At 71.6% G+C, this 56,814-nt stretch carries 48 protein-coding genes and 1 pseudogene (1 of these 49 only partly in view); 20 read left to right on the top strand and 29 right to left on the bottom strand.

Annotation, left to right across the window (positions count from 1 at the left end; genetic code table 11):
- Positions 1-1,377: the 5' portion of an AI-2E family transporter gene (locus CR165_RS16675; protein ID WP_181378205.1), read on the bottom strand. 420 nt of this gene lie to the left of the window's left edge; 1,377 of the gene's 1,797 nt are visible here — the first part of the coding sequence; it begins with the start codon at positions 1,375-1,377; its stop codon lies off the left edge, out of view.
- A 116-nt stretch (positions 1,378-1,493) separates the two neighbouring features.
- On the opposite strand from CR165_RS16675, the gene CR165_RS16670 reads away from it, so the two are divergent.
- Positions 1,494-4,457, top strand: coding sequence for a response regulator (locus CR165_RS16670; RefSeq protein ID WP_109518078.1), 2,964 nt, complete (start codon positions 1,494-1,496; stop codon positions 4,455-4,457).
- A 2-nt stretch (positions 4,458-4,459) separates the two neighbouring features.
- Positions 4,460-4,846, top strand: a complete 387-nt coding sequence (locus CR165_RS16665) for a response regulator (protein ID WP_109518077.1) — start codon at positions 4,460-4,462, stop codon at positions 4,844-4,846.
- Positions 4,847-4,913: 67 nt separating this feature from the next.
- On the opposite strand, the gene CR165_RS16660 is transcribed toward CR165_RS16665, so the two are convergent.
- Entirely contained in the window at positions 4,914-6,671 is a 1,758-nt protein-coding gene (locus CR165_RS16660) for an SLC13 family permease (RefSeq protein ID WP_109518076.1), read from the bottom strand.
- A 218-nt stretch (positions 6,672-6,889) separates the two neighbouring features.
- On the opposite strand from CR165_RS16660, the gene CR165_RS16655 reads away from it, so the two are divergent.
- Positions 6,890-7,486 carry a hypothetical protein gene (locus tag CR165_RS16655; protein ID WP_109518075.1) on the top strand — a complete coding sequence of 199 codons (597 nt, stop codon included), beginning with the start codon at positions 6,890-6,892 and terminating at the stop codon, positions 7,484-7,486.
- On the opposite strand, the gene CR165_RS16650 is transcribed toward CR165_RS16655, so the two are convergent.
- The 5 genes from CR165_RS16650 to CR165_RS16630 all read right to left on the bottom strand — a co-directional run bounded on the left by CR165_RS16650 (position 7,467) and on the right by CR165_RS16630 (position 12,343).
- Positions 7,467-7,892, bottom strand: a complete 426-nt coding sequence (locus CR165_RS16650; protein WP_245906499.1) for a CBS domain-containing protein — start codon at positions 7,890-7,892, stop codon at positions 7,467-7,469. The genes CR165_RS16655 and CR165_RS16650 overlap by 20 nt on opposite strands.
- Before the next feature lie 112 nt (positions 7,893-8,004).
- Positions 8,005-9,015, bottom strand: a complete 1,011-nt coding sequence (locus CR165_RS16645; protein WP_281262108.1) for an SDR family oxidoreductase — start codon at positions 9,013-9,015, stop codon at positions 8,005-8,007.
- Positions 9,016-9,189: 174 nt separating this feature from the next.
- Entirely contained in the window at positions 9,190-9,840 is a 651-nt protein-coding gene (gene upp / locus CR165_RS16640) for a uracil phosphoribosyltransferase (protein WP_109518073.1), read from the bottom strand.
- A gap of 14 nt (positions 9,841-9,854) precedes the next feature.
- Positions 9,855-11,075, bottom strand: coding sequence for a URC4/urg3 family protein (locus tag CR165_RS16635; protein WP_109518072.1), 1,221 nt, complete (start codon positions 11,073-11,075; stop codon positions 9,855-9,857).
- Positions 11,072-12,343, bottom strand: a complete 1,272-nt coding sequence (locus CR165_RS16630) for a GTP cyclohydrolase II (protein ID WP_109518071.1) — start codon at positions 12,341-12,343, stop codon at positions 11,072-11,074. The genes CR165_RS16635 and CR165_RS16630 overlap by 4 nt, the downstream gene beginning before the upstream one ends.
- 163 nt (positions 12,344-12,506) lie before the next feature.
- On the opposite strand from CR165_RS16630, the gene CR165_RS16625 reads away from it, so the two are divergent.
- From CR165_RS16625 to CR165_RS16615, 3 genes are all read left to right on the top strand, one after another.
- Positions 12,507-13,157, top strand: coding sequence for a TetR/AcrR family transcriptional regulator (locus CR165_RS16625; RefSeq protein ID WP_109518070.1), 651 nt, complete (start codon positions 12,507-12,509; stop codon positions 13,155-13,157).
- 79 nt (positions 13,158-13,236) lie between these two features.
- On the top strand, positions 13,237-14,004 hold the full coding sequence (locus tag CR165_RS16620) for an SDR family oxidoreductase (RefSeq protein ID WP_109518069.1): 768 nt from the start codon (positions 13,237-13,239) through the stop codon (positions 14,002-14,004).
- A gap of 120 nt (positions 14,005-14,124) precedes the next feature.
- Entirely contained in the window at positions 14,125-15,090 is a 966-nt protein-coding gene (locus tag CR165_RS16615) for a 2-hydroxyacid dehydrogenase (protein ID WP_109518068.1), read from the top strand.
- A 10-nt stretch (positions 15,091-15,100) separates the two neighbouring features.
- Here CR165_RS16615 and CR165_RS16610 read toward each other — a convergent pair whose 3' ends face one another.
- From CR165_RS16610 to CR165_RS16595, 4 genes are read right to left on the bottom strand one after another with little or no spacing between them, the layout of a single operon-like run.
- Entirely contained in the window at positions 15,101-17,290 is a 2,190-nt protein-coding gene (locus CR165_RS16610; RefSeq protein WP_109518067.1) for a putative bifunctional diguanylate cyclase/phosphodiesterase, read from the bottom strand.
- 59 nt (positions 17,291-17,349) lie between these two features.
- On the bottom strand, positions 17,350-18,039 hold the full coding sequence (locus CR165_RS16605; protein ID WP_109518066.1) for an ATP-binding cassette domain-containing protein: 690 nt from the start codon (positions 18,037-18,039) through the stop codon (positions 17,350-17,352).
- Positions 18,039-19,217: an ABC transporter permease DevC gene (gene devC, locus CR165_RS16600; protein ID WP_109518065.1), complete on the bottom strand. Its 1,179-nt coding sequence runs from the start codon at positions 19,215-19,217 to the stop codon at positions 18,039-18,041. Before devC ends, CR165_RS16605 begins: the two co-directional genes overlap by 1 nt.
- Positions 19,214-20,212, bottom strand: coding sequence for an efflux RND transporter periplasmic adaptor subunit (locus CR165_RS16595; RefSeq protein WP_181378204.1), 999 nt, complete (start codon positions 20,210-20,212; stop codon positions 19,214-19,216). Before CR165_RS16595 ends, devC begins: the two co-directional genes overlap by 4 nt.
- 286 nt (positions 20,213-20,498) lie before the next feature.
- Between CR165_RS16595 and repA the strand changes: the two genes are divergently transcribed.
- The 4 genes from repA (at position 20,499) to CR165_RS16575 (ending at position 26,033) form a co-directional block, all read left to right on the top strand.
- Complete coding sequence (gene repA / locus CR165_RS16590; protein WP_245906495.1) at positions 20,499-21,668, top strand: plasmid partitioning protein RepA; 1,170 nt, start codon at positions 20,499-20,501, stop codon at positions 21,666-21,668.
- Positions 21,665-22,654 carry a plasmid partitioning protein RepB gene (gene repB, locus CR165_RS16585; RefSeq protein WP_109518062.1) on the top strand — a complete coding sequence of 330 codons (990 nt, stop codon included), beginning with the start codon at positions 21,665-21,667 and terminating at the stop codon, positions 22,652-22,654. The genes repA and repB overlap by 4 nt, the downstream gene beginning before the upstream one ends.
- A 365-nt stretch (positions 22,655-23,019) precedes the next feature.
- Entirely contained in the window at positions 23,020-23,952 is a 933-nt protein-coding gene (locus CR165_RS16580) for a replication protein RepA (protein WP_367604220.1), read from the top strand.
- Positions 23,953-24,080: 128 nt separating this feature from the next.
- Positions 24,081-26,033, top strand: a complete 1,953-nt coding sequence (locus tag CR165_RS16575; RefSeq protein WP_109518060.1) for an AI-2E family transporter — start codon at positions 24,081-24,083, stop codon at positions 26,031-26,033.
- Between the two features lie 21 nt (positions 26,034-26,054).
- Here CR165_RS16575 and CR165_RS16570 read toward each other — a convergent pair whose 3' ends face one another.
- The 5 genes from CR165_RS16570 to CR165_RS16550 all read right to left on the bottom strand — a co-directional run bounded on the left by CR165_RS16570 (position 26,055) and on the right by CR165_RS16550 (position 31,535).
- Positions 26,055-27,056, bottom strand: a complete 1,002-nt coding sequence (locus tag CR165_RS16570) for a KpsF/GutQ family sugar-phosphate isomerase (RefSeq protein WP_109518059.1) — start codon at positions 27,054-27,056, stop codon at positions 26,055-26,057.
- A gap of 17 nt (positions 27,057-27,073) precedes the next feature.
- Entirely contained in the window at positions 27,074-27,814 is a 741-nt protein-coding gene (locus CR165_RS16565) for a 3-deoxy-manno-octulosonate cytidylyltransferase (RefSeq protein ID WP_109518058.1), read from the bottom strand.
- On the bottom strand, positions 27,811-28,659 hold the full coding sequence (kdsA, locus tag CR165_RS16560; RefSeq protein ID WP_109518057.1) for a 3-deoxy-8-phosphooctulonate synthase: 849 nt from the start codon (positions 28,657-28,659) through the stop codon (positions 27,811-27,813). The genes CR165_RS16565 and kdsA overlap by 4 nt, the downstream gene beginning before the upstream one ends.
- A 361-nt stretch (positions 28,660-29,020) precedes the next feature.
- Complete coding sequence (locus CR165_RS16555) at positions 29,021-30,031, bottom strand: NAD-dependent epimerase/dehydratase family protein (RefSeq protein WP_109518056.1); 1,011 nt, start codon at positions 30,029-30,031, stop codon at positions 29,021-29,023.
- A 364-nt stretch (positions 30,032-30,395) separates the two neighbouring features.
- Positions 30,396-31,535: a glycoside hydrolase family 5 protein gene (locus tag CR165_RS16550; RefSeq protein WP_109518055.1), complete on the bottom strand. Its 1,140-nt coding sequence runs from the start codon at positions 31,533-31,535 to the stop codon at positions 30,396-30,398.
- A 224-nt stretch (positions 31,536-31,759) separates the two neighbouring features.
- On the opposite strand from CR165_RS16550, the gene CR165_RS16545 reads away from it, so the two are divergent.
- A complete protein-coding gene (locus tag CR165_RS16545) occupies positions 31,760-32,974 on the top strand; it encodes a family 16 glycosylhydrolase (RefSeq protein WP_181378203.1) in 1,215 nt (404 codons plus the stop codon).
- Positions 32,975-33,058: 84 nt separating this feature from the next.
- Here the strand turns inward: CR165_RS16545 and CR165_RS25110 are convergent, their stop codons facing one another.
- Genes CR165_RS25110 through CR165_RS16505 form a run of 8 tightly spaced genes read right to left on the bottom strand, consistent with a single transcriptional unit; the run spans position 33,059 to position 44,007 of the window.
- Positions 33,059-34,603, bottom strand: a complete 1,545-nt coding sequence (locus CR165_RS25110) for a hypothetical protein (RefSeq protein ID WP_109518053.1) — start codon at positions 34,601-34,603, stop codon at positions 33,059-33,061.
- A complete protein-coding gene (locus CR165_RS16535; RefSeq protein ID WP_109518052.1) occupies positions 34,600-36,837 on the bottom strand; it encodes a GumC family protein in 2,238 nt (745 codons plus the stop codon). Before CR165_RS16535 ends, CR165_RS25110 begins: the two co-directional genes overlap by 4 nt.
- A complete protein-coding gene (locus CR165_RS16530; protein ID WP_146201926.1) occupies positions 36,834-38,300 on the bottom strand; it encodes a glucosamine inositolphosphorylceramide transferase family protein in 1,467 nt (488 codons plus the stop codon). The genes CR165_RS16535 and CR165_RS16530 overlap by 4 nt, the downstream gene beginning before the upstream one ends.
- A 14-nt stretch (positions 38,301-38,314) precedes the next feature.
- Positions 38,315-39,040, bottom strand: a complete 726-nt coding sequence (locus CR165_RS16525; RefSeq protein ID WP_109518050.1) for a glycosyltransferase family 32 protein — start codon at positions 39,038-39,040, stop codon at positions 38,315-38,317.
- Positions 39,037-40,224, bottom strand: coding sequence for a GNAT family N-acetyltransferase (locus tag CR165_RS16520; protein WP_146201925.1), 1,188 nt, complete (start codon positions 40,222-40,224; stop codon positions 39,037-39,039). Before CR165_RS16520 ends, CR165_RS16525 begins: the two co-directional genes overlap by 4 nt.
- Positions 40,221-41,681: a lipopolysaccharide biosynthesis protein gene (locus CR165_RS16515; protein WP_109518048.1), complete on the bottom strand. Its 1,461-nt coding sequence runs from the start codon at positions 41,679-41,681 to the stop codon at positions 40,221-40,223. The genes CR165_RS16520 and CR165_RS16515 overlap by 4 nt, the downstream gene beginning before the upstream one ends.
- Positions 41,678-42,577 carry a WecB/TagA/CpsF family glycosyltransferase gene (locus CR165_RS16510; RefSeq protein ID WP_146201924.1) on the bottom strand — a complete coding sequence of 300 codons (900 nt, stop codon included), beginning with the start codon at positions 42,575-42,577 and terminating at the stop codon, positions 41,678-41,680. Before CR165_RS16510 ends, CR165_RS16515 begins: the two co-directional genes overlap by 4 nt.
- A gap of 11 nt (positions 42,578-42,588) precedes the next feature.
- A complete protein-coding gene (locus CR165_RS16505) occupies positions 42,589-44,007 on the bottom strand; it encodes an exopolysaccharide biosynthesis polyprenyl glycosylphosphotransferase (RefSeq protein WP_109518046.1) in 1,419 nt (472 codons plus the stop codon).
- 709 nt (positions 44,008-44,716) lie between these two features.
- On the opposite strand from CR165_RS16505, the gene CR165_RS16500 reads away from it, so the two are divergent.
- The 3 genes from CR165_RS16500 to CR165_RS16490 all read left to right on the top strand — a co-directional run bounded on the left by CR165_RS16500 (position 44,717) and on the right by CR165_RS16490 (position 47,776).
- Complete coding sequence (locus CR165_RS16500) at positions 44,717-45,709, top strand: tripartite tricarboxylate transporter substrate binding protein (protein ID WP_109518143.1); 993 nt, start codon at positions 44,717-44,719, stop codon at positions 45,707-45,709.
- An 84-nt stretch (positions 45,710-45,793) separates the two neighbouring features.
- A complete protein-coding gene (locus tag CR165_RS16495; RefSeq protein ID WP_109518045.1) occupies positions 45,794-46,267 on the top strand; it encodes a tripartite tricarboxylate transporter TctB family protein in 474 nt (157 codons plus the stop codon).
- A 12-nt stretch (positions 46,268-46,279) separates the two neighbouring features.
- Positions 46,280-47,776 (top strand): tripartite tricarboxylate transporter permease, encoded by a 1,497-nt coding sequence (locus CR165_RS16490; protein ID WP_109518044.1) that lies wholly within the window; start codon positions 46,280-46,282, stop codon positions 47,774-47,776.
- 19 nt (positions 47,777-47,795) lie between these two features.
- On the opposite strand, the gene CR165_RS16485 is transcribed toward CR165_RS16490, so the two are convergent.
- The 4 genes from CR165_RS16485 to nthA form a co-directional block, all read right to left on the bottom strand.
- Positions 47,796-48,719: a diguanylate cyclase gene (locus CR165_RS16485; protein ID WP_109518043.1), complete on the bottom strand. Its 924-nt coding sequence runs from the start codon at positions 48,717-48,719 to the stop codon at positions 47,796-47,798.
- Between the two features lie 153 nt (positions 48,720-48,872).
- The gene (locus CR165_RS16480; protein WP_109518042.1) at positions 48,873-49,205 is read right to left on the bottom strand and encodes a nitrile hydratase accessory protein; all 333 of its coding nucleotides are present in this window, start codon (positions 49,203-49,205) and stop codon (positions 48,873-48,875) included.
- Positions 49,195-49,848 carry a nitrile hydratase subunit beta gene (gene nthB / locus CR165_RS16475; protein WP_109518041.1) on the bottom strand — a complete coding sequence of 218 codons (654 nt, stop codon included), beginning with the start codon at positions 49,846-49,848 and terminating at the stop codon, positions 49,195-49,197. Before nthB ends, CR165_RS16480 begins: the two co-directional genes overlap by 11 nt.
- The gene (gene nthA, locus CR165_RS16470; RefSeq protein ID WP_109518040.1) at positions 49,845-50,519 is read right to left on the bottom strand and encodes a nitrile hydratase subunit alpha; all 675 of its coding nucleotides are present in this window, start codon (positions 50,517-50,519) and stop codon (positions 49,845-49,847) included. Before nthA ends, nthB begins: the two co-directional genes overlap by 4 nt.
- A gap of 166 nt (positions 50,520-50,685) precedes the next feature.
- On the opposite strand from nthA, the gene nikR reads away from it, so the two are divergent.
- Positions 50,686-51,117 carry a nickel-responsive transcriptional regulator NikR gene (gene nikR, locus CR165_RS16465; protein WP_109518039.1) on the top strand — a complete coding sequence of 144 codons (432 nt, stop codon included), beginning with the start codon at positions 50,686-50,688 and terminating at the stop codon, positions 51,115-51,117.
- A 57-nt stretch (positions 51,118-51,174) separates the two neighbouring features.
- Here the strand turns inward: nikR and CR165_RS16460 are convergent, their stop codons facing one another.
- The gene (locus CR165_RS16460) at positions 51,175-51,471 is read right to left on the bottom strand and encodes an HU family DNA-binding protein (RefSeq protein ID WP_099097508.1); all 297 of its coding nucleotides are present in this window, start codon (positions 51,469-51,471) and stop codon (positions 51,175-51,177) included.
- A gap of 313 nt (positions 51,472-51,784) precedes the next feature.
- Between CR165_RS16460 and rfbD the strand changes: the two genes are divergently transcribed.
- The 5 genes and pseudogenes from rfbD to CR165_RS16440 all read left to right on the top strand — a co-directional run bounded on the left by rfbD (position 51,785) and on the right by CR165_RS16440 (position 56,390).
- Positions 51,785-52,681, top strand: a complete 897-nt coding sequence (rfbD, locus tag CR165_RS16455) for a dTDP-4-dehydrorhamnose reductase (protein ID WP_109518038.1) — start codon at positions 51,785-51,787, stop codon at positions 52,679-52,681.
- Positions 52,682-52,783: 102 nt separating this feature from the next.
- Entirely contained in the window at positions 52,784-53,812 is a 1,029-nt protein-coding gene (locus CR165_RS16450; RefSeq protein ID WP_109518037.1) for an ABC transporter substrate-binding protein, read from the top strand.
- Positions 53,809-54,627 (top strand): annotated as a pseudogene (locus CR165_RS26030) (amidohydrolase family protein); the annotation flags it as partial. The gene CR165_RS16450 and the pseudogene CR165_RS26030, both read left to right, overlap by 4 nt.
- A gap of 92 nt (positions 54,628-54,719) precedes the next feature.
- Complete coding sequence (locus tag CR165_RS26025) at positions 54,720-55,301, top strand: amidohydrolase family protein (protein ID WP_281262107.1); 582 nt, start codon at positions 54,720-54,722, stop codon at positions 55,299-55,301.
- A gap of 90 nt (positions 55,302-55,391) precedes the next feature.
- Positions 55,392-56,390: an asparaginase gene (locus CR165_RS16440; protein ID WP_109518036.1), complete on the top strand. Its 999-nt coding sequence runs from the start codon at positions 55,392-55,394 to the stop codon at positions 56,388-56,390.
- Positions 56,391-56,814 lie beyond the last annotated feature (424 nt).

Here is a 56,814-nt window from a genome sequence, read left to right as displayed (position 1 = left end):
CGAGACCTCGGCCCGCACATTCTCCATCCGCTCCGGCGAGAGCTCCTCGCGCGACCAGTCGCGGTCGGCCAGGGCCAGGGCGGGCAGCCCCACCGCGTCGAGGTAGCCGCTCAGCGAGCCATGCGCGCGCAGCTCGCGCTGCGCCTGGCGGGACAGCTCGCGCGTGTCGCGCTGCAGGGCACGCTGGTAGAAGCTCTCATGAGCCTGCAAAGGCGGGCGGTCCCCCAGCATCACGTCGAGGAAGCCGAGGCTCGGCACATGCCGGCCGAGCACCACCAGGCAGACGGTGAGCGGCGTGGCCAGCAGCAGCCCGATCGGCCCCCACAGGAAGGTCCAGAACGTGGCCGCCACGATGACCGCGACCGGCGAGAGGCCGGTGCTGTGGCCATAGACCGCGGGCTCCAGCACCTGCGCCATCAGCGGCTCGGCCACCAGGAAGAGCAGCAGCACCCACAGCGCCATCGACCAGCCCGGATCGACCGCGACCGCCAGCAGCAGGGGCGGCACCAGCGCGATGAAGGTGCCGATGAAGGGCACGAAGCGCATCAGCCCGGCCAGGATGCCCCAGAGCGCCGGGGCCGGCAGGCCGAGCAGCCACAGGATCAGCGCGATCGTCACGCCCATCAGGCTGTTCAGCGCCACCTGCGCCAGGAAGTAGCGCGACAGGCGCCGGGCCGCGTCGTCCAGCGCCAGGGTGGTGCGCTGCAGGTCGCTGCTGCCCGCCAGGCGGATCAGCCGGTCGCGCAGATCCTCGCGGTAGACCAGCACGAAGATGGCGAAGAGGAGGACGATGCCCGCCGTCGCCAGCGGCGCCAGCACCGGCCCGGCCAGGCTGCCGATGACGGCGAGCGGGCTGCCGCCCTCGGCGGCGGGCGCGGTGGTCACCGGCGGCGGCATCTCGGCGGCGCCCGGCGCGGCCCGGTCGGCGAGGCCGTCGCCCATCATCTGGCGCAGGTTGCGCAGCGCCGCGTCCGCCTCCTGCATCAGCTCGCCCAGCCGCAGCGATTGCAGCTTGGCCGCCATGGTCTGCTGGTAGGCGGGCAGGTCGGCCGTCAGCGAGCCGGCCTGGCGGCCCATCACCACGCCCAGGCCCAGGATCGCCGCCGCCGCCAGCAGCACCGCCGCCACCACGCCAAGGACCTGCGGCACCCGCAGCCGGTGCAGCACCACCACGACGGGCGCCAGCACGAAGGCCAGCAGCACCGCCAGCACGAGCGGCACGATCAGGTCCCGCCCCAGCGCCAGCACGGTGACGCTGAAGGCCGCTGCCAGCAGGCCGAAGATGGCCTGCAGCACGCGCAGCGTCTGCGCCTCCGGAGGGGCCTCCGGCCGCATGGCCGTGGCGTCGGCGGGGGAAGGGGGCGGCATTTCGGCCATGGCGACGTTCTCTTGGAGCGGGCTGCTGTAACGCCAGGCCATGGCAAAGGTTCAGCCCTCCCTTCAACCCGAGGCGTCGTGCGGCGTTATTCCCCGCCACCACCCGGATTCCGCCCTTGCCCAGCCTCGCCACGACGTCTTTCCTGCAACGCCAGGCTGAGCGCGCCCTGCCGCAGAACCCGCGCCCGGTTCTGATCGCCGCCTTCCTGCTTGTCCTGCTGGCGATCGGCGCCGGCGTGGCGCAATGGGCGCTCGCCGGCCGCGCCCGGGAGGCCAGCGCCGCCATCCACGCCCATGTGCTGCAGGCCGAGGCGCTGCTCTCCGCCGTGAAGGACGTGGAGACGGCGCAGCGGGGCTACGCGCTGACCGGCCAGGACGACTACCTCGCGCCCGACAGGGAGGCACGCCGTGCCATCGCGGCCCTGCTGCCGCAGCTGGAGGCCTCCGGGCTGCCGGCCGGGCGGCTGCGGCCGCTGGTGACGGCCAAGCTGGACTGGTCCGGCCAGGTGGTGGCGCTGCGCCGCGCCGGGAGCTCGGTGGAGGCGGCGCGTGCGGTCGAGACCGGGCAGGGCAAGGCGCTGATGGACGCGCTGCGCCAGGAGGTGGCGACGGCGCAGCAGGAGACGCGCGCCCTGGCCGCCCGGCAGGCCACCACGGCAGCGCGCCTCTCCGCCTGGCTAAGCGTGCTGATGCTGGCGGCGCTGCTGCTCTCGGGCCTGTCGCTCGGCCTCTACGCCATGGCACGGCGGCGGGCCGAGCAGCGTGCCACCGCCCTGCTGGACGGCGTGATGGAGCACGCGCCCATCGCCCTCGGCTTCCTCGACCGGCAGATGCGCCTGGCCCATGCCAACAAGGCGCTAACCATGCTGGGCGAGAAGGTGCTGGCCGACGGGCAATGGCCCGAGGCGGTGCGCGCGCAGCTGGCGCCGCGGCTGGAGGCGGTGCTGAAGAGCGGCCAGGCGCAGTCCGACATCGCCGTGACGGTGCCACCCCCCGCCCCGGGCGGCGGGCTGGAGCGGCAGCTCCAGATCAGCCTGTTCCCGCTGGGCCGGATGGCGGAGGGCATCGGCGTCGCGGCCATGGATGTCACCGCCCGGCGCCGGATGGAGGCGCGGCTGCGCCGCAGCGAGGCCAGGCTGCGGCTGATCGTGGATTCCGTGCCGCAGATGGCCTGGATGACCGACCCCGAAGGCGAGATCCAGTGGTACAACCGCCGCTGGTACGAATACACCGGCGGCACGCCGGAGACGATGAAGGGCTCCGGCTGGAGAAGCGTGCACCACCCGGACCACCTGGAGCGGGCGGCCGAGCATTTCCGCGCCGCGATCACGGCCGGCGAGGCGTGGGAGGACACCTTCCCGCTGCGCGGCGCCGACGGGCAGTACCGCTGGTTCCTCTCCCGCGCCCTGCCGCTGCGCGACGCGCCGGACGAGGAGGCGCCGGAAGGCCGGCTCATCGGCTGGTTCGGCACCAACACCGACATCACCGAGATGCGCGAGGCGGAGGAGGCCCTGGCCGCGGCCAAGGCGGCCGCCGAGGACGCCAACATGGCCAAGAGCCAGTTCATCGCCAATATGAGCCACGAGCTGCGCACCCCGCTCTCCGCCGTCATCGGCTATTCCGAGATGCTCGAGGAGGAGGCGGAGGAGCTGGAGGGGGCGGAGGCCTTCCGCGAGGACCTCGCCAAGATCAACGCTAATGCCCGCCACCTGCTCTCCCTGATCAACGACGTGCTGGACCTCTCGAAGATCGAGGCCGGCAAGATGGAGGTGCAGCCGGAGGATTTCGCCCCGCAGGCGCTGCTGGAGGAGGTGGTGGCCACCGTGGGCGCGCTGGTGGCCAAGAAGGACAACACGCTCGAGGTCGCCATCGACCCGGCGCTGCCGCCGATGCACTCCGACCCGGTGAAGCTGCGGCAATGCCTGTTCAACCTGCTCGGCAACGCCGCCAAGTTCACCGAGGGCGGGCGGATCACCCTCTCCGCCGCCCCCGACCCGGAGGAGCCCGGCTGGGTGGTGCTGAAAGTGGCCGATACCGGCATCGGCATGACCGCCGAGCAGCTGGAGCGCCTGTTCCAGCGCTTCAGCCAGGCCGACAGCACCACCACGCGCCGCTTCGGCGGCACCGGCCTGGGGCTGGCCATCACCAAGGCGTTCAGCGCCATGCTGGGCGGCCACATCGGGGTGGAGAGCCAGCCGGGCCAGGGCACCACCTTCACGCTGCACCTGCCGGCGGATCTGCGCCTGGTACGGCCGGAGGCGGAGGATGCAGGGGTGCAGGCCGCCGAGGCGGTGCCGCAGCAGGATGCCCCCTCCCCCGCCGAGCGGCTGGGCGGCCTCGTGCTGGTGATCGACGACGACGCCGCCACGCGCGACCTGCTGGCCCGCTTCCTGACGCGCGAGGGCTTCGCGGTGCGTACCGCGCCGGACGGGCGGAGCGGCCTCCACCTGGCGCGCGAGATGCGCCCCGACGCCATCCTGCTGGACGTGATGATGCCGCGCCTCGATGGCTGGGGCGTGCTGTCGGCGCTGAAGGCCGAGCCCGACCTGGCCGCGATTCCCGTGGTGATGGTGACGGTGGTGCAGGAGCGCGGACTCGCCTTCTCGCTCGGCGCGGCCGACTACCTCAACAAGCCGGTGGAGTGGAGCCGGCTGAAGCATGTGCTGGAGCGCTACCGTGCGCAGCCCGCGCCCGGCCTGGCGCTGCTGTTGGACCCCGATGCCGAGCAGCGCGCCACCCTCCGCGCGCTGCTGGAGCGCGAGGGCTGGGCGGTGGAGGAGACGCCGGAGCCCGACGCGGCGCTGGCCCGCATGGAGCGCGGGCCGGCGCCCGACATGATGCTGGTCGAGGTGCAGGGCGGGGAGGACAGCGACGGCTTCGCGCTGATCCGCAAGCTGCGTTCGCGGCCGGAATGGGCCGCGCTGCCCATCATCGCCCTGACCGCCGCGCCGATGTCGGAGGAGGAGATGGCGCGGCTGCGCGGCAAGGTGCATGGCGTGATGCCGGCCGATGACGGCGTTCCGGAGGAGCTGCTGCGCGAGCTGCGGCAGATCGCCGCCACGGGTAGGAAAGGACACTGACGATGACGAAGATCCTGCTGGTCGAGGACCATGAGGAGCTGTGGGATTTCCTCTCCCGCCGCCTGCGCCGCCGCGGCTTCGATGTGGTGCTGGCGCATGACGGGCAGCAGGGCGTGGACATGGCGCAGGCCGAGCGGCCCGACATCATCCTGCTCGACATGAACCTGCCGGTGATGGATGGCTGGACCGCCGCACGCACCCTGCGCGGCATCGAGGGCACGGCGCGCATCCCGATCATCGCGCTGACCGCGCATGCCATGTCGGGCGACCGCAACAAGGTCATCGAGGCAGGCTGCGACGACTACCACCCCAAGCCGGTGGATTTCTCCCGCCTGCTGGGCCAGATCGACACCGCCCTGCTGCAGCGGGAGGAAGAGCCGCCGGCCTGAGGCCGGCGGGAAAGACGGGGCGGGAAAGGCGGGGCGGGAGGAAGGCGGGGCGGCCGGCCCCGGCGCCCTAGCCGGGCGTCAGCCCCCAAACCCAGGCGATCATCGGCACGCCGACCGCCAGCACGATCAGCGTCAGCGGCGCGCCCAGCCGGGCGTAGTCGCCGAAGCGGTAGCCGCCCGGGCCCATCACCAGCGTGTTGCACTGGTGGCCGATGGGGGTGAGGAAGTCGCAGGCGGCGCCGACGGCCACCGCCATCAGGAAGGCATCCGGGCTGAGCCCCAGGCGCTGCGCCAAGCTGGCGGCGATCGGGCCCATCATCAGCACCGTGGCGGCGTTGTTCAGGAAGGGCGTGACGGCCATGGCGATGGCCATGATCAGCCCGAGCGCGCCGAGCGGCGGCAGCTGCCGCGTCGCGCTTTCCAGCCAGGCGGCGATCAGGTCGGTGCCGCCGGTGCTGCGCACCGCCTCGCTCACCGGGATCAGCGCGCCGAGCAGGATCAGCACGGGCCATTCCACCGCGCCATAGGCCTCCTGGTGGCTCAGGCTGCGCAGCATCAGCAGCAGCACCGCGGCGCCGAAGAAGGCGATGGCGACAGGCACCACATGCAGCGCCACCAGCAGCATGGCGCCAAGCAGCACCAGCATGGGCACCCAGCTGCGCCGGCTGCGGCCGAGGGCGATGCTGCGCTCCGTCAGCGGCAGCACGCGCAGCGCGGGCAGCGCGCCGCTGATGGCGGGCGCCGCGCCCCGCAGCAGCAGCACGTCGCCGGCGCGCAGCCGCAGCCCGCCGAGGCGGCGGGCGATGCGCTGCCCGCTGCGGCTGACCGCCAGCAGGCCGATGCCGAAGCGCTCCGGCAGCCTCGCCCGCTCCGCCGTCTCCCCGGCGAGAGGGGATTCGGCGGTGACCACGCCCTCCGCCACATTGGCCTCGCCCTCAGTGTGTGCGGCCACCAGCCGCAGCCCCGCGCGGGCGATGACGCGCTCCAGATCCTCCGGGTCCCCCTCCAGCAGCAGCGTGTCGCCGGCGCGAAGCCTGCCCTCGGGCGTCGGCACGAAGCGGCGGAAGCGCTCGCGGATGATGATGGCGACGCCGACGCGCCCCGGCTCCATGGCCAGCAGCTCCGCCACGCCCCGGTCCACCAGCGGCGAGCCGGGCGGCACCTGCACCTCCGTGGTGTAGTCCTCCACCGCGGGGGCGGCCTCGGCGGTGCCGCGCCGGCCGGTGGGCAGCAGGCGCCAGCCGAAGGCCAGGAAGGCCATGCCCGCCAGCGCGATGCCGAGGCCCACCGGCGTGTAGTCGAACATGCCGAAGGGCTCGCCCGTCACCTCCGCCCGCACCCGCGCCACGATGATGTTGGGCGAGGTGCCGGTGAGGGTGATCAGCCCGCCGATCAGCGAGGCGAAGGCCATCGGCATCAGCAGGGCGGAGGGGCGGGTGCCGGTGCGCCGGGCCAGCTGCAGGGCGACGGGCATGAAGATGGCCAGCGCGCCGATGTTCTTGGTGAAGATGGAGGTGACCAGCACCGCCCCCGCCAGCGCCGGCACCTGGGTCGAGGCATGGCCCAGATAGGGCAGCACCGGGCGCATCAGCGTCTCGATGGCGCCGGAGCGGGCGACGGCGGCGCTGACCAGCAGCGCGCAGGCGACGATCACCACCACATCGTCGGCGAAGCCCGCGAAGGCGCGGTCGATGGGGATGATGCCCACCAGCACGCCGGCCAGCAGGGCGAGCAGGGCCACCAGCTCGTAGGCGATGCGGCCCCAGAGGAACAGCCCCACCGTGGCGCCGAGGATGCCGAAGGCCAGGCCCTGGTCGAGCGTCACGGGCGGCCCTCGCGGCCGGGATGGGCGCGCGGGATGCGGAATGGCGGTGGCATGCGGGAATTCCTGTTTGGTCGCTTGGGTCGATCGCTCGGGTCGGTCGCTCGGGTCGGCTGCATGTGCCGGCCGCCCGGGCGCAACCGGCGGAAGCGCGGCGAGTTGCCAGGGAGGTTGCCCCTCGCGCCATCTCCCACCGCGCCCGTTGCAGGAACGCCGCTATCATGACGATCAGGACCCGGCGCCTACTGCAATGGCTCGGCCTCGCGGCGGATGGCCGCTCGGAGCTGATGGAGCGGCAGGCGCTGGAGCTGCCCGCCACCCTTTCCGCCGCGCCGGCGCCCGGGGCGATGCCGCCACGCCCGCTGCCCCCGCCGCCGCAGCTTCTGCTGCAGGAGCAGGTGGCCGCCAAGCTGCTGCATGGATGGCTGCAGAACCGCCATCAGACGCTGTTTCCGCTGGCCCTCAACGTGAACAACCTGCCACCGGCGCACCGGATGCTGCTCGTCCGCTGCATGCAGGCCACGGCCGCCATGACCGGCGCGCCCCCGCCCCTCGAGGCGCTGGCGGCGATCGGCGGGGGCACGGCCGAGAAGGCGGCGCTGGACGAGGCGCTCCCTCCTTTGCCCCTGCTCCTGGAATCGGTCCGGCGGGAGGAGCTCGGCGCCCATGCCTATACCGCCGCGCTGCTCTCGGCCGCCGATGGACCGGCCGGGCAGGCCTGGCTGGACTACCTCGCCGCGGCCTTCGCGCTGCCCGCCACGGTGACGGCCGACCTGCGGCGGCGCGGCCGGCGGAGGCTCAGGCCGCGGACTCGGTGAGGCCGCGCAGCGCCTGTTGCAGGCGCGCATCCTCCACCAGCAGCCGCCGGGCGACATCGGCCAGCGTCACCCATCCCACCACCTTCCCCTGCGCATCCTGCACCGCCAGGCGGCGGAGGTTCTGTGCCGTCATCAGGTCCATGGCCTGACGCAGCGTGTCATTGGGGCGGCAGGCGATGGCGGGGCTGCTCATCACCTCCCGCACCCTGAGGCCCGCCGGATCCCTGCCGGCCGCCACGACGCGATAGAGGAGATCGCGGTCGGTCACCACGCCCCGCAGATCCTCGGCGCTCCCGACCGGCAGGGCACCGACGTCGAGCTCACCCATCAGCTCCGCCGCTTCCTGCGCCGTGGCCTCCGGTGCGATGAATTCGACCTCGGCACTCATGACTTCCGCGACGTCCATGCTGCTTCCCGCTGCTGAGGGATGATGTGACCGATGGCGATGGGAGGGGAATCAGGGATGCCGGGATACCATCGGTCAGGGGCGGGGCCGGCCTCCCGCGGCTTTGGCCTCGTCAGCGCCCACGCCTCAGCAGGCGCCGCGAAGCGACCACCGCCGGAATCAGGAGGGCGGCGACCATGACGCCGCGCAGCAGCGCCGGGTTCACGGCGCTGACCCGTGGCTGCGCGACCGCCCCGAACCTGCCCTGCCCGGCATGGCGCCCGGCAACGGGTGCGAACAGGTTGTCCGGCTGCCCGGGCGGACGAGCCTCGGGCGCCATCTGCCCATCATAGCCCTGCCGGGCCAGCAGCCGGTCCAGAATACCGGGCGCCAGCATGGTGCCGATGATGGCGCGGATGCCCGACCAGCCCACCCACACTTCGCGCGGGGCGGTCTCCGCCGCCCGGCACACGGCTTCCGCCACGGCATCGGGCTGGAAAATGGGCGGCACGGGCTGGGCCCGGCGCGGCATGTGGCTGCGCGCCCAGTCGAATTGCGGCGTGTTCACGGCCGGCAGCTGCACCATGGTCAGGCGGACACGGCTTCCGTCGTGCCGCAATTCGCTGCGCAGCGCGTCGGTGAAGCCGCGAATGGCGAACTTCGCGCCACAATAGGCGGATTGCAGCGGAATGGCCCGGTAGGCGAGCGCGGAACCGACCTGCAGGATCGTGCCATGATCCTTCGCGCGCATCTGCCGGAGCGCCGCCATCGTCCCATGCACATAGCCGAGATAGGTGACCTCCGTCACGCGGCGGAACTCCTCGGGCGACAGGGCGGAGACCGGCCCGAAGACCGTGACCATTGCATTGTTCACCCAAAGCTCGATGCCGCCCAACTCGCGCCCGAAACGCCCCGCCGCGTCGAAGACGGCGGAGGCATCGGCAACGTCGATGGCGGCCACACGGACCTGCGGCGCACCCGCCGCTTCCGCCTCATGGCGTACGGCCTCCAGCGCGCCGGCATCACGCGCGATCAGGCCCAGCTGCCAGCCGCGCCGGGCCAGGGCGTGGGCGACCGCCCGGCCAACACCTGCGGAAGCGCCTGTCACCACAGCGGTTCGTACCGGAATTTCGCCTGTTCTCACCGCCCCACCTCCGGCCCATAGAACATCCCGCCCCTCGCATGGTTTCGGGCAGGGCCGCGGCGCGCCCGTGGCGCGTGACCATGCTTCAGGTCCGCTGGCGTGAGCGGGCGCTATCCGGCGCCTCATCCGGCGCGGCGGGGCGCGCCGCGAAGGCGCCCCCCGTCCGGCGAGATTCTACTTCGTCCCGTACAGACGGTCCCCGGCGTCGCCCAGGCCGGGGCGGATATAGGCGTGCTCGTCCAGCTCGCGGTCGACCGAGCAGGTGAAGACCGGCACGTCCGGATGGGCGCTGGTCACGACATCCACGCCCTGCGGCGCCGCCAGCAGGCAGGCGAAGCGGAGCTGCTCCGCCCCGGCCTGCTTCAGCCGCGCCAGCGCCGCGGCGGCGGAGTGGCCGGTGGCCAGCATCGGGTCCACCACGATCACCAGCCGCTCGGAGACGTCGTCCGGCAGCTTCAGGTAGTACTCCACCGGCACCAGCGTCTCCGGGTCCCGGTACAGGCCGATATGGCCGACGCGGGCGGAGGGGACGAGGTCCAGCATCCCCTCCATCAGCCCGTCGCCGGCGCGCAGGATGGAGACGATGCAGAGCTTCTTGCCGGAGAGAATCGGCGCCTGCATCGGCTCCAGCGGCGTCTCGATGGCGGCGGTCTCCAGCGGCAGGTCGCGGGTCAGCTCATAGGCCATCAGCAGGCTGATCTCGCGCGCCAGGCGGCGGAACTCGCCGGTGGAGGTCGCCTTCTGCCGCATCAGCGTCAGCTTGTGTTGCACCAGCGGGTGCTGGATCACGGTCACGTCGCGGGGGCCGTTCGGCGCGTCGGTCATGGTCGGGCTTTCTGTCAGAACACGGTGCCATCGCTGGCGAGCGTCAGCGGCGGCCCGCCATCCGGCCGCATCGCGCGGGCGATGCGGCGGCCGGCGGCCCAGCTTCCCCCCTCCAGCACGCGGGCCAGCGGCAGGGCGGCGGCGTCGAGGCCGAGCCGCGCCCGCACCAGCTCCGCCAGCCGGTCGAGCAGCGCCACGGTCAGCGCCCGCCACTCGACGATGGCCGGATGGTCGGCGGGCAGGGTTTGCCGTGCCAGGGTGGGGTCGCGCAAGGCCAGCACGCCGAGATCGAGCAACAGCCCGCCATTGCGGTACTCCGGCAGGCCGGTCAGGGCGTCGAGGCCGGTGACGGGCAGCCCCGCCTCCTCCAGCACCTCGGCCAGCGAGTAGCTCAGCCATTGCGAGAGCTTGTGGAAGGGCACCAGCCCCGCCGCCGGCCCCTCCGGCGCGGCCAGCGGGTGGCGCCAGACATCGCCCAGGTTCTCCCCCTCCAGCGAGAGCCGGGCCGGCCAGACCGGCGCCAGCCCCTCCAGCAGCGCGGCGAGGATGGCGGCGGCGGGCAGGCCCTCCGGCGTGGCCCGGGCGCGCAGATAGTCGAACAACCGGCCCGGCCTTGCCGGCGCGGCGCCGAACAGCGCCGGCGCCCGCAGCAGCGCGGCACCGAGGTTGCGCATCAGCGCGGCGCGCCCCTCCAGCCCCTCCAGCGGGTTGCCCGGCGCGTGCTGGAAGGCGGCGCCCAGCCGCGCCGTGTCCAGCGCCAGCAGCGCCTCGGCATCCACGCGCAGCGGGTCGGCCGGGTCGCTGGAGAACAGGCCGGCGGCGAAGCCATGCAGGCTGGCCACGGCCAGCCCCTCGGAGCGGTTGGTGCGCGTGCCGTCCGGCTCGGTGAAGGACCAGGCCGGCCCCGCCCCCGCATCCAGCAGCACCGAGACGACGCAGAGGTCGATGCGCCGCCGCGCGACCGCCTCCGTCCCCTCCCCCGCCAGCCGCGCCGCCAGCGCGCCCCAGCGGTCCACCCCGCCGGCCGCGAAGTGCCGCCAGCGCGCGTGGTAGGGGATGCGCAGGTCCGGGTAGTTCTGCCGGATGGTCTCCGTCACGTAGTCGGCCGCCGCCGGCAGGCGCGTGGGGTGGAAGGTGAAGTGCGGCAGCGCGTCGCGCTCGGCCAGGGCGAGGAGGGCGTGGCAGCGGGCGCGGATCGTCTCCGGCCGGCGCAGCAGGGCCAGCGCACCGCTCACAGCGCGCGGCCCTTGGCCACGGCCAGTTCCGCCGCGTCCGGCACGGCGGGGGAGAAATAGCCGGCCGCCTTCTTGGCATCCATCTCCACCCGCGCATCGGCCGGGATCAGTTCGTCGGGGATCGGGATGCGCTCCACCACATCGATGCCGCTGGCGGTGATCGGCGCGAACTTCATGTTGCTCATCGACACCAGCCGGTCGATGCGGGTGATGCCGAGCCAGTGCAGCACATCCGGCATCAGCTCCTGGAAGCGCATGTCCTGCACGCCGGCCACGCATTCGGTGCGCTGGAAGTACTGCTCCGCCCGGTCGCCGCCCTCCTGCCGCTTGCGCGCGTTGTAGACAAGGAACTTCGTCACCTCGCCCAGCGCCCGCCCCTCCTTGCGGTTGTAGACGATGACGCCGACGCCGCCCTCCTGCGCCATGCCGATGCAGGCCTCGATGCCATGCGCCAGATAGGGCCGGCAGGTGCAGATGTCGGAGCCGAACACGTCGGAGCCGTTGCACTCGTCATGGATGCGGCAGGCGATGCGCGTCTCCGCCTGGCCGAGCTTCGCCGTGTCGCCGAAGAGATAGACCGACATGCTGCCGATGGGGGGCAGGAACACCCGCAGGTCGGGCCGCGTCACCAGCTCGGGGAACATGCCGCCGGTCTGCTCGAACAGGTTGCGTCGCAGCGCGGTCTCATCGATGCCGAAGCGGGCGGCGATACCGGGCAGCCACCACACCGGCTCGATGGCGATCTTGGTGACGCGCACATCACCATTGCCCAGCAGCACCGCGCCATCCGGCGCCAGTCGCCCGGCCCGCACCGCATCGGCCAGTTCCGGCATGTTGATGTGCGCGCGGGTGATGGCGATGCTGGGGCGGATGTCCAGCCCCGCCGCCAGCTGCTCCGCGTAGAGTTCCGGCACCATGTGCCCGAAGGGGTCGAGCGAGACGATCTTCGCGGGGTCCCCCCAGGCCGGGAAGGGGCCGATCGGCTGGGCCGGGCGGGTGTCGCGGAAATCCGGCCGGTGGTCGGCGCGGAGCTGCCCCGAGGCCACCGCCAGCGCCCGGTACAGCGCATAGGAGCCCGCATGGGTGCCGATGGCGTTGCGCGCCGCGGGGTCCTGCGTGGTGGCGATGACGGGGCCACGCCGCGCCGGCTCGGCCGCGCCCCAGTGGAGCGGCAGGGCCTTGGCGCCGCCGCGCTGCGGATGGGAGGTCAGGATGATCGGGCGCGGGGCAGTGCCCTTGCCGTCGCGCAGTCGGTTCGGACCGGTCATCGTCGCGCTACGCCTCGCTCTGTGCGGCACCGGCGGGCCGCGCCCGGCGGGGCGGCTTGGTGCGTCGGCGATATGACGCTAGAAGAAAGCTGACCAAATGGTCAATAATTTCCCAAGGCCCCCGATTGGCCCATTTGCAAGGCAGCAGGCCGGAATTCTGATCATGACGCAGGCAGGGAATGCACAGGCCGGGCCACGTGCCCGCCAGCGCCAGGCGCGCATCGCGCAAATCCTGGCCGGGGCCGAGCGCGTCTTCGCCGAGGCGGGCTTCGAGGGGGCCAGCATGTCGGAACTCGCCGCCGCCGCCGGCCTGCCCAAGGCCAACCTGCACTACTACTTCGGCACCAAGGAGGCGCTCTACACCACCCTGCTCGACAGCATCCTCGCCCTCTGGCTCTCGGCCACGGACAGCATCCGCCCCGAGGCGGAACCGGCCGAGGCGCTCACCGCCTATATCCGCGCCAAGATGCGCTGGTCGCGCGAGCGGCCGCAGGCCTCCCGCGTCTTCGCCAACGAGGTGCTGCACGGCGCGCCCTATCTGCGCAGCCACCTGGCCGGGCCGCTGCGCGCCTTGGTGCAGGAAAAGTCGGCGGTGCTGGAGGGCTGGATCGCGGCGGGCCGCATGGCGCCGGTGGACCCGCCCCACCTGTTCTTCAGCATCTGGGCGATGACCCAGACCTATGCCGATTTCGGCGCCCAGATCGGCGCCGTGCTGGACCTGCCGGAGCCGGACGCCGACTGCTTCGCCCGCGGCACCGACACCATCCTGCAGCTGGTGTTGCGCGGCTGCGGACTGGAGCCGCCTGGACGCTGAGGGCGGCGCCCTGGCCTTGCCCTGCCGCGCTCCACCCGCCACCCTGGCCGCGAAACGAAATCCCCGGGGAGGGACCCAGATGACGGCAGGACTTTTCGACCTGACGGGGCGCCGCGCGCTGCTGACCGGCTCCAGCCAGGGCATCGGGCTGGCGCTGGCGCGCGGCCTGGCCGAGGCCGGCGCGCAGGTGGTGCTGAATGGCCGCGACCCGGCGAAGCTGGAGGCCGCCCGCGCGGGCCTCGCCGCCTCGGGGCTCGCCGCCGAGGTCGCGGCCTTCGACGTGACCGAGGCGGCGGCGGCCGAGGCGGCGCTGGCGGAGATCGAGGCGCGGCTCGGCCCGGTGGACATCCTGGTGAACAATGCCGGCATCACCCGCCGCATGCCGGCGCTCGACGTGCTGCCGGCGGTCTGGCACGAGATCCTGCGCACCAATCTCGACGGGGTGTTCTTCGTGGCCCAGGCCGCCGCGCGGCGCATGACGGCGCGCGGGCGCGGCAAGATCATCAACATCGCCTCGGTGCAGAGCGACCTGGCGCGGCCCGGCACCGCCCCCTACGCCACCAGCAAGGGCGGTGTGCGGATGCTGACCCGCGCCCTCTGCGCCGAGTGGGCGGCAAGGGGCGTGCAGGTGAACGCCATCGCCCCCGGCTACTTCGCCACGGAGCTGACGCGGCCGCTGGTGGAGGATGCGGAGTTCACCGCCTGGCTCGCCCGCCGCACGCCGGCCGGCCGCTGGGGCCGGGTGGAGGAGCTGGTGGGCGCCTGCGTCTTCCTGGCGGCACCGGCCTCGGACTTCGTCAACGGGCAGATGCTCTACGTGGATGGCGGCATGACGGCGGTGGTCTGAGGAACGCCCCCGCCAGGGCCGGAAGGCCGCTGCATCCCGGCTTGCCGCCGGGATGATTTCTCCGCACGCTCCGGCGGATACGGCTTCCTGCCCTCTTCGTCCTCGCTCCCGGATCACCCGATGCCCCGCAAGATCATAGTGCTCGACCCGATCACGGCCGAAACCGCGCGGCGGATGCGTGCGCTGCTGCCGGCCGGCCTGAAACTCGACTACGCGCGCAGCCGCGACCCGGCCCATCTGCGGGAGATCGTGGCCGATGCCGAGTTCCTGGTCTCCGGCCAGATCGCGGTGGACGCCGCGCTGCTGGCCGCGGCGGGCCGGGCCAGGCTGCTGCACAAATGGGGCGTGGGCGTCGACAATTTCGATCTGGCGGCGGCCAGGGCGCGCGGCATCACCGTGGCCCGCACCACCGGCAGCAATGCCGTGCCGGTGGCCGAGTTCACCCTGGGCCTGATGATCGCCCTGCTGCGCAACCTGGCCTTCGGCCATGCCACGCTGCGCGCCGGCGCGTGGCGCACCACCACCCTGCCCAAGCCCAGCTTCATGCTCACCGGCAAGACGGTGGGGATCATCGGCTATGGCGCGATCGGGCAGAATGTCGCGCGCCTGCTGAAGCCCTTCGGCTGCCGCATCCTCTACAACAAGACCCGCCGCCTGGTCCCCGCGGAGGAGGCCGCGCAGGATGTGCGCTTCGCCAGTGTTCCGGAGGTGCTGGCCGAGAGCGACGTCGTCTCGCTGCACTGCCCGATGACGCCGGAGACCGCCGGGATGATCGACCGGGCCGCGCTGCGGTCCATGAAGCGCAGCGCCGTGCTGATCAACGTCGCCCGTGGCGGGGTGGTGGTGGAGGCCGACCTCGTCGCCGCGCTCGAGGCCGGCGAGATCCTGGGCGCCGCGACCGATGTCTACGAGACGGAGCCGACGCCGGCGGAGAACCCGCTGCTGCGGTTCGACAACGTCGTGGCAACGCCGCACATCGCGGCCCTCGCCGCCGACAATTTCGAGAAGGGCATTCGCCAGATCTTTGGCAACATCGAGCGCGTCCTGCGCGGCGAGGCCGTGGCGGCGGCGGATTTCGTCTGCTGAAGCCGCCCTCTCATTCCGCCGCCAGCAGCGCCCGCACGGCGTCGGCGGGCATGGCCATGCCGTAATGGTGGCCCTGGCCAACATCGCAGCCCAGCCTCTGCAGCAGCCGGTGCTGCGCGCCGCTCTCCACCCCTTCCGCCACCACCTCCAGGCCCAGGCCATGCGCCAGCTGGATCAGCATCTCGACGATCAGCCGGCTGCCGCCCTCCTGCTCGACATCGTCGATGAAGGATTTGTCGATCTTCAGGGAGTGGATGGGGAAGTCGCGCAGATGCACCAGCGAGGCATAGCCGGTGCCGAAATCATCCAGCGCGATCCGCAGGCCGGCATCGTGCAGGCGTTGCAGGATGTGAGTCACGGCGGGCCTCTGCGGGCCGAGGAACACGGTCTCGGTCACCTCGATCTCCAGCGCCTCGGGCGGCAGGTCGCAGGTGCGCAGCCGTTCCAGCACGCGCTCCACCAGCCCGTCCGACAGCACGTCAGCCTCGGTGACGTTCAGCCCGATCCGCGTGGGCGGAAGGCCGTCCAGCCGCCAGTTCGCCAGGTCGCGGGTGATGGCCGCCAGCATCCGCATGCCGATCAGCTCGGCCGTTCCCGGCTCCTGCAAGGCCGGCCAGAACTGCGCCGGGCCGCTGACCGTGCCATCCGGCTCCAGGACCCGCATCAGCGCCTCGAAGCCCATCAGCCGGCCGCTCGTGAGGCACAGCTTCGGCTGGTAGAACGGGCGTAGCCGGTCCTCCGCCAGGGCGCGCTGCACATGGTCGATGGCCGCGCGCCGCTGCTGGAACTGCGTGGCGATGGATGGCGAGAACAGGGTGATGCGCGCCTTGCCCTGCCGGCGCCCATCGGAGAGCGCCATGTCCGCCTGCCGCAGCAGCCCGATCGGGCTTGCGGCATCGTGCGGCCAGCGGGCCACGCCGATGCTGACGGAAAGCGGCCGCCAGCTCTTCTCGCCCGGCAGGCGGGTCTGCAGGGCGGCGACCATGCGCTGCGCCATCTCGCGGATTTCCGGCAGGGTGCCGGGGTTGGGCAGCAGCAGGGCGAACTCATCGCTGCCCGTGCGCGCCGCGAAGCCTGGCTCTGCGACCAGGCGGCGCAGCCGCTGCGCGACGCCGCTCAGCACCTGGTCACCTTCCTGATGACCGTGGCGGTCGTTCAGGTCCTGGAAGCCATCCAGGTCGAGCACGTACAGCGCCGCCTCATGGCCCTCCGGCATCGCGCGGAGGGCCTCGAGCCGCTCGAACAGCGCGGTGCGGTTGCCCAGGCCTGTCAGGCTGTCGGTGTGCGCCAGCTTCCGGAGGCGGCCCATCATCCGCCAGCCTTCCGTCACGTCCTGCACGATGCCGAGGACCCGCACCGGCACGCCCTGCTCCGTCTCGATTTCCGCCAATGCGCGCACACGCCGATGGCGGCCGCGGGCCGTGACGAAGTCCGCCTCGAAATCGAGCGGCCCTTCACCCTTGATGGTGGTGTCCATCATCTCCTGGATCCGGGCACGCTCATGCTCCGGATAGAACTTCAAGGCGCCCGCCAGGGAGATGGGCGTGCCGACCGGCAGGTCATGCAGCCGGTAGATGATCTCGGACCAGTAAACCTTCTGGCTTTGCAGGTCGATCTCCCAGGCGCCGAGCTGCGCCATCCGCGCTGCCTGATGGAGCAGGCGGTTGTGCCGCCGCAATTGCAGGCCATGCTGGCGCAGCTCCATCAGCACGTCGCGCAGCCGCACCTCCTGCATCCGGTCGTGCAGCAGGGCCTGCGCGACCAGCGCGAAGCGCCGCATCGTCTCATGCTCCCCCGCTCCGGCCCGGCGCGGGCTGCCGTCCATCGCGCAGAGCACCCCGAGCTCCACGCCGTTCACGGTCAGTGGAATGCCGATATAGAAGCGTGTTCGTCCCGGCTGCACGGCCATCGGGTGATCATGGAACTGCGGATGGGACCAGGCGTCCTCGACAGCGAGCAGATCATGGCCGCGCAGCGTGGCGTCGCAGAGGGCGTTCAGCCGCGGCATCTCCCCAACACCCAGGCCCACCGAGGCACGCGCTACAGGGCGGTCCGGCCCGGCGAGGGACAGCATGGCCATGGGGCAGCGCATCGCCTCGGCGAACACGCGGATCAGGGCGTCGAACTCGGGCCCGGCGGCCTCCTCTCCGAGGCAGGGCATGCGCCGGGGATTCTCATCGGCGGCGTTCGGCGAGGCCATGGCTTCTCCCAGGACAGACGCCGCCTGCGGCCCGGAGACACGCAGCCGCGTCGCCACTCTCACCCCGCCGGCAGGGCGGGCACGACCCGCCCATCTTCCATGGTCACGATCCTGTCCGCCATATCCAGAATGCGCGGATCATGGGTCACCATCAGGATGGGCACCTGACGCTGCCGCGCCATGCGCCGCAGCAGGGCAGCCACCTCCTGGCCGCTGGCCTTGTCCAGCGCCGCTGTGGGCTCATCGGCCAGGATCAGCCCCGGATCGCCCACCAGCGCCCGCGCGATGGCGACACGCTGCCGCTGGCCGCCCGAAAGCTGGGAAGGAGGCTTGTGCCGGTGATCCTCCAGCCCCACGGAGGCCAGCATCGCATCGGCCCGGGAGAGGCGCTCGCGCTCGGTCAAGCCAGCCTGCAACTCCAGCGCCATGGCGACATTCTGCCGGGCGTTGAGGAAGCCGAGCAGGTTGTGGTTCTGGAAGATGAAGCCGATGCGCCGACGCAGGGCGCGGCGCTGCCCCTCCCCCGCCCCGGCCAGCTCTGTCTCCAGGACCCTGGCGCGGCCGGCCTGCATGGCCCGCAGCGCGCCGATCAGGGTGAGCAGCGTCGTCTTGCCGGAACCGGAAGGGCCGGTCAGCAGCACGATCTCTCCCGGCATCACCCGCAACGCGACGTCACGCAGCACGGCCCGCCGCAGCTCGCCTTCGCCGAAGGCGTAGGAGACCTCCTCCAGCACCACGGGGTCGGCCATCAGAACATGTCCGCGGGCTGCGCATCCCGCAGCTTCCGCATGGCCAGCAGGCCGGCGGCGGCACACATGCCGAAGATCAGGCCGAACACCAGCCCGGCCCGCGACCAGCTCATGCCCAGCGGCAGGAAGGTGGCGCTGCCGACCACGTCGTAAAGCACGGCCGAGACGACGGCCCCCGGCACAAAGCCCAGCACGGCGAGCAGCAGCGCGGCGCTGAGCACCACCCGCGCCAGATAGCCATTGCTGTAGCCGATCGCCTTCAGCGTGGCGTATTCGCGAAGATGGCCGGCAATGTCGCTGAACAGGATCTGGTAGACGATGACCATGCCGACGATCAGCCCCATCAGGCTGCCGAAGGTGAAGATGAAGCCGATCGGTGTCGCTTCCTCCCAGTAGCGGCGCTCCCAGGCCACCAGCTCGGGCTGCGTCAGCACCACGACATCCTCGGGCAGAAGGGCCTTCAACCGCGCCTGCGTCGCCACGGGATCGGCGCCCGGCTGCAGGCGCAGCGCCACGAGATCGACATTGGCGACCGAGCGGTTCGGCAGGAGGCGGCGGAAATTCGTCTCGCTCAGCACCAGGTTGCCATCCGCGCCGAAGGAGGGGCCGATATCGACCAGCCCCATCACGTTCATCTGCCGCCCGCCGATCTGCACCGGCAGCGGCGTGCCCGGTTGCCCTGCGAGCAGCCGCCCCACATCGCCGAATTCCGGCCGGGAGCGGCGGTCGAACGCCACGGCGTCGGGCTGTTTCAGCCGGTCGGCCAGGGCGGCGAGGCCGTTGAAGCCCATCGCATCGCTCTCGATGTCGAAGGCCACGAGCTGGATGGCCCGCCGCGTGCCGCTCTCCGGGTTCCGCCAGGTCACCTGCGCCATGTAGACCGGCACGGATTGCCGCACTTCAGCCAGGGCCAGCGCCTGCTGCGCCCGGATGCGTGGCAGCGGCTCCGGCCGGAAGCTCGCGGTGGTGAGCGGGTTCATCAGGAAAAGCTCGGCCCGCATGGCGGAGAGCAGGGCGGTGGCTGAGTCGAACAGCGCGGCGCGGAAGCCGATCTGCATGAACACCAGCACGCAGGCGAACATCACGCCCGCCATGGCCGCCAGCAGGCGCGCCCGCTCGGCGCGGAGCTGGCGCCAGGAGAGGCGCAACGGCAGGTAGAGCGACTGCAGGAGGCTCATGGCCGGATTGCCACCTGGACCTGCATGTTGGACCGCCGCCTCAGAAGCGCTGCGCCGGCCTCGTCCAGCCTCAGGCGCACCGAGACGGTGCGGGCGTCGACCGCGGCGACGGGATCGGTTCCGGCCTGGACGGTGCGGCGCACCTGCCAGCCGATTTCCGTCAGCACGGCGGAGAGCCGCTGCGCCTCTCCGGGCACGATGATCTCGGCCGGCTGCCCGAGCCGCAGGCGCGGCAGATCGGTCTCATAGACATCGGCTACTACCTCCATCTGGCGGAGATCGGCCAGCTCCAGCAGCCCGTCCTCGCCGATGCGGTCGCCCGGCCGGGCGTGGATGCTGAGCACCGTCCCGGCGATCGGCGCGTAGAGGCGGCTCAGTGCCAAGTCTGCTTGAGCCACCCGCAGCCGGGCCTGCGCCGCCCAGATCTGTGCCTCGGCCACGGCGAGGTCTTCCGGCCTGGCGCTGCGCAGGCGCGCGAGCACGGCTTCCGCCTCGGCCGCCTCGGCGCTGGCCCGGGCTGCCGCGAAACGGCGGCGCTCCGCCTCGGCCTGCCCGCCCGCGCCACTGGGCACCAGCTGCTCGGCGCGGAGGGCGTCCCGACGGGCGCTGGCTTCCACCGCCCGCAGGGCTTCGAGCCGGGCGCGCTGGGCATCGATTTCCTCGGGGCGGCCCGCCGCCTGAACCAGCGCCATCTGCCGCTCCGCCTCGGCCAGGGCGGCCTCGGCCTGGCGGAGCTGGGCGGCCTTCTGCTCGGCATCGGCCAGTTCGGCCAGAAGCTGGCCTTCTTCCACGGTGTCGCCCTCCACCACCAGGAGGCGGGCGAGCCGCGTGACGCTCATGCCGCCCGGCACGCCCAGGCGGCGGATGCGCGAGGCCGGCTCGACACGGCCCAGCGCTCCCACGCCCACGGGCGCTGGCGTGGTGGCCGGGGCGGGCGGCGGGTCTGCCGGCCACACCACCAGCGCCGCCAGCACCGCCGCCAGGCCGGCAGCCACGGGAACAATCCAGAAGCGTCGCTTCATACGGTGCGTCTCGACTTGGCCGATAGATACTCTGCCGTGATCCGTGCGCCAGCCCGGCGGGCCTCAGGCAAGCCCGCCGGGCCGCCCCGGTCATTGACAGCTGTCAATGACGCGCGTTGACAGCTGTCAATGAGGAAGGTGGGAAAGGCTTTGCGGCGGATCGACATTCCGATGATATACTAACGCTGAAATGCCTCTTTGCCGGAGAAAAGCGTCGGTCATGCATTCCCCTGAGGACAACGCCCCGGCGCCGGCGGCCATGGACACATTGATCAGCCAGGATGCCCAGGCTCTCAGTGCACAGCTGGCCCTGCTGCGCAACCGCATCTTCCCGCCCGTGGCCCAGAAATCGCTCCGGCGCTTCAGCAGCGGCGAGGCCGCGGCCCTCCTGCAGATCAGCGATTCCTATCTGCGGCAGCTGGCCCTTGCGGGGGAAGGCCCGGCTCCGGCCAAGAGCAGCGGCGGCCGGCGCGCCTATACGCTGGAACAGATCAACGAGCTGCGCGGGCTGCTGCGCGGCAAGGGGCGGCCGGCCCTGCCGCGCCGCCGGCCAGGAGACCATCTGCAGGTCCTGGCGGTGGCCAATTTCAAGGGCGGTTCGGGCAAGACCACCACCAGCGTCCATCTGGCCCAGTACCTGGCCTTCCAGGGGTACCGCGTACTGGCGCTGGACCTCGACCCGCAGGCCAGCCTCTCCGCCCTGTTCGGCTACCAGCCCGAGCTGGATATCGGCGAGAACGAGACGATCTACGCGGCGCTGCGCTACGACCGGCAGCAGCGCCCGCTGCGCGAGGTGATCCGGCCCACCTATATCGACGGGCTGCACATCGTCCCTGCCAATCTCGAACTGCATGAGTTCGAGCACGACACGCCCCGGCTGCTCGCCCAGTCGGAACGCTCACGGGAGACGCTGTTCTTCACCCGCCTGACCGAAGCGCTGGCGAGCGTGGAGGCGGATTACGACGTGGTGGTGATCGACTGCCCGCCGCAGCTCGGCTTCCTCACCCTCGCCGCCCTGTGCGCCGCCACGGGCGTGCTGATCACCGTGCATCCGCAGATGCTGGACATCGCCAGCATGTGCCAGTTCCTGCTGATGACGGCCGACCTGCTCGCGGTGGTGCGGCAGGCCGGCGGCAATCTCGACTATGACTTCCTGCGCTATCTCGTCACCCGGTACGAGCCGCAGGACGGGCCGCAGACGCAGGTGGTGGGGTTCCTCCGCAGCCTGTTCGGCGCGCGGGTGCTGACCAATCCGATGGTCAAATCCACCGCCATCTCCGATGCCGGCCTCACCAAGCAGACCCTCTACGAGGTGGGCCCGCAGAATTTCAGCCGGGACACCTACAACCGGGCCGCCGAGGCCCTGGACGCGGTGAATGGCGAGATCCGGCAGCTGATGCTGCAGGCCTGGGGGAGGACCAGCCGATGAAACGCAAGAACACGTTGCGCGACCTGCTGAGTGCCGGGCCGGAGGCGGAGGCGGCGGCGCAGCCCACCACCGCCCGCGTGCCCTCCGGCGCGGTGCGCGCCATGGGCCTCAGCCTCGGCCACCTGCGGGAGGAGGCGCAGGCCCTGCGGGCCAGCATCGAAGCGGGCGACACGGTGGTGGAGCTGGACCCCGCCCTGGTGGAGGGCTCCTTCGTGAACGACCGCCTCGCCGCCGACAGCGAGGGGGAGTTGCGCGCGCTGGTGCAGAGCATCGCGGAATCCGGGCAGCAGGTTCCGGTGCTGGTGCGCCCCCACCCGGACAAGACAGGGCATTACCAGATCGCCTATGGTCACCGGCGGCTGATCGCGGTGCGGCGGCTGGGGGTGCGGCTGAAGGCGGTGGTCCGCGCCCTGAGCGATGCCGAGCTGGTCGTCGCCCAGGGCAAGGAGAACATCGAGCGCCGCAACCTGACCTTCATCGAGCGCGCCCTGTTCGCCGCGCATCTGGAGGCGCATGGCTTCGACCGCCCCACCCTGCACGCCGCCCTGGCCGTGCAATCGGCCGAGATGACGCGCTACCTCCAAGTGGCGCGGAGCATCCCGCGGGCCGTCATCCTGGCGATCGGCCCGGCGCCCCGGACCGGCCGGCCCCGGTGGCTGGAGTTGCAGCGCCTCTTCGCGCAACCGCAGGCGGAGGACATGGCGGCGCAGGTGGTGGCAGGTCCGGGCTTCCGCGCCCTGAGCAGCGATGCCCGCTTCCAGCGCGTCTTCGAAAGCCTGCGCCATGGCGGGGCAGCGCCGGAGGCAGGCCGCTTCTGGCGCAATCCCCGGGGAGAGCCGGTGGTGCGGATCGAGCAGAGCGCCCAGGGAATGCGCCTGACCATCAATGAACGGCTGGAGCCGGAGTTCGGCACCTATGTGGCGGAGCAGCTGGAAGCCCTCTACCAGGGCTTCCGGTCCAGCCGCGAAGGACGCAAGGCGCGCTGAAGGGGTGTGGACTTTGCCGACCGGTCCTCCGGTGCAGCCCTCGTCCATCGCTGCAGGACTGTGGACTCTGCCGACCGGCGGTTCGCGGAACGCCGCGGGAAACAGGGATTTCCGGCGCCAGGAGCACCATCCGGAGTCGCAGCCCCCCTCCACAGGGCACAGCGTGGACTCTGCCGACCATACCGTGGACTCTGCCGACCGGAGGCCACCGCGATTCAAAGGTTTAGTCGGGTTATCCCGTGGACTCTGACGGCACAGAGCAAATAGAAGAATCAAATACTTCCAAATAGCTATGGTCGGCAGAGTCCACATCGACAGCGGCGCCCGATTGCGCCAGTTTGCCGGGCAATTCGCAGCGGATGGTCATGGGCAAGGTTCATCATCTCATCGAAGCCTATGGGCGGCAGGCCACCCGTGACCTGCTGGACGGCCGGCGTGCGCCCCGCATCGTGGAGGCAGCGGCGTCCTGGTCGTCGGATGAGGAGATGGGCACCGGCTACATCCATTCCGGATGGTGCCAGACAGCGCTGCCGCACCGCCGCCCGCAGGATGACAGCGCGATCTGGAAGCTCGAGACGGACAGCATGACGCTGCTGGTCGAACCGGGCGTCAGGCTGAAGGCGGACGGCACGCCTTGCCATGTCGGCGTGCCTTTCGGCGCCATCGCCCGGCTGATCCTGATCTACCTGCAATCCGAGGCGCTGCGGACGGGGTCGCGGGACATCCAGCTCGGCCGGTCGCTGCGCGACTTCCTGGGCCGGCTCGGGGTGTCCGTGGGCGGCAAGACCACGAAGCTGGTGCGGGAGCAGGCCGACCGCATCAGCCGCTGCCGCCTGTCCTTCCACTTCACGCGCAACGGCGCGACCGTGCTGGTCAACCAGAACATCGTCGACATCGCCATGTTCGTCGACGACCCGACGAACAGCGCGGCGGGGCAGGGGGATCTCTTCGTCGAGACGGCCCGCCTGTCGGAGAGCTTCTTCCACCAGCTGCGCCAGCACGCGGTGCCGCTGGACGAGGCGGCGATCCGGCACATCCGCAATTCCTCGATGGCGCTCGATGTCTATTGCTGGCTCGCCTACCGCCTGCATGCCCTGCAGGGCGACAAGATGGTGAGCTGGGGTGCCCTGGCAACGCAGTTCGGCGCCGGCATCCGGCTGCGCAAGCACTTCAAGGCCGCCTTCACCGAGAACCTGCAACTGGCCCAGGCAGTCTATCGCGACGCCCGGGTGACGCTGACCCCGGACGGGCTGCTGCTGCAGCCCTCGCCGCCGCCCGTGCGCAAGCTGACGCGCTGAGACGTACCGGGTCGGCAAAGTCCACACCCGGCCCGGGAAATTTCGCCTCCGACTCAGCCGTTAGCGCCACCATGGCGTTTACCGCGCAGGAGCTCCCGCTCCATACCCGAGCCGGAGGCACTGAGCGCATGCCCGACATCCGAATTCCCGACGCGGCACCATCGGCCAAGGTCGCGCCCGCCGAGGCTCCCGACATACGAAGCCTGACAACCCTGGCCGGAGCCGTCGTGGTGGTGGCGGGCCTCTACCTCGGGCGGGACGTGCTGATCCCGGTCACGCTGGCCATCCTGCTCAGCCTCGTCCTGTCTCCACTGGTGCGACTGCTGCGGCGGGCCAGGCTGGGTCGGGTCGGCTCGGTGATCCTGGCGGTGCTGGTCGCGATCGGTGTCCTGGTGGCGGCCGGGATCGTCATCGGCGCCCAGCTGGCGGAGCTGGCGCAGAGCCTGCCGCTCTACCAGCACAGCCTGCAGCAGAAGATCGACACCCTCCGGCAGATGACGGTGGGGCGCCTGGGCGAGGTGCTGGAACGGATCGGCGGGGAGGCCACGCGCACCGCCCCCTCCGTCGTGCCGCCCGTCACCCCGCAGGGGGGCACGGAACCGCCGCCGGTGCGGGTCGAGGTGCTGGAACCTGCCCTCACGCCGGGCCAGATGGCGACCAACCTGCTCTCGCCCCTGGCCGGGCCGCTGGCGCAGACCGGCATCGTCCTGGTGGTCACGGTGTTCATCCTGGTGCAGCGGGAAGACCTGCGCGACCGGTTGATCCGCCTGTTCGGCTCCACCGACCTGCACCGCACCACCGTGGCGATGGATGACGCCGCATACCGGCTCAGCCGCTTTTTCCTGGCGCAGCTTTCCATCAACCTGGGCTTCGGCGCCGTCATCGCCGCCGGGCTGCTGCTGATCGGCGTGCCGAGCCCGCTGCTCTGGGGGCTGCTCGCGGCGCTGCTGCGCTTCGTTCCCTATGTGGGCGCGGTGCTGGGCGCGGTGCTGCCGATCGGGGTGGCCGCGGCGGTGGATCCTGGCTGGTCCATGGCGCTCTGGACCGCGGTGCTGTTCCTCGCCATCGAGCCCTTGATCGCCCATGTGGTGGAGCCGCTGGCCTATGGCCACAGCACGGGGATGTCCCCCGTCTCGGTCGTGGTGGCGGCGATCTTCTGGAGCTGGATCTGGGGCCCGATCGGGTTGATCATCGCGACTCCGCTGACGCTGTGCCTGGTGGTCCTGGGCCGGCATGTCGACCGGCTGGAATTCCTCGACGTGCTGCTGGGCGACCGCCCGGCCCTGACGCCGGTGGAGAATTTCTACCAGCGCGCCCTCGCCGGCGACCCGGACGAGGTGCAGGAGCAGGCGGAGCTGCTGCTGCGCGAGCGCTCGCTCTGCTCCTACTATGACGAGGTGGCGCTGAAGGGCCTGGCGCTCGCCGCCAGCGATGTGCGCCGCGGGCTGGTCACGCCCGGCCAGCTCGCCCGCATCCGCGAGGCGGTGCAGGACCTCGCGGAGGGGCTGGGCGAGCTGCCGGATGTCGACCCGCCGGCCGTGCCGCCCAGCGGCAATGGCGGGCGGATCCTGCGGCTCTCCTCGGCCGAGCAGCGCCTGCCCGCGCCTGTGCCGATGAAGCTGCCGGACGCGCGGGACATCCCGCCACCCTGGCGGGCCGAGGGAGCGGTGCTGTGCGTGGCCGGCCGCGGGCCGCTGGACGAGATTTCCGCCCTGCTGCTGGCGCAGATCCTGGGCAAGCATGGCCTCGGCGCCCGGGTGGTGCCGCATGCGGCGGTGTCGCGGCGCGACATTGCGCGGCTGGACACCCGGGGCGCGCTGATGGTCTGCGTCTGTGTCGTGCAGATGCCGGGCGCGCCGTCGCATCTGCGCTACCTGCTGCGCCGCCTGCGGCAGGTCTTGCCGCAGACGCCGATTGTCGCCGGCATCTGGACGGGGCAGGAGGCCGGGCTTGACGAAAGGCTGCAGGACAACCTCGAAGCCCGGCACATCGTCAGGACGCTGCGGGATGCGGTGCTCGCCTGTGCCCGCGCCGCCGTGGAGGAAGCCGATCAGGACGCACGGCGTCCGGCATCTCCCTGACGGCGCGAGCCATGGCGGGCGTCAGACGACGCCGGCGCGCAGGAGGTCGTGGATGTGGACGATGCCGACCGGCACCCTGTCCTCGACCACGAAGGCGCTGGTGATGGCGCTGTTGCTGAGCTCGGCGAGCAGGGCGGATGCCAGCATGGCGGGGTGGATGGTGCGCGGCGACCGCGTCATGATGTCGTCCACCAGGCTGTCGACGAAGCCCTGGGTGAAGGCGCGGCGCAGATCGCCGTCGGTGACGACGCCGATGAGATGCCCTGCGCCATCGAGCACGCCGGTGACGCCGAAGCGCTTGGAGGTCATCTCGACGATGGCCTCCGAGAGCCTGACCCCGGAGCGGACCAGGGGCATGTTCTCTCCGCCATGCATCAGGTCGCGCGCCTTGCGCAGCTTGGCGCCCAGCTTGCCGCCCGGGTGGAACTGGCGGAAATCCTGCGCGCTGAAGCGCCGCAGCGAGAGCAGGGCGACGGCGATGGCGTCGCCCATCGCCATCTGCATGGTGGTGGAGGTGGTGGGAGCCAGGCCGTTGGGGCAGGCCTCCGGCATCGCCGGCAGGATCAGCGGCACGTCGGCGGCGCTGCCGAGGGCGCTGGCGGCGCGCGAGGTGATGGCGATCAGCGGCACCCCGAAGCGCTTGCAGTAGACGATGATGTCGGACAGCTCGGGCGCCTCGCCGGACCAGGAGAGGGCGAGGACGGCGTCCTCGTGCTGGATCATGCCGAGATCGCCATGGCTGGCCTCGGCGGGGTGGACGAAGTGCGAAGGCGTGCCGGTGGAAGCCAGCGTGGCCGCGATCTTGCGCCCGACATGGCCGGACTTGCCCATGCCGGTGACGATGACGCGGCCGCTCTTCGCCTGCGCCTTCTGGATGGTGCCGATGGCCTGGGTGAAGCTGTCGCCCAGCGGCCCGTCGAAGGCGGCACGCAGCGCCGCGAGGCCGCTGGTCTCGACCTCCAGCGTCTCGCGCGCGGCCTGCAAGGGGGAGGTGGCCTCCAGCGCGCTTTCCAGCGGTGCCATGTCGTCTCTCCTGCTGTTCAGGCCGTGGCCGGCCGCGCCAGGAGCGCGCGCGCGCGCTCGAGGTCATGGGGCGTGTCGACGCCGAGCGGCACCTCGGCCACCTGCATGGCGTCGATGCGCATGCCATCCTCCAGCGCGCGCAGCTGCTCGAGCTTCTCGCGCAGCTCCAGCGTGGAGGGGGCGAGGGTGACGAAGCGCTCGAGCGCGGCGCGGCGCCAGGCATAGAGGCCGATGTGGTGGTAGAGCGGCCCCTCGCCCCAGGGCGCCGTGGCGCGGGTGAAGTAGAGGGCGCGGAAGCGGCCGCCGCCCAGCGGGCTGCCGACCATCTTGACGACGCTGGAGGCGGTGCGCTCCTCCTCCAGCACGATCGGGGCGACGGCGGTGCCGATGGCCACCTCCCTGTCGGCCAGCGGCGCGGCCGCGGCGCGCAGCGTGGCCGCGGCCACGGTGGGCAGGTCGCCCTGCAGGTTGATCACGGCGTCGAAGCGGCGGTCGGGGTCGACGCGGCCCAGCGCCTCGCAGACGCGGTCGGAGCCGGAAGGATGGCCGGCGGCGGTCATCACCGCCTGGCCGCCGGCGGCCCGCACCGCCTCGGCGATGGCCGGCGTGTCGGTGGCCACCCAGATGGGCGCGAGATCCGCCTCGACGGCGCGGCGCCAGACATGGACGATCATCGCCTCGCCATGGATGTCGGCCAGGGGCTTGTCCGGCAGGCGGGTGGCGGCGAGGCGGGCCGGGATCAGGATGACGGGGTTCATGCGGCCGTCTGCTCCGGCCGGGCCTTGGTCAGTCGGTCGATCGCCTGCAGCTCGCGCAGCAGCCCCTCGAACTGGCGCAGCGGCACCATGTTGGGGCCGTCGGAGGGCGCGCGATCGGGGTCCTGGTGGGTCTCGATGAAGAGGCCGGCGACACCGACGGCGACGGCGGCGCGCGCCAGGACGGGGACGAACTCGCGCTGCCCGCCGGAGGAGCCGCCGAGGCCGCCGGGCTGCTGCACCGAATGCGTGGCATCGAAGATGACGGGCGCGCCGGTGCGGGCCATGATCGGCAGGCCGCGGAAGTCGGAGACCAGGGTGTTGTAGCCGAAGCTGGTGCCGCGGTCGGTGAGCAGCACGTTCGGGTTGCCGGCGCCGGTCAGCTTCTCGACCACGTTCACCATGTCCCACGGCGCCAGGAACTGGCCCTTCTTGACGTTGACGGCGCGCCCCGTGGCGGCGGCGGCCAGCAGCAGGTCGGTCTGGCGGCACAGGAAGGCCGGGATCTGCAGGATGTCCACCGCCTCGGCGACGGGCGCGCACTGGGCCGCGTCATGCACGTCGGTCAGCACGGGCAGGCCCAGGCTCTCGCGGATCTCGGCGAAGATGGGGAGGGACCTCTCCATGCCCAGGCCACGCTGCGCGCTGGCGCTGGTGCGGTTGGCCTTGTCGAAGCTGGTCTTGTAGACGAGGCCGATGCCGAGCCGCGTGGAGATCTCCTTCAGGGCGGAAGCCATTTCCAGTGCATGCGCCCGGCTCTCCAGCTGGCAGGGACCAGCGATCAGGGCAATCGGCAGCCTGTTGCCGAACCGCACGGAACCGGCTTCAACAATGCTGTTGGTATCCATCAGGAAATCCTCTCCGGGCGCGAAGCGCCTATCCATCCGTGCATTATAAAGCAGAATGCTGCTCACGCCGCGACCGGAGCCCGGCAACTGCATTGCTTCCATGCGGGGTTTGTGAACTTATTCCTAATTTTTGCTCGGCTCCGGCTCAGTTGCGGAATCCGATAGCCGACTCCATCCCGCGTCGATGCCGGGATGATGCATCAGGCGCGTTATGCGGCAGGGCGCTCCGGCCTCACGGAACAGGTCAGCCATGGCAGCAGGATCGTAGCATAAGAGGCACCCATGCCGGCCCTGAGCCCGACACCCCAGGGTGCCGCTTATGGTCTCCGGGCCCGCACCAGCCCGGCTGGCAGGCTCCGCATCAGTTCAGGCGATTATAGCCGCGGTACCAGCTGACGAACCGTGCCAGCCCTTCCTCGATCGGGGTGACCGGCGCGAAGCGGACCGCCGCCTGCAAGGCGGAGACATCGGCGTAAGTCCGTTCCACATCGCCAGGCTGCATCGGCAGCATCCGCCGCTCTGCCTTGCGACCGATGATGTTCTCCAGCACGTCGATGAAACGGTCCAGCTTCACCGGCGTGTGGTTGCCGATGTTGAAGATGCGATGGGGCACGCCAGGATCGATCCGCCCCGGCTCGCCGGCCGTGGGGACACGGTCGGCGGGCGGCTGCACCACCAGGCGCCGGATCGCCTCCACCACCTCATCGATATAGGTGAAATCGCGTTCCATCCGGCCATGATTGTAGATGTCGATGGAGCGCCCGGCAAAGATCGCGTCGGTGAACTTGTAATAAGCCATGTCCGGCCTGCCCCAGGGTCCATAGACCGTGAAGAAGCGCAAGCCGGAGGCGGGAATGCGGAACAGGTGGCTGTAGGTTTGCGCCATCAGCTCGTTCGCGCGCTTGGTCGCGGCGTAGAGCGAGACCGGCCGATCCACCGGGTCGCTTTCGGAGAATGGCACCTTGCTGTTGCTGCCGTAGACCGAGGAGGAGGACGCGTAGACCAGATGGCGCACCGGAAAAGCCCGGCAGGCTTCCAGGACCGACAGGAAGCCGTCGATGTTGGAGGATGTGTAGGCGGCAGGATTTTCAAGCGAGTAGCGCACGCCCGCCTGGGCCGCCAGATGCACCACGGCATCCGGTGCGAACCGCTCGAATGCCGCGCGGGTTGCCGCCGCGTCGGCGAGGTCGATGCGCTCGAAGGCGAAGCCCGGCCGGCCGGCCAGATCCTGCAGGCGCGCTTCCTTCAGCCGCGTATCGTAGTAGGGGGTCAGATTGTCGAGGCCCAGAACCTCGAACCCATCCTGCAGGAGCTGCACGCTCACTGCACGGCCGACGAAGCCCGCAGCGCCGGTGACGAGAATGCGCTTCATGTCCTCCCCTCAGGGTCGGCCGCTGGAACAATGGTGGAACCGGGTGCCATGTATGTCGTCCGTGCTGGGCTTGAAGCCCACGCCTAGCACGGCGATGGTCCTGCCCTCCACCGGGCCGCCGCAGGTGGCGATGGTGCGCCGGCCATCCGCCCGCCGCGGGATTCTTCGGCGGCCTACCCGATCCCCACCTTGATCACTGCGCCGCCGGCTTCTTCATCCCCTGCATCGGGGATCCCGCGCAGGCTTCAAGGCTCCTCCGGCGCATCCCCGCGAGGACGCCTCAGCAGAGCTGAACGGACGCTGAGCGCAAGCGTCCACGCTCATCATCCTGCGCAGGACTGGCAGGTTTCGGCTCCGCGCAATGTCAGGCCAGGCCGAGGGCACGCAGCACGGCGTGGTCGACCCGCAAACCGTGCCGGCCCCGGCGCACCACGCCGAACCCTCCACTGTAGTCCCACACCGTCCAGCCCTGCACGTGGCGGGACAGGGCGGCCTGGATGTCCGCGAGGTAGCGCAGGCGGTCGGCCGGGTTCACGCCCCCATCGCGGAAGACGCCGAACTCCGTGCATACCAGCGGCACGCCGTGCTGGCTGGCCCACTCGCCGGCTTCCGCGAGCAGGGCCTCGAGCGCGGCGCCGTCCCATCCCGCGCCATCCCGCGCCTCGGCCGCGATTGCCTGCCGGTCCGCCGCGGGCGCGGCCGCCCCGGCCGCCCTGACATCTGCGGCGCGCAGGGGATAGGGCACGCCCTTGATACGCGCATAGGGCTGCGCCCACGCCGCGCCCTGATGCGTGAACAGCATCGGCGTATAGCAGTGGAAGCTGTAGATCAGATTGCCGTCCTGCAGCGGATCGAGCTGGCGGAGGTCGCCCACCGTGGAGAAATTCCCGCCGGTGACAAGGATCGTGTGTCCGGGGGCTTCCGCGCGGATCGCCTGGACCAGCACGGCCTGCAGCCGGGGCCATCGCGGCCCGAGGGCTTCGCCCGGCTCGTTGAGCACCTCAAGGACAAGGCTTTCCGGGTCGAGCGGCGCCAGCGAGCGGGCGATGACCGCCCAGGTCTCGGCGAACCGTTCCGGCTCGCCGGGCACGGCCACGAGGCGCTCACGGAACAAGTCCGGCGGGTGCATGTCCAGGATGACCGCCAGCCCGCGCGCCTGCGCCGCCGCGATATCGCCCGCCAGCCGGTTCGCCAGGCGCCGCGCGACCTCCGGCCGGCGCGGTATTCCGGCGACGGCGGGAGACATGTCGATCGGCAGCCGCACATGGCGAAAACCGAGCGCCGCGATCTCAGCCAAGGTCTCGCGGCCTTCCGCCTCACCCTTCGGGGCTGCCAGCGGATCCCGCCAAAGGCTGAGATTCACCCCCCGCCCCAGCCGCCTGGCACGGCGCCACGGCACATTGCCGGTATCCGGCACGAAGGCCGCACGGGGCGCTCCCGGCTTGGGCAGGGATGCGCCGAGAGCCGCGCCCAGCAAGGCCCGGCGTTGGACGGAACGGTACATCGTCTTCCCCACCCCCTCACTCGGCCTGCGCAACGGGACATTACTAAACAATAACGTGTAAGTCAGGAATTATTTCTGGTGGGGAACAGAGTCCAAAGTGCAAGTAAATTCTGTTGCGCTCACGCAATCGAGATTCAGCTTGCGAGTGCTGGGTGTGACCTGTAAGCGTTCGTTGCTCCGGATTCGCAATCCGGAGTTGCAACGAACTGCTTACGGAGTATTTTGTGGCCACTGTCCCCAGCACCACGCCGAAACTGACCTTCCAAGAGGATTTCAGCAACCCGATTGACATTAGTCCCAACGGACGAGACTCGACAGGCCAAGGAACTTGGAAATCGCAGTGGTTCTGGGATTCGAGATACTCGGACGACAAAACGGATGGAGTCTATTTTTCTGACTCGTCCACCGGGTACAATCCATTCTCGCAATCGAACGGCGTTCTCAAGATTACTGCGAAGCCGATCGACCAGACCGGGGTGCCGAACGAGCCCGACTGGGTGACCCATGCATCCGGCATGCTGCACACGGACGAGATGTTCTCGCAGCAATACGGGTATTTCGAGTTCCGTGCGAAAAATGCCCCTGGCGACGGCTTTCTCAGCGCGCTGTGGATGATCCCCTCCGACCATTCCTGGCCGCCCGAGATCGACGTCTCCGAGGTCAGCGGGGGCGAGCCCAACACGGTCATCAACACCGTCCACACCCAGACGGGCAATGCCCGTTCCGACTGGACCGACGCCGCGACCTCCACCACGGCCGAGTTCCACACCTATGGCGTGGACTGGGGCCCGAACGAGATCGTCTACTATCTGGACGGCCAGGAAACCTTCCGGACGCCGACGCCCTCCGACGCCAACAAGCCCATGTACCTCACCCTGTCGCTGCATGTCGGCGCCGATGGCGCCTGGCACGGCAATGCCGATGACGGGGCGACGGCTTCCATGGAGATCGACTACGTGAAGGCGTGGGAGTGGGGCGGCGGTATTCCGGCCGGCGCGGTCGGCTCTGCCGAGCCGGACAGCGCCACGCCCGTCCCCCCGCCGGTCGCGCCGGTGGAGGAGCCCGCGCCGGCGCCGAGCGTGCCCGGGCGCGTCATCGACGGCAACGGCCGCAGCAACACCCTCACCGGTACCGACGGCGATGACCAGATCTATGCCGGTGCGGGCAACGACACCATCACCGGCGGCAAGGGCAACGACCAGATCTGGAACGGTCCGGGCCGCGACACCAACGTGTTCCACAAGGGTGACGGCAACGACATCATCCAGGACTTCGCCAACGGCACCGACAAGCTGAAGCTCGTCGGGCTGCAGCGCGGTGACGTGGACTGGGCGCAGGAGAGCCATGACGGCGTCTCCGGCACCCTGCTGCACGCCGGTGCCGATGAGATCTGGATGCCGAACGCGGCGGTCACCGCCGCGGATCTGATCTTCGCCTGAGCCGGCCCGGAGGCCCCGGTCGCCGGGGCCTCCCCCTGCCGCCCGGGGCGTTCCCGGTGCGGGGAGCCATCGGCCGGCCCGGCGTCACGCCCGGGCCGGCCGGCCGCCCGGCGGCTGATTGGCCACCAGCGCCCCCGCGAACAGCATCGCGACCCCGAGCGCGTAGACCGTGTAGGCCTCCTCCTGGAACAGGCCGTTCACGATCGTCATGGCCACCCCGATGAAGATGGCGTCCGTTGCCTGGGGCCGGGCGTGCCGCCATCCACGCCGCGGCCTGGCCGCCGCCAGAAGCGCGGCGAAGGCCGCGAGGTGGAGAAGCAGGCCCAGGCCCAGCTGGTAGAGCAGCACGCCGATGGCGCTCTCCAGCGCGAAATCCGCCCCGTTGTTCTGGAGGTCGATCATGTCGACGCCGGCGCGCGCCGTGTCCGACAGGTTGCCGCCCACGCCGATACCGTGCCCCAGCGGGTTGCGCAGGAATCCATCGACGCCGCCAATCAGCCCGATGACATGGAAATCCCCACTCCGCAGGCCGACGTGGATCACCGCCGCCGAATACGTCACGACGGACACCGCCATGACCGCCAGCAGCAGGCGCGCCCGGCCGGCCCAGTGCCAGAAGAGCCACAGGCCCAGTGTCATGACCAGGGTGAGCATGGCGCCCTTCACGCCCATCGCGGCCAGGACCGCCGCCGCCAGCACCACGCTGCCGTACCACCGCAGGGCCAGCGCGGCGATGCCGCCCATGGCGATCACATAGGCATAGCTGATCGGGTGGATGTTCGGGCCGCCGAAGCGGAAGGACAGCGCGGTTGCCTCGCTGCCCGTCACGTTGAACAGGACGCTGGTGCGGGTCGCGATCAGGTCGCGTGCGGTGTGGAAGGGCCAGTCCAGCTCCGCGGCGGTGTATTTGAGGTTCATGAAGGGGATGCCCCCCGTCATCTCGTAGAACCAGGCCGGATCGGCCACCTCCAGCGCGCTGTAGCCGAGCCCCGCGGCAAGCGAGACCAGATAGCCGATGGCGAGGCTGCGGAAGCTCCAGACGCGGCCGGCATCCAGCCCCACCAGCAGCATCAGCAGCATCCCGGTGGCCGCGCGCAGGTACACGGCGGCCGAGGCGGGGGAGGAGAGCAGGGCGCCGTAGGCGGCATAGGCGGTGGACAGGGCGATGGCGGCGCAGGCCAGCAGGACGATGCGCCGCGCCGGCGCCGCCGCCCCGCGGCGCGAGAGCAGCAGGCGGGCCGCGGCAAGGGCGCCCAGCAGCCCCGTCGCCATGAACCCGGTCCCGAGCAGGACCTGGAAGGAGCCCGGCTGCATGCCGTCGCAGAAGAAGGCGACCATGGCGTTCTGGTAGAGCGCCAGCTGCCAGTACACGACCAGCCCGGCGAGCGGCAGCCAGGCGTAGAGCAGCAGCAGGCCGCCCAGGGCCACGGCCGAGGCGAGCGGCCCCAGCTCCCGCACCAGCAGCACATGCGCCGCCAGCAGCGCCAGCCCCGCCGCCTGCCAGCCGAGCGCGTGGGCGATGGCCAGCCCCAGCGGCATGGCGCCCGGCGTGGCGCTTGGCGTGGCACCCGTGACCGGCCGCGCCGCCGGGTCCGGGCGGAGGCCGGCCGGGGCGAGGGTGGCGCTCATCCGCGCGCCAGATAGTAGCGGCGCATGCGGCGGGAGAAGAAGCTGGCATCGCCGTGCCGGTACTGCTCGTTGTAGCGGGTATCGACCATGCTCATGGTGACGCCCGCCAGCGCGGCGCCGGCGATCCGCAGGCTGCGCAGCGCCGCGGCGGCCTCATCGGCGCGGGTGTGCTCCCAGCGGACCAGCAGCACGGATTGGGAAGCCATACGCGCCAGGGCCGGCACGTCGCCGCCGATGGGAACGGGCGGCGCGTCGATGATCACCAGCTCGGCCTCCGCCTCCATCTGCCGCAGGAGCCGCTCCATGGCCCCCGAGGCCAGGAGCTGCGTCGGGTTCGGCGGCCGGGGCCCGGGGGGCAGCCAGCGGTAGTCCCCGTCCGGCACGGGCCGCAATGCGGCGTGCAGGGTCGTGTCCGCGCGGAGCACGTCGGAGAGGCCGGCCTCGGCCGGGCCGCGGCGGCGCTGGCCGCGCAGGTCGGCGTCCACCAGGATGACCCGCATGCCCCTTCCCGCCGCCTCGGCCGCCAGGGCGCGCGCGACCGTGCTCTTGCCTTCGCCCGGATTGGCCGAGGTGACGAGCAGGCTGCGCGGCGCCACCCCGCCGGGCCGGGGGCGCACCAGATGGGCGCAGAGGCCGGCGATGGCCTCGCGGAACATCGCCTGTCCCAGCCGGTCCCAGCGGCGGCGCCAGAGCGGGATGACGCCGAGCGGCACGACGCCGGCATCGCCGAGATCCTCCACGCTGCGCATGCCCCGCGCCATGGCTTCCCGGGCAAGCGCGGCCACGCCGCCGGCGCCGAGGGAGACGAAGGCCAGCAGGGGGAGCAGCAGCTGGAGGTTCGGCGCGTAGGGCAGGCGGGGCACCGTTGCCTCCGAGACCACCCGCGCGCCGGTGTCGCGGAGCCGTGCCTCCGCCCCGAGCTCCCGCGCGCGGACCAGGAAGTTCTCCGCCACGAGGCGGTCCGCCGAGACGTCGCGCTGCAGCTCCTGCAGCCTCACCTCCACGCCATCCGCCTGCGCCACCTCGCCGCGCAGCGCCCTCAGCCGTTCCGTGAGCGCCCGGTAGTGCGTCTCCGCGACGCCCGCCTCGTTGCGCGTGCTCTGGAGGATCCTGTCGGCCTCCCGGGCGATGTTGCGCCGGATATCGGCCAGCTCCGCGTTGACTGCCTGCAGGGCGGGGTGGGAGCGCCCGTACTGCGAGGCGAGATCCGCCAGCCGCGCCGCCGACTGCGCCTCCTGCACGCGGAACTGCTGGATGGTGCGGGAGTCGAGGACGCTCGCCAGGCCATCCATGTTCCGCGCCGCCATCGCCGCCTCGGCGTCGCGCAGCCGTGCCGCCAGCTCGGAGCGGCGGAGGCGGAGGGCGGTGATCTGGCTGGCGACCTCGGAAATCTCCTGCTGCACGAGGTTGGCGCTGAGATCGGTGCGGGAGAGGCCATTGACCACGCCGTTGGTGGCGCGGAACTCGACCACCGCGCGGGCCGAGGTGTCGATGCGGGCGCGCAGCGCGGCCAGCTCCGAATTCATCCAGGCGCTGATGGACCGCAGCTCCGCCGCCCGCAGCTCGGCCCGCATTTCCAGATAGGCCTCCGCCACGCCATTGGCGATCGCGGCCGCCCGCTCCGGCACCCGTGCCGTCGCCGTGATCTCGATGGCGCGGCTGCGCCCGATGGGGCCGACGGTGACGTTGCGGTCCAGGCTCTGCACGGTCGCGTCGAGGCCGCCCGCCTCCGCGCGCTGCACGCCGAGGAGCGCCAGGAGCCGGTGCACCGGTTCCTCGGACCAGCGGCCCAGCAGCCCGATGAGACTGTCGGCTGCCGCCAGCAGGCGGGAGGGGCGCAGCAGCGGGTTGAAGTCCGGGTCGGCCTCCAGCCCCAGCCTGGCCACGACGCGCCGCAGCAGCTCCCGCGAGCGCAGCACCTCGAGCTCGTCCGCCAGCATCTCCGTGGCCGGCGGCGTACTGGCGGTGACGCCCGGGCGCTGGAAGACCACGGTCTTCGGCGCCTCCAGCAGCACGGTGCCCGAGGCCCGGTAGGCCGGGGGAAGCGCCAGGAGGCCGGCGAAGCCGCCGGTGAAGACCAGAAGCGTGACGGAGAGGATCAGCCATTTGCGGCGCCGCGCGGCCGCCCATGCGCTGGCGGCGACGTTGCGCTCGCGCTCGACCGCCCAGGACGGTTCGGGCGGTGCGGCCGCATCGGCGCTGAGGCGCAGGGTGTAGGGGGCTTTGGTGCTCATCCTCTCAATCCTGCTGCGGGCTTCCGGATCGGGCGGGCGCCGGGGCGCCGGAGCCAGTCCGCGGACGGCAGCCGGCGCGCCAGCCGGCGGAGCAGGATGCCGGGGCTCAGGGAAATGCGCTTTCCATCCACCAGGAAGTGGCCATCGGCCATGGCGGCGATGGTGTGCAGCCCGTGCGGGAACGGCCCTTCCGGGTCCGGCGACAGCACGGCCACCGGCTTCTCGCGGTAGGAGGAGGGCGTGCATTCGAGGATCTCGTTGACCACCAGCGCGGCGCCGTAGGAGGCGGCGCAATCCTGCGCAGGGCGCAGCAGCCGGCCGCCCACCGCCAGCAACGGGCCGGCCGGGCGCGAGGACCTGATGTCGATCTTCACCGGATTCGCCGGATGCGGTGTCCACGGCCCCTCGAGGCTCTCCGCGAACATCAGGCAGAGATTGTCGTGCGGGCCGAAGGAGACATCCGTGTAGGCCAGCCAGCAGAGGCCGCCATGGCGGAAGAAGGTCGGGTCCGCCATCTCCACCTCCTCGGCGACGGTGGCCACGGCGCGCGGCGGCGCGTCCGGCGAGAGCTCGAAGATCACCTGCCGGCGGCTCGCCGCCATTTCGGGGGTGCAGAACACCCGCCCATCCTCCTCCCAGCAGAACGGGTAGGAGAGATGGCCCCTGACCTGCACGGGGAGTTCCTCGGCCAGCACCGTACCGGCCTCGGCCCCGAGCAGCAGCGCGCGGAGGCGCCCGAGGCCGGTCGCGTGGTCGAAATACTCGCACAGCGCCATGCCCGGGCGTCCCGGCCAGGGAAACGGGTCGGCGTGGTAGCCCTCCGCGCTGGGCGGCACGGTCCAGCGGATGCCGGGCATGATCTGGCTCCTCCCCAGCTCCTCCGGCGCGACCTCGGTGACGCCGACCGCCCAGTTCTCGCTGGTCAGCTTGTCGCGTGCCCGCTTCAGCCCGTAGGCGAGACGCCAGCGCCCCGGCCAGTCGGCGGCCTTGCGGGGGAGGGGCGCCCAGGGCCGCGTAGCCCGGCCAGGATGGCGGATGGCCTCGGCCACCAGCGCAGCCGCCGCCTTCATCGCCGCTTCCCTGAGCTCGGGATGGGGGCGCCAGGCGCCGAGATGCGCCTCGGCCAGGACCCTCCCCGGTGCGCCCGCGCGGGAATCCTCCACGAGATGTAGGGACAGCAGGCCCGGCGCCCGGCAGCATTGCCGCAGGCCGAAGCGGGGGGAGCACAGGAACTCCCCATGCTCGTCGACGATCCGCCACGCCCGCCCGCCGGCAGCGGCCGGCTTCCCGGGCGCGACCCGCAGCAGCACGGTTTCGGCACCATCGGCGTCCGGCCGTGCGGAGGCCGGCTCCGCCTCGACCGCCACCCGGACTGCCGGGCCGAGCGAGCGATGGAGCTTCTCGGCGAAGGCAGCCACCGCCGCCCCGCCTGCTATCCGGAGTTCACGCTGCCAGGGCGACATGCTCGGCTTCCTCCTCAGGTGTGAAGGCTATGCAGGACGCGGGAGACCCGGCTGCGCGCCGCCTGGGCGAGCCGGATGTGACGGGGCAGGCTCGCGCTCCAGGAGCGCTCCCAGAGATGCACCGCCAGGGTGTCCTCGGTGATGCAGTCGGGGGTGAACTCGCCGCCGTGGGGATAGGGGAAGAACACCCGCCACGGATAAATCCGGATGTCGCCGATCCAGGCCTCCGCCTGCACATCGGCCGTCTCCGCGCGCAGCCCGTGGCGCCGCATCAGCCGGGTGACGAGCTTCGGGCCGGAGCGCGTCGGCCGGTCGAGGCCGAAGGGCAGGCTGCGCAGGCGCAGCGCGGCCTCCAGAGCCTCGCCGATGAACCAGTGGCCCGGCACGGCGCCGAGGCACCCGTTGGCGAGCAGGTCGCTGGGCTTGGGGGAATCCTGGAAGCTCAGGAAGCACTGGTTGTCGAGCAGCGGGTCCAGCGGCTTCAGGACCTTGAAATCGGTGTCGAGGTAGATGCCGCCATGGCGGTGCACCGCCAACAGCCGCGCGATGTCGGACACCCTTGCCCATTGCCGCCGCCGATAGGCCTCCCGCAGCGGCGCGTGGGAGAAGTCGATGTTGCGCTCGCTCCAGTGCACGAGCTCCCAGTCCGGATGCAGGTGCCGCCAGTGGTCGACGAGGACGCGGTAGCGGTCCGGCATCGGGCCGCCCACCCAGACGTAGTGGATGCGTTTCGGGATCATGTTCTGGGCACCCTGGAGAAGGCCACGGAGAAACCCGGGAAGGCGCCGAGCCGGGCGCGCAGGCGCGCCATCACCGGGATGCAGGCATCGGAGGCGAGGGCGGCCAGCCCGAGCGGCGTGCGCGCGTGCACCAGCGTGCCGAGGCGCAGGTAGGTGTTGGCCAGGCGCTGCTTGTAGGCCTCGTCGCCGCAAAGGAAGTCGACCTCGGTGAAGCCATGGTCGATGGCCCAGGAGATCTTCTCGATCAGGGCCAGCGTGCCGGGCGAGGCGCGGTGCAGGCTCTGCTCATAGGCGCGGTTGAGGCCGAGCAGGCGGCCGCCCTCGGCGATGCAGAGCAGGACGGCGGCGATGCTGCCCCCGGCCTCGAGCACGAAGACGCGCAGGCATCCGCGCGCCTCCAGCGCCGTGGTCAGGCTGCGCAGCATGGTCCCGTCGTCGCTGAACAGCGGTGAAGCGAGGCCGGTGCGCCGCAGCCAGTCCAGCTTCATCTGCCGCAGCCTCTCGACCGCCGGCCACAGCTCCGCCCCTTGCAGCACGCGGAACTGGACCGGCCCGCCCTGCGCCAGGATCTTGCGGCTCCGCCGGTAGTTCTGCCGCTCCCCGGCGGTGAGCGACTGCATGAACCCGGCGCCGCTGCTCCATGCGCCGAGGCGGAGCGCCGACGCGATGGTGGAGCGCCGGCCCGGCCACAGCCGCAGCCGGTCCCGGTCCAGGCACTCCAGCACGCCGCCGGGCCGGAGATGGCTGAGATAGGCGACATCGAAGCCGCCCTGCGCGCGCGCCGCGCGCCACAGGGGAAGGATGAGATCCCCGCGGGAAGGCGCCAGGAGCGCGTCGCAGTAGTCGCTGACATCCTTCGCCGCCCATTCCAGCACCCGCAGCCCGTGACGGCGGCGGACCGCCAGCGGCAGCACGCCGACCAGCTCGTCGCCATCCCATGCCAGGGCGAGGTGGAGCCGGAAGCCGGAGCGGGCGGCGCCGCCATGCCACCACGCCGAGATCCAGTCATGGGACTGGAAGGTACCGGCGCCCGCCTGGGTCTCCAGCGCGCGCCACGCCGGGCCCAGCGCCGCGAGGCGGTCCGGGTCGCGCAGGATCTCGATCAGGGCGCCGCCGCCGCCCGCCGGACCCGCCGGGGGGGAAGCGGCGGCCCGCCCGGCCCGCAGCCTCGGGAATGCCATCATCGGCTGCCTCCGTGCGCGAAGAAGGCCAGGCGGGCGGAGCGGATCCCGCCGCTCACGTAGCGGGGGAGCAGCACCGTCTCCAGCAGGGCCAGGTAGACCAGGCCGCCGGCCATGCCGGCCAGCCAGGAACTGCCGCCGGACAGCCGGTCGCCGGCGAGCATCGCGGCCACCATGCCCGCCCCCGCGGCGGCGAGGCGCAGCGCGTTGCCGACCAGCGGCATGAGGCTCCTGCCCGAGATCTGCTCCAGCACGTACAGGTGGATGGGCACCAGCAGCGCCGAGACCACGGCCCAGGCGACGCCCACCGCGACGATGCCGAAGGGCGAGGCCAGCGCGTAGGCGATGGCGGCGAGGACCAGCTGCCCGCCGGCCAGCCAGGCATAGGCGCTGGGGCGGCCAAGCGCGGAGAGCGCCTGACCGGTGAAGGCCCAGAGCGGCACGGTGGCGCCGCCCAGGGCCATGGCCTGCAGAACCGGCACGGCATCCATCCATTGCGGACCGAAGGTGAAGGGCACCACCGCCGGCGCCAGGAAGCCGAGGCCGATCGCCAGCGGCAGCCAGATGGACAGCGAGGCGGTGACGAGGCGGACATACTCGTCCCGGAAGGCCGCCTGGTCGTGCGCGAGCCGCGCCAGCACCGGCATCATCAGCAGGGCGAGCGGCGACATGGCGATGAACCCAAGCGCCTGCATCATCTTGAGCGCGAGATTGTAGTGGCCGACAGCCACGACATCGAGCATCACGCCGATGATCAGGTTGTCGACCTTGTCGGCGATGGCGGTGAAGATGCCGGCCATCATGAAGGGGCTGCTGAAGCCGGCGAGCCGCTTCAGCGACCGGCGCGAGAAGCGCAGCCGGGGAGTCCAGCGGATCGTCGTCCACATCACGACGAGGATGACGACGGCCTGGATGAGCTGGCACGCCACCAGCGCCCAGACGCCCCACCCCGCCATCGCCAGCGCGATGCCGCACAGCCCGCCGATCACGTAGCCGCTGATGGCGCGCAGGGCGAAGATGGCCATGCGCATCTCCCGCCGGCAGAGCGCCGAATGGACGCTGACCAGCGCGCGCAGCAGGCACAGCACGGACATGGCCTGGAGGACGGGCGAGAGGGAGGCGTCGCCGAAGGCCGCCGAGAGGGTGTGCGCGCTCAGCACGAGGAGGATGGTCAGCACCGCGCCCAGCGCCAGGTTCGTCCAGAAGGCGGTGCTGCGGTCATCCTCGTCCGGCGCCTCGCGCTGGATCAGCGCGTCGGCGAAGCCCTGGAACAGCACCGTGTTGGCCATCGCGGTGATGGCGAGGGCGAGGGCGAAGACGCCATACTCGCCCGGCGTCAGGATCCGGGTGAGGATGACGTAGAGCAGCAGCGCGAGGCCCTGGCTGCCGCCCACATCGAGCATCGTCCAGAACAGGGCGCGCAGCGTGCGGCCATTGGCGTCGCTCCGCCCACCGCTCATCGGCCAGCTCCGCGGCCCGCAGGCCCGGGGCGGGCACGGTCCCTGGCGGCTCTGCCGAAGCGGAGGGCGAAGCGCCCGTAATCCACCAGGTAGCGGCGCCAGAGACGCCTCGGCTCGCGGGCGAGGCGGTAGAGCCAGCGGAGATTCGTCCTGTCGATCCAGGCCGGATAATATTCGAGGCCGCCGGCGGTCTGGTCGAGATAGCCGCCGCAGGTGAAGCCGACGCCGTGCCACCCCGCGGCTCTGAGGCGCAGCAGGAACTCCTCCTGCGGCCCGCTGCCCATGCCGCAGATGACGATGTCGGGTGCCGTGTCGTGCACCGCCCGGACGGACGCCGCCATGTCGCCGTAGCCATGCCACGTTCCCAGGATGCGCAGCCCGGGAAACCGTTCGGCGATGCGGTCCGCGGCGCGCCGGGCGACACCCTCCCGGCCGCCGACCAGGACGACGCCGCTGCCGTATTCGGCCGCAAGGTGCAGGACCGGCAGGGCGAGGGAGGTCGTGTCGAAGCTGATACGCGCCGCGCTGGAGCCGGAGAGGTATCCGGTCGCCAGCGCCATGGCGATTCCGTCCGGCAGCACCAGGTCGAAATTCTGCAGCGCGACGCGCAGCCAGATGCTTCGCTCCGTCGCGGCCACGGTGGCCGGGTTGACGAAGGTGACCAGGAAGGCCTGGCTTCTCGCCCGCGCCGGCAGCCGCATCTGCCTGCGGACGGCCTCCACGGCGGTGGAGAGATCGCGGCAGGCATCGACGACGACACCCAGTGTCAGCGTGCGGTGCACGGCGTGCCGGGTGGGCGCATGGATCTCGCTCTCGGCGTTGGCCAGGCTGGAGGCGCCGGCCGTTCCGTCGGCGGAGCGCGTCGTCCAGGGGGGAAGCTCCGGGGCTGTCCGCACCACGGCTTTCCTCAATCGGCCCGGAAGCTGGCGAAGCCGCCGAGCACGGTGCGCAGCAGCACCTGGAAATCCAGGGCAAGCGACCAGTGATCGACGTACCAGAGGTCGAGCATGATCCGCCTCTGCGCCCGCTCCAGCGTGTCCACCTCGCCGCGCGCGCCATTGACCTGGGCCCATCCGGTGATGCCGGGCCGCACCCTGTGGCGCAGGCGGTACTGGCTCACCACCTCCGCATAGGGCCTGCCTTCCACCTGCATGGCCAGCGCGTGCGGGCGCGGCCCGACCAGGGACATGTCGCCCCGGAGCACGTTCCAGAGTTGGGGCAGCTCGTCCATGCTGGTGCGCCGCAGGAAGCGACCCACATGCGTCACGCGCGGGTCGCGGGCCCGGGTGCGCGCGGCGCCCGATGCGTCGCATCCCTTTATGTACATGGACCGGAACTTCAGGACCTGTATGGGCCTGCCGCCCAGGCCGACCCGCCACTGGCGGAACAGGACCGGCCCTGGCGATTCCAGGCGGATGGCCATCGCGATCAGCAGCAGGAGCGGCGCCATGAAGGCCAGGGCCATCAGGGCGAATGCCACGTCGAGGCCGCGCTTGACCGACCACTCGGCGCTGCGGACCGGATGGGGCAGGATCTCCACCACGCCGAGGCCGGACCAGCGGAACGCTTCCTCGAGCGTGGGGTCGAAGGACATCGGGTCGGCGAGGAAGCAGAGCCGCGCGGGCGCCTCGGCCAGGGCCCGGCCCACATCGGAAAGGCGGTTCGCGTCAAGCCCGCCCGTGGCCAGCACCACGACGTCGACCTGCTGGCCGAGGATGAGGTGCCGCAACTGCTCGATCTCGGCATCGACCGCGCCGCCCACCCGGGCGACCACGACCGCGCCCTGCCCGGACCGGTGCCTCAGCCCTGCCTCGAAGGTGGCGAACCGCGCCGCCGGGCCGACCAGGGCCAGGCGCATCGGCACTGTCTGCCGCAGCCCTATCAGATAGGCCGTCATGGCATGGGCCGTGGCGCTGAGCGGCATGAAGCCGCCCAGCAGCCAGAGGAATTCCGCGGTGGCATCCGCCCGAAGCAGGACATGCTCCGAGAGGGCGATGATGAGCGACGTCGCGGCCGCGGCAAGCGCCGCCCGGAAGAACAGCCGCCGCGTCGTGGCGCCGGAGGATTGCTCGAGATCCGCCAGTGCGACCCGGTTGAGCAGGGCGGAGAGCAGGGTGCCGCCCAGCACCAGGAGCGCATGATGCGCGACCGGGAATGGCGCGCCCGGTTCCCAGCCCGGGACAGGCACGGAAAAAAGAATGAGGAGCAGAAAATCGACGCACCACGGGAACAGCCTGCAGAAGGGAAGGTCCGCCCAGCCCTGCGCGGCGCGAAGGGCATCGATGGCCCCCGGCCTGCCGCCTCGCAGGCCGGATGCCGGCACCATCCTCGGAAGTTCCTGATGCGAAGGCGTTTCCACCCCTGCGACGCTGGGCTCGGGCAGAACGTAGGAGGGGGCGCGCGGGGTGCGTGTCATTGCTGAGCCTCGATCACCTTCGCTGTGCTGCATGCTCCAACGAGATTACATTTGCTTACCATAACGAAATAAGTTCCGACAACGAAACTTTTAGTTTCTTTTCTTCGCCGGAATATAAATTTTGAATTTTTCAGTGTGACTGTTGGAAACCGGACAACCTCGGCGTGTGCTGTGTTCAGGGTCTGTCCGGCGGGCTTCTTGCGCTTTGATCCGGCCGTGTTTCCTCGCTGCGGGAGGTGCTGCCGCGGCTGACCGGTTCCGGCACGGGCGGGGGCAGGTCCGGCGGATCTCGTCCTGCTTTCCGCTCTCCCACGGAGTGCCGCGGGCCGGCGATCAGCGCGTCGTCGGCGGCTTCATCCGCTGGAGCCGCAGGGGCGGCTGAACGCCAGGCTGCGCCTCTCCGTCTCTCTGCCTGCGCGCGCGGCGGAGGGGGGACCGTTCCTGCCCGGCCATGCCGGCGCGCAGATTGGCCCAGGCTTCACAGCCGGCCGGCCGGCCATGCCGTTGGCGTCCGGATCCTGCGATCCCGCTGCATGCTTGCCCAGACCGCGCGCCGCCCCTTAGTCTATCATCGTACAAGGAGAACGACCCGCCGAAGCGGGCGTTGGGGAGAATGTCCATGAATGAAGTGTCTCGCCGCGGCCTGATGGCCTTCGGTGTGGCGGCGGGTGCCGCCGGCCTGCTGGCGCGTCCCGCCCTGGCCCAGTCCCGCTACCCGACCCGCCCCATCACCCTGCTCTGCCCATGGGGCGCCGGCGGCGGCACCGATGCCACGGCCCGCATCATCGGCGCGCTGCTGGAGAAGGATCTCGGCCAGCCGATCAATGTGGTGAACCGCACCGGCGGCAACGGGGTGGTCGGCCATTCCGCCATCGCCACGGCGCAGCCCGATGGCTACACCATCGGCATCATCACGGTGGAGATCGCCATGCTCCATCATGCCGGGCTGACCAACCTCACCTACAAGGACTACCGGCCGCTCGCGCTGATGAACGAGGACCCGCCGGGCGTGCAGGTCAGCGCCTCCTCGCCCTACAAGGACATCAAGGAACTGGCCGAGGCCATCAAGGCGGCGCCGGCGGGCAAGATGAAGGCCTCCGGCACCGGCCAGGGCGGCATCTGGCACCTGGCGCTGATCGGCTGGCTGCAGGCGATGGGGCTGAAGCCCGACCATGTGCGCTGGGTGCCCTCGAACGGCGCGGCGCCCGCCATGCAGGACCTGGCGGCGGGCGGCGTGGACATCGTCACCTGCTCCGTGCCCGAGGCGCGGGCCATGCTCGACGCCGGCCGGGCGCGCAGCCTCGCCATCATGGCGCCGCAGCGCAACCCGCAATTCGACACGGTGCCGACGCTGAACGAGAAGCTCGGCATCAGCTACTCCACGGGCGCGTGGCGTGGCATCGCGGCGCCGCGCGGCCTGCCGGACGAGATGGCCAAGACCATCACCGCGGCGCTGGAGCGCGCCTACAAGGCCAAGGAGTTCACCGACTTCATGAACGCCCGCGGCTTCGGCACGGTCTGGGCGGACCCGGACGGGTTCGCCACCTTCATGGGCCGCTCCGACGCGGCGATGGGCGAGGCGATGCGCGCCGCCGGGCTGGCGCGCGGCTGACGGCCCCGTGCCGCGCAACTGCCCTGAGCCACGCTTTTCCTGCCCCGCGCGGCCTCCGGCCGCGCCTTGCGGAGCGCATGCGCGATGCGGGTGAACGATGCCGTGCTCGGACTGGCCCTGCTGCTGCTGGCCGGCACGATGATCTGGCTGACAACCTACTTCCCCTCCTTCCCGGGCCAGGATTACGGCCCGGAGCTGTTCCCGCGGCTGCTCGGCGGCGGGCTGGTCCTGTGCGGGCTGCTGCTGGTGGGGCGCGGCCTGGCGGCGCGGCGGCGCGGCGAGGCCTGGGTCGAGCTGGCGCCCTGGTGGTTCCGGGGAGGGCAGGCCCTGTCCTTCCTCAGCATGCCGCTGGCGGTGGTGGCCTATCTTCTCTTCGCCGAGACGCTGGGCTTCATTCCGCTCGCCTTCGCCCTGCTGCTGGCGCTGTTCCTGTGGTTCGGCGAGCGCCCGGTGCGGGCCGTGCCGGTCGCGCTGGTGGCGACGCTGGTGGTGCACTGGTTCTTCAGCGGGATGATGCGCGTGCCCCTGCCGCGCGGCCTGCTGAATGACATCCTCTGAGGAAGGGCGGCAATGGACCCGATCCTGACGGCCTTCGGCCTGGTCTTCGACCCCTCGGTGATGCTGGTCATCCTGGGCGCGGCGGTGTTCGGCATGTTCGTCGGCGCCATGCCGGGGCTGACGGCGACGATGGCCACGGCGCTGCTGGTGCCGGTCACCTTCTTCATGGACCCGGTGCCGGCGCTGGGCGCCATCGTCACCGCGACCGCCATGGCGATCTTCGCCGGCGACATCCCGGCGGCCATGCTGCGCATGCCGGGCACGCCCGCCTCCGCCGCCTATGCCGACGAATCCTACCTGATGGCCAGGAAGGGCCAGCTCGACCTCAACCTCGGCGTCAACGTGGTGTTCTCGGCGCTGGGCGGCATCGTCGGCGTGTTCTTCCTGGTGCTCTGCGCCCCCTCGCTCGCCGAGATGGCGCTGAACTTCTCCTCCTTCGAGTATTTCTGGCTGGCCTGCCTCGGCCTCACCTGTGCGGTGTTCATCGGCACAGGCGACCCGCTGAAGGGCTTCGTCTCGCTGCTGCTGGGCCTGGCGATTGTCTGCATCGGCATCGACCCCGCGGCGGGGGTGCCGCGCTTCACCTTCGACAATGTCGACCTGATGTCGGGGGTCAACTTCATCGCCGTGATGATCGGCGCCTTCGCCGTGTCGGAGCTGCTGCGGGGCGCGGTGGACCTGCACCGCCAGGGCCATGTCATTGTGCCGCAGGTCGGCAACGTGTTCCGCGGCGTGGGCGGGGTGATGCGGCGCTACTGGCTGAACTTCATCCGCGGCTCGCTCATGGGCACGCTGATCGGCGCGCTGCCGGGGGCGGGGGCGGACATCGCCGCCTGGGTCTCCTACGCCATGGCCAAGCGCTTCTCGCGCACGCCGGAGAAGTTCGGCACCGGCCATGTGGAGGGGGTGGTGGAAGCCGGCGCCTCCAACAACTCCGCCGTGGCGGGCGCCTGGATCCCGGCCCTGGTCTTCGGCATCCCGGGCGATTCCATCACCGCCATCGTCATCGGCGTGCTCTACATGAAGGGGATGAACCCCGGCCCCACGGTGTTCACCGAGAACCCGCAGTTCATCTATGCGGTGTTCATCATCTTCATCCTGGCCAACATCATCATGGTTCCGCTCGGCTGGGCGGCGATCAAGAGCATGAAGCAGGTGCTGCGCATCCCGCGCACCATCCTGCTGCCGCTGATCCTGCTGTTCTGCATCGTCGGCGCCTTCGCCATGACCAACAGCAACTACGGCATCGTGCTGATGCTGATCTTCGGCGTGCTGGGCTGGTTCATGGAGGAGAACGGCGTGCCCGTGGCGCCGATGATCCTCGGCCTGGTGCTCGGCGAGATGCTCGAGCAGAACTTCATGACCTCGATGATCAAGTCGGACGGCCTCTGGCTGGCCTTCTTCGAGCGGCCGATCGCCGGCGCGCTCGGGGCGCTGACGCTGCTGATCTGGCTGCTGATGCTGGGCCGCGGCGCCCTCACCGCCCTGCGCCGGCCGGCGCAGGCGTGAGCCGGTGCAGGGGCGGGCCTCAGCCCGCCTCGGCCATCGGGGCGGGGAGCGGGCCCGGGCTCATGCGCACCTGGTTCCTGCCGCCCCGCTTGGCGGCGTAGAGCGCCTGGTCGGCCCGGCGCAGCAGGCTCTCGCCGCTTTCCGCCAGGCCCAGGGTGGCGACGCCAAGGCTGATGGTGACGGGGATGGGCCGCCCCTCCTCATCCTGCAGCGCCAGGCCAGCGATACCCTGGCGCAGCGCCTCGGAGAGCTGCACGGCCTGGGTCAGGCCGGCGGCCGGCAGCAGGGCGGCGAATTCCTCGCCGCCGAGGCGGCCCACCAGGTCCGTCTGCCGCAACAATCCGCCGCAGGCCGTGCCCAGGCCATGCAGCACCCGGTCCCCCGCCGGGTGGCCGAAACCGTCATTGATGCGCTTGAAGTGGTCCACGTCGAACACCGCCAGCGAGAGCGGCGTCCGCTCCTCCCGGGCCCGTTCCACCGCCTCGTCCAGGCAGGCCAGGAAGTGGCGGCGGTTGGCCAGGCCGGTCAGCGCGTCGAAATGCGCCAGCTCGTACAGCTCGCGCTCGATGGCGCGCAGCTTCAGCATGTTGCGCAGCCGGGCGAGCAGCTCCACCTCGTCGGCCGGCTTGGTCAGGAAGTCGCTGGCGCCGGCCTCCAGCGCCTCGTACAGCGCGCTGCGCTGCTCGAGCGCCGTGATCATGACGGCCGGCACCGTCTGGCAGCGCGGCAGCTGCCGGAAGGCGCGCAGGAAGGCCACGCCATCCATCTCCGGCATCAGGTAGTCGACGAACAGCACGTCCGGCGGCTGCGCGGCGGCATCCTCCAGCGCCAGGGTCGGCGAGGCATGCGTGACCGAGACCGTCTCCGCCACCCGCGCCACCAGGGCGGCCAGCCGCAGCCGGTTGGTCGCGCTGTCATCGACGATCATGATGCGGAACGGCATGGCGATCTGCCTTTCTGGCCAGATGGGAAGCGCGGGGGGAGGAAAGGCGCGGAGAACCTGCCCCGCACGGCCGTGGCCCGGCGGAAATAGTGGCGCCCAGGCTGCGCCGCAATGGCTGGCGGGGATTGCCCTGGCCTCGCGGCGGCGCGCCGCTCAGCCCGGCAGCAGGATGGGCTGGCCGTGCGGCGTGGCGGCGGCGGCGCGTGCCCAGGCTTCCTGGCGCTCCGCCAGCTCGGCCTTGGAGAGGATGCCCTTCTCGGCCAGCAATTCCTCGAGCGCCGCCAGCCAGTGCGCATAATAGGGCGCCTCGCAGGCGGCGAGGTGGCGGCCGAGCGCCGCCGTCCATTCCGCCCAGGTGAAGCAGCCGGCCTGATGCGCGGCCACCGCCATGGCGAAGGCCTGCGCCTCCCAGGGCTCGCGGAACACCGGCCCCGCCACGTCGCGCGGCAGGCCGGGGGCCTCGGCGGGCATGGCTTCAGGCTTCAAGGTAGGACTCCCAGGCATCGATGGAGACGGTCAGGTCCGGGTCCGCCCCTTCGCCCCACAGTTCGGCGGCGGCGAAGCGGACGGTGTAGAGCCATTGCGGCGCCTCGCCACGGCCATGCGCGTTGCTGTCGGGGAAGACGAAGACGCCCTGCACCCGGTCGACCACGCCCCGCCGGCCGCGCGCGTAGCGGGGCAGGCGGGTATGCTCCGGGGTATGGAAGTGGCGGGTGCGCACCGCCGCGCCCACCGCGAAGCGCGCCGGCGCCGTGGCCGGGCGGTCATAGGGCGAGCCGCGCATCAGCGCCGGCTCCACCGCCTCGGCCCGCAGCGGCGGCAGCGCCGGGCCGGGCGCCCGCATCCGCCCCTCGCGCAGCTCCTCCGCCGTCACCAGGCCGCGCGCCAGCAGCAGCTTCTCCAGCCCCTTGATCCAGATCTCGTAGTAGCCGGAGGTGAGATACTCGCCGGGCGGCAGGGTCTCGCGCGCATGGCGGCTGGCATCGATGTTCCATTGCCCCAGCGCCCCGGCGGCAAGCGTCACGGCCAGGGCGCGCTTCTCCCAGGCGGCGTGGAAGCGCAGATGCTCCGGCTCCGGCCGCACCGGGCCGAAGCCCATCATGCCGCCCAGGTCCTGCGCGCCGTTCATGCCGGGGCCTCCGCCATCGGCGCGGCGCCGGGCTGGCGGGCCAGGGCGGTGCCGATCATGGAATCGCGGCTCACCAGCGCGGCGAGCCGTTCCTCGCTCCAGCCCTCGGTGCCGGCGGGGCGCATCGGGATGACGAGGTAGCGCGTCTCGGCGGTGGAATCCCAGACGCGGATGCGCGTCCCCTCCGGCAGCGCCACGCCGAACTCGGCCAGCACGCCGCGCGGGTCCATCACGGCGCGGGAGCGGTAGGCAGGCGCCTTGTACCAGGCCGGCGGCAGCCCCAGCACCGGCCAGGGGTAGCAGGAGCAGAGGGTGCAGACGACGAGGTTGTGCTCCTCCGGCGTGTTCTCCACCGCCACCATGTGCTCGCCCTGCCGGCCGGTGAAGCCCATGCCGTGGATGGCCGCCGTGGCGTCCCGCCGCAGATGGTCGCGGAACGCCGGGTCGGCCCAGGCGCGCGCCACCACCCGGGCGCCGTTGCGCGGGCCGATGCGCGTCTCGTAGATCTCGATCAGCGCGTCCAGCGCGGCCGGGTCGGCATAGCCCTTCTCGACCAGCAGGGATTCCAGGGCGCGCACCCGCAGCGCCATGCCGGAAAGCTCGCTGCCCTCATGCTCATGCTCATGCTCATGCTCATGCTCGTGCGCGTGGCCATGGTGATGCCCGGTCATGCTGGCGCTGGTCCCTCGCTGCGTTCGGCCGGCGCAGGGTGCGTCCTTCCACCCGGTCCGGTCAAGCAAGGCCCGGGCGCCGGAGACCCCCCTCGCGCGAGGCATGGCTGGCGGTGGGGCCGGCGGCCGCGATACGGTCCGGCGGAAGCGGGATGAGGGAGCTGCGATGCAACGGGTGACTGTCACCCTGGACGACGCGCTGGCGGCCGAGCTGGATGCGGTGGTGCGCCGGCGCGGCTACCAGAACCGCTCGGAGGCGATGCGCGACCTGCTGCGGAGCGGCCTGCAGCAGAGCGCCGGCGCGGAGGGCGCGGCCGGGCCGAGCCTGGGGGCGCTGGTCTACACCTATGCCCATGAGCAGCGGGACCTGGCGCGGCGGCTGACCGGCGCCTTCCACGACCATCACGGCCTGTCGGTGTCGTCGCTGCACCTCCACCTGGACCATGAGATGTGCCTGGAAGTGGCGGTGCTGCGGGGCGAGGCCGGCGCGCTGCGCCACTTCGCCGAGCATGTGATGGCCGAGCGCGGGGTCCGCCACGGCCGTCTGGTGCTGTTGCCGGACGATGCCGGCGAGACGCCCGTCCTTCGGAGAGGGTGAGGGCGGGCAGGGGAGTGGCGCGGCCGGGGCGGGTGCCGCCGGCCGCGCCGGTTCGGGTCAGTCGCCCAGGCGCTGCTTCAGGTCCTTGGCGGGCTTGAACTTGACGGACTTGCTGGCGGCGATCTCCACCACTTCACCCGTGGCGGGGTTACGCCCCTGGCGCGCGGCGCGCTGGCTGACGGCGAAGCTGCCGAAGCCGGCCAGGCGAACCTCGCGGCCAGCGCCGAGGGCGTCGCCCACCGTGGCCAGGACGGCCTTCAGCAGGGCATCAGCCTGGGTCTTGGGCAGGCTGGTCGCGGCGGCGGCGGCGTCGACCAGGTCCTGGCGGCTGAGCGGGCGGGTTTCTTCGGTCAAAAGGCGAACTCCGGCAGTAATGAGGTAACGCGCGCAGGAGAGACACACTCCGCCGGGGGTGGTCAAGCGCGTGCCGCTGGGCTGGGGGGGCGTCAGCCCCCACCTTCACGCCTTTTTTGTGTATCGGGGCGGAAAGCGGCCCACAGGATTGCATCCTGTTCATCCAGGCCGGTCTCCCATGCCGCCGGATCTCACGGAGCCGAGGGCTACCAGGGCCGGGAGCCATTCCCTAAAAGAGCCCTCCGCAAACGGGGAGCCCTGCCATGCCCAGCATCACCGACCGCCGCCGCGCCACCCAGATGCGGGTGGCCTGATGCGCGTCCTCGTCGCCGGGCGGACCGGCCAGCTCGCCCTCGCCCTCGCCCGCCGGCTGCCGCAGGATGGCCATGCCGTCACCGCCCTCGAGGCGCCGGAGCTGGACCTGACCGACGCGGCCTCGATCGCCCGCGCGGTGGAGCAGGCGGCGCCGGAGGCCATCATCAACGCCGCCGCCTACACCGCCGTGGACCGCGCCGAGGACGAGCCGGAGCTGGCCCTGGCCATCAACGCGACCGGCGCCGGGCTGCTGGCCGCCGCCGCCGCGGCGCGCGGCCTGCCCTTCCTGCACGTCTCGACCGACTACGTGTTCGACGGCACGAAGGGCGCCCCTTACGTCGAGACCGACCCGACGGCGCCGGCCAGCGTCTATGGCCGCACCAAGCAGGCCGGCGAGGCGGCGGTGATGGCGGCCAACCCGCGCTCGGCCATCCTGCGCACCGCCTGGGTGTGCAGCGCCGACGGCAACAATTTCCTCAAGACCATGCTGCGCCTCGGCGCCGAGCGCCCCGCCCTCTCGGTGGTGGCCGACCAGCACGGCGCCCCCACCTTCGCCGACGACCTGGCCGACGCCATCGCCCGCATGCTGCCGCGCCTGGCGGCGGCGCCGGCGGGCGACCCGGCCTTCGGCCTCTTCCACCTGACCGGCGCGCCCTGGACCACCTGGCACGGCTTCGCCGCCGAGATCTTCGCCCAGGCCGAGAAGCGCGGCGCGAAGGTGCCGGCGCTCTCCGCCATCACCACCGACCAGTACCCGACCAAGGCGCGCCGCCCGGCCGATGGGCGGCTCGATTGCAGCCGCATCACCGCCGTGCACGGCATCCAGCCCGCCGACTGGCGGCAATCCCTGGCACGCTGCCTGGAGCAGCTGCTCCCCGCCGCGCCGGGGCGCTGAGGGCCCGGGCGAGGGGCTGAGGCAAGGGGGCGGGGCCGGGCACGGCCCCGTGGCCCGGCTCTTGCTGGTCCTGCGGCACCCTTGGAACCGGGAGCCCCGCCGATGACCGCCTCGCCGAAGCCCTCTCTGCCGCGCCGCCTGATCCTGGGTGCCGCACTCGCCCTGCCGGCGCTGCGCACCGCCCGCGCCCAGGCGCCGCTGCGCTTCGCGCTCGACTGGGCGCTGCAGGGCAACCACGCCATGTTCTCCCTGGCCGAGGACCGGGGCCTGTTCCGGCGCGAGGGGCTGGCCGTGCGGATGGACCGCGGCTTCGGCTCCGGCGACACGCTGGTGAAGGTGGGCTCCGGCGCCTACGACATCGGCTTCGCCGATTTCTCCGGCGCGGTGAAGTTCAACGCCGAATACCCGCAGAACCGGCTGGTGATGATCTACCCGGTGTTCGACCGCACGGCGGCGGCCATCGTCACGCTGCGCGGGCGCGGCATCGAGAAGCCGCAGGACGTGGCGGGCCGCCACCTCGGCGCGCCGGAAGGCGAGGGCAGCCGCCTGCTCTTCCCCGCCTTCGCCCGCGCCGCCGGGATCGACACGGCCCGCATCCGCTGGACCTCGATGGCCGCCAACCTGCGCGACACCATGCTGCGCACCAACCAGGTGGACGCGGTGAGCGGCTTTCTCTTCACCGTGCACTTCAACCTGGTGGGCCTCGGCATCCCGGAGGAGCAGATCCTCGGCTGGCCCTACGCCGAGCACGGGCTGGACCTGCCCGGCTCCGGCCTGTTCGCCCGCGCCGAATGGCTGGAGCGCAACGGCGAGAGTGCCACGCGCTTCGTGAAGGCCTCCATGGAGGGTCTGAAGCTGCTGCTGAACGACGTGCCCGCCGGCATGGCCTCGCTGAAGAAGCGCGAGCCGCTGTTCGACGAGGCGCTGGAGACGCGGCGCTTCGCCATGACGCGGGACCGCTCCATCATCACCCCCAACAGCCGCGCCCAGGGGCTGGGCTCGCTCGAGATGGCGCGGGCCGAGGCGCTGGTGCGCGTCAATGCCGAGGCCTATGGCATCGGCACCCCGCCGGAGGCCGCCAGCATGTTCACCGACCGCTACCTGCCCCCCCGCTCGGAGCGCATGCTGTGACGGTGCGCCGCCTGATCCACGGCGCGCGGGTGCTGGCGCCGGACGCGCTCTCCGCCCCCTTCGCCGAGATCCTGGTGGAGGAAGGCCGTATCGCCGCCCTGCTGCCGCCCGGCAGCGCGGTGGAGGATGCGGAAGGCTTCGACGCCACGGGCCGGCTGGTCATCCCCGGGCTGGTGAACGGCCACACCCATGGCCATGGCGGTCTGGCCAAGGGCGTGGGCGACAAGTGGGACCTGGCGCTGCTGCTGGCCCATGCCCCCTGGGTGGGCGGCGGCCGCGGCGTGACCGAGCTGAAGCTCTCCACACAGCTCACCGCCGTGGAGATGCTGAAGAAGGGCTGCACCGCCGCCTTCGACCTGCCGGCCGAGTTCCCCGGCCCCACCCCGGAGGGGCTGGAGGCGATGGCCGAGGCCTATGCCAGCGTCGGCCTGCGCGCCGTGCTGGCGCCGATGGTGGCCGACCTCACCTTCTTCCAGGCGACGCCCGGCCTCGTGGAGGCGCTGCCCGAGCCGCTGCGGGCCCGCGCCGAGGCCATGCGCATGGCGCCGGCCGAGGCGACGCTCGCCACGCTGCGCGCCGCGGCGAATGGCTGGCGGCACGGCGCCGCCGGCATTGCGCTTGGCCTCGGCCCCACCATCCCGCTGCATGGCTCGGAGGCCTTCCTGCGCGGCTGCGCCGCGCTGGCCGATGAGTTCGGCCTGCGGGTGCAGACCCATGTGGCCGAGGCACGCTACCAGGCCGCCGCCGGCGCGGCACGCTATGGCGGCACCCTGCTGGAGCACATGGACCGGATGGGGCTGGTCGGGCCCCGCTTCTCCGTGGCGCATGGCGTCTGGCTGACGCAATCCGACTTGGATCTGCTGGCGGCGCGGGGGGGGGCGGGCTCTCGCACAATCCGGGTGCCAACATGCGGCTGGCCTCCGGCGTCGCACCGGCGCGGGCGGCGCTGCGGGCGGGGGTGGCGCTGGGCATCGGCACGGATGGCTCCTCCTCCTCCGACAACCAGAACATGTTCGAGGCGATGCGCCTCGCCGCCTTCGCCTCCCGGCTGTGGGAGGAGGCGGAGGAGGAGGACTGGCTCGGCACCGCCGAGACGGTGCGGCTGGCCACCGCCGGCTCCGCCCGGCTGCTGGGGCTGGAGGCGGGGGAGATCGCGCCCGGCCGGCTGGCGGATCTGGTGCTGCTCGACCTCGCGCACATCAACTGGGCGCCGTTCAACGACGCGGCGAACCAGCTCGTCTGGACCGAGGATGGCAGCGCGGTGACCGATGTGATGGTGGGCGGCGCCTGGAAGCTGCGGGAGCGCCGCGTGCTGGGGCTGGACGAGGCGCGCCTCGCCGCCGAGGCCAATGCCGCCGCCGAGCGCCTGCGCGGCGTGAATGCCGGGGCGCGGGCATGGTGCGAGGCCATCGCCCCGCATGTCGCCTGCCACTGCCGCGCCCTGGCGCGGGGCTGGACGCGCTCCCGCCGCCTGCTGCGCGCCGAGTGAAGGATGGCTTGACCGCCGGCGGCCCGCATGGTGCAGCCAGGAGAAATGCACGCACCCGCCCGGGGTGCGCGAGCCATGGGAGGAAAAGCGATGCCGGACCCGGTTCTGGTTGAGGTGACGCGCGGCGGCCGGGTGGAATCCCGCCATGCCGGCGCCTTCGCGGTGGTCGATGCCGAGGGCGGGGTGGTGCTCTCCGCCGGCGATATCGAGCGGCCCGTCTTCCCGCGTTCCGCCGTGAAGGTGATCCAGGCCCTGCCGCTGGTGGAAAGCGGCGCGGCGGACCGCTTCGGCCTGGACGATGAGGCGCTGGCCCTGGCCTGCGCCTCGCATGGCGGGGAGCCGCGCCATGCCGCCGTCGCCGCGCGGATGCTGGCGGCCGCGGGGCAGGGCGTGGCGCAGCTCGAATGCGGTGCCCACTGGCCGAGCCATGCCGGCGCCGCCCGCGCCCTGGCCTGCACCGGCGCCGAGCCCAGCGCGCTGCACAACAACTGCTCCGGCAAGCATGCCGGCTTCGTCTGCCTCGCCTGCGGCACGGACACCGCCCCGGCGGGCTACATCCAGCCGGGCCATGCCGTGCAGCGCCAGGTGAAGGCGGCGCTGGAGGGGGTGACCGGCTTCCGCCTGGAGGAAGGCAGCCACGGCATCGACGGCTGCTCCATCCCGACCTACGCCATTCCGCTGCGCGCCCTGGCGCTGGGCTTCGCGCGGATCGGCACCGGGCACGGGCTGGAGCCCGTGCGGGCGGCCGCCGCGGCCCGGCTGCGCGCCGCCGTGGCCGCTCACCCCTTCATGGTGGCGGGCAGCGAGCGGTTCGACACCCGGGTGATGGAGGCGCTGGGCGCGCGGGCCTTCGTGAAGGTGGGGGCGGAGGGCGTCTTTTGCGCCGCGCTGCCGGAACTCGGCCTCGGCGTGGCGCTGAAATGCGACGATGGCGCCTCGCGTGCTGCCGAAGTGGTGATGGCGGGCCTGCTGCGCCGTCTGCTGTCCCTGGGCGAGGCGGAGGAGGCGGTGCTGGCCCCGTTGGCCGCGCCTGTGCTGCGCAACTGGAATGGGCTTGAGGTGGGCCGCATGCGGCTGGCGGAGGGCTGAGCCGCCGGATCATGCGTCAGCCGCCGGGCTGGGCTGCGGGCGGCCGGCCCGGAAATCGCCGGCGGGGCACCGAATCCTGTTTGACAGGGTATCGCCCAGGGCCTAGAAGGCGCGCCCTGCTGTGTTGTTGGTTTGTGGCGCGGCGGGTTTTCGGAAGAAAGCTTCAGTTCTGGCATTGACGGGCGAAGTAATCGCCACTAGATAGTCGGTCATCGCTGAGGGGTTCTTCTGAGGCGGTAAAGAAGAGGCTGAAAAAACTGCTTGACGGGTTTGGTCAGGTAGGCTAGAAAGTCTCAACGTTGATTGAAAATCGCATCGGGTTTTCTGGAAGTATTAAGAAGCTTGGTTTGGTTTGACCTTTTTTAGGTTGGGCTGAGTGGGTTTCATGCTTTTGGGGATGTTCTGTCTGAGCTGCCTTTTGGGG

It is taken from the genome of Teichococcus aestuarii, assembly GCF_003116135.1.
GTDB lineage: Bacteria > Pseudomonadota > Alphaproteobacteria > Acetobacterales > Acetobacteraceae > Pseudoroseomonas > Pseudoroseomonas aestuarii.
This window is presented reverse-complemented; position numbering and strand designations above follow the sequence as displayed.

Bases quoted from the DNA above. Each gene is read 5' to 3' on its own strand.
- CR165_RS16615 (WP_109518068.1), top strand. From the start codon at position 14,125: ATGCCCCGCAAGATCATAGTGCTCGACCCGATCACGGCCGAAACCGCG.
- upp (WP_109518073.1), bottom strand. From the start codon at position 9,840: ATGACCGACGCGCCGAACGGCCCCCGCGACGTGACCGTGATCCAGCAC.
- CR165_RS16605 (WP_109518066.1), bottom strand. From the start codon at position 18,039: ATGGCCGACCCCGTGGTGCTGGAGGAGGTCTCCTACGCCTTCGGCGAA.
- CR165_RS16610 (WP_109518067.1), bottom strand. From the start codon at position 17,290: ATGGCCTCGCCGAACGCCGCCGATGAGAATCCCCGGCGCATGCCCTGC.
- kdsA (WP_109518057.1), bottom strand. From the start codon at position 28,659: ATGGATACCAACAGCATTGTTGAAGCCGGTTCCGTGCGGTTCGGCAAC.
- nthB (WP_109518041.1), bottom strand. From the start codon at position 49,848: ATGAACGGCGCGCAGGACCTGGGCGGCATGATGGGCTTCGGCCCGGTG.
- CR165_RS16485 (WP_109518043.1), bottom strand. From the start codon at position 48,719: ATGCCGTTCCGCATCATGATCGTCGATGACAGCGCGACCAACCGGCTG.
- CR165_RS16440 (WP_109518036.1), top strand. From the start codon at position 55,392: ATGCCGGACCCGGTTCTGGTTGAGGTGACGCGCGGCGGCCGGGTGGAA.
- CR165_RS16630 (WP_109518071.1), bottom strand. From the start codon at position 12,343: ATGACCGGTCCGAACCGACTGCGCGACGGCAAGGGCACTGCCCCGCGC.
- CR165_RS16535 (WP_109518052.1), bottom strand. From the start codon at position 36,837: ATGAGCACCAAAGCCCCCTACACCCTGCGCCTCAGCGCCGATGCGGCC.
- CR165_RS25110 (WP_109518053.1), bottom strand. From the start codon at position 34,603: ATGAGCGCCACCCTCGCCCCGGCCGGCCTCCGCCCGGACCCGGCGGCG.
- CR165_RS16650 (WP_245906499.1), bottom strand. From the start codon at position 7,892: ATGGACGTCGCGGAAGTCATGAGTGCCGAGGTCGAATTCATCGCACCG.
- CR165_RS16490 (WP_109518044.1), top strand. From the start codon at position 46,280: ATGGACCCGATCCTGACGGCCTTCGGCCTGGTCTTCGACCCCTCGGTG.
- CR165_RS16665 (WP_109518077.1), top strand. From the start codon at position 4,460: ATGACGAAGATCCTGCTGGTCGAGGACCATGAGGAGCTGTGGGATTTC.
- devC (WP_109518065.1), bottom strand. From the start codon at position 19,217: ATGAGCCTCCTGCAGTCGCTCTACCTGCCGTTGCGCCTCTCCTGGCGC.
- CR165_RS16495 (WP_109518045.1), top strand. From the start codon at position 45,794: ATGCGGGTGAACGATGCCGTGCTCGGACTGGCCCTGCTGCTGCTGGCC.
- nikR (WP_109518039.1), top strand. From the start codon at position 50,686: ATGCAACGGGTGACTGTCACCCTGGACGACGCGCTGGCGGCCGAGCTG.
- CR165_RS16550 (WP_109518055.1), bottom strand. From the start codon at position 31,535: ATGTACCGTTCCGTCCAACGCCGGGCCTTGCTGGGCGCGGCTCTCGGC.
- CR165_RS16515 (WP_109518048.1), bottom strand. From the start codon at position 41,681: ATGAGCGGTGGGCGGAGCGACGCCAATGGCCGCACGCTGCGCGCCCTG.
- CR165_RS16565 (WP_109518058.1), bottom strand. From the start codon at position 27,814: ATGAACCCCGTCATCCTGATCCCGGCCCGCCTCGCCGCCACCCGCCTG.
- CR165_RS16575 (WP_109518060.1), top strand. From the start codon at position 24,081: ATGCCCGACATCCGAATTCCCGACGCGGCACCATCGGCCAAGGTCGCG.
- CR165_RS16620 (WP_109518069.1), top strand. From the start codon at position 13,237: ATGACGGCAGGACTTTTCGACCTGACGGGGCGCCGCGCGCTGCTGACC.
- CR165_RS16500 (WP_109518143.1), top strand. From the start codon at position 44,717: ATGAATGAAGTGTCTCGCCGCGGCCTGATGGCCTTCGGTGTGGCGGCG.
- CR165_RS16525 (WP_109518050.1), bottom strand. From the start codon at position 39,040: ATGATCCCGAAACGCATCCACTACGTCTGGGTGGGCGGCCCGATGCCG.
- CR165_RS16570 (WP_109518059.1), bottom strand. From the start codon at position 27,056: ATGGCACCGCTGGAAAGCGCGCTGGAGGCCACCTCCCCCTTGCAGGCC.
- CR165_RS26025 (WP_281262107.1), top strand. From the start codon at position 54,720: ATGCGGCTGGCCTCCGGCGTCGCACCGGCGCGGGCGGCGCTGCGGGCG.
- CR165_RS16580 (WP_367604220.1), top strand. From the start codon at position 23,020: ATGGGCAAGGTTCATCATCTCATCGAAGCCTATGGGCGGCAGGCCACC.
- CR165_RS16625 (WP_109518070.1), top strand. From the start codon at position 12,507: ATGACGCAGGCAGGGAATGCACAGGCCGGGCCACGTGCCCGCCAGCGC.
- rfbD (WP_109518038.1), top strand. From the start codon at position 51,785: ATGCGCGTCCTCGTCGCCGGGCGGACCGGCCAGCTCGCCCTCGCCCTC.
- CR165_RS16505 (WP_109518046.1), bottom strand. From the start codon at position 44,007: ATGGTGCCGGCATCCGGCCTGCGAGGCGGCAGGCCGGGGGCCATCGAT.
- CR165_RS16655 (WP_109518075.1), top strand. From the start codon at position 6,890: ATGACGATCAGGACCCGGCGCCTACTGCAATGGCTCGGCCTCGCGGCG.
- repB (WP_109518062.1), top strand. From the start codon at position 21,665: ATGAAACGCAAGAACACGTTGCGCGACCTGCTGAGTGCCGGGCCGGAG.
- CR165_RS16450 (WP_109518037.1), top strand. From the start codon at position 52,784: ATGACCGCCTCGCCGAAGCCCTCTCTGCCGCGCCGCCTGATCCTGGGT.
- nthA (WP_109518040.1), bottom strand. From the start codon at position 50,519: ATGACCGGGCATCACCATGGCCACGCGCACGAGCATGAGCATGAGCAT.
- CR165_RS16530 (WP_146201926.1), bottom strand. From the start codon at position 38,300: ATGTCGCCCTGGCAGCGTGAACTCCGGATAGCAGGCGGGGCGGCGGTG.
- repA (WP_245906495.1), top strand. From the start codon at position 20,499: ATGGACACATTGATCAGCCAGGATGCCCAGGCTCTCAGTGCACAGCTG.
- CR165_RS16520 (WP_146201925.1), bottom strand. From the start codon at position 40,224: ATGATGGCATTCCCGAGGCTGCGGGCCGGGCGGGCCGCCGCTTCCCCC.
- CR165_RS16555 (WP_109518056.1), bottom strand. From the start codon at position 30,031: ATGAAGCGCATTCTCGTCACCGGCGCTGCGGGCTTCGTCGGCCGTGCA.